This is a genomic window from Streptomyces sp. NPDC001549 (assembly GCF_042894025.1).
Lineage (GTDB): Bacteria > Actinomycetota > Actinomycetes > Streptomycetales > Streptomycetaceae > Streptomyces > Streptomyces kutzneri.
Map to the genome: position 1 here is coordinate 329,561 of NZ_JBIAVJ010000006.1, position 46,196 is coordinate 375,756.

Annotated in this window: 43 protein-coding genes and 7 pseudogenes; 35 read left to right on the plus strand and 15 right to left on the minus strand. The window is 71.6% G+C overall.

The genetic code is table 11. The features are described 5' to 3' along the window. Positions 1–101: 101 nt before the first annotated feature. Positions 102–644, minus strand: coding sequence for an SMI1/KNR4 family protein (locus tag ACFY04_RS13690; RefSeq protein ID WP_389116470.1), 543 nt, complete (start codon positions 642–644; stop codon positions 102–104). Between the two features lie 404 nt (positions 645–1,048). On the opposite strand from ACFY04_RS13690, the pseudogene ACFY04_RS13695 reads away from it, so the two are divergent. Continuing rightward, positions 1,049–1,531 (plus strand): annotated as a pseudogene (locus tag ACFY04_RS13695) (YdcF family protein); the annotation flags it as partial. A 12-nt stretch (positions 1,532–1,543) separates the two neighbouring features. Here the strand turns inward: ACFY04_RS13695 and ACFY04_RS13700 are convergent. Next, a pseudogene (locus tag ACFY04_RS13700) lies at positions 1,544–2,092 on the minus strand (ISAzo13 family transposase); the annotation flags it as partial. A gap of 68 nt (positions 2,093–2,160) precedes the next feature. Here ACFY04_RS13700 and ACFY04_RS13705 point away from each other — a divergent pair. From ACFY04_RS13705 to ACFY04_RS13720, 4 genes are read left to right on the plus strand one after another with little or no spacing between them, the layout of a single operon-like run. Next, a complete protein-coding gene (locus ACFY04_RS13705) occupies positions 2,161–2,847 on the plus strand; it encodes an epimerase (RefSeq protein ID WP_389116471.1) in 687 nt (228 codons plus the stop codon). 57 nt (positions 2,848–2,904) lie between these two features. Then, on the plus strand, positions 2,905–4,113 hold the full coding sequence (locus ACFY04_RS13710; protein WP_389116473.1) for an RNA ligase: 1,209 nt from the start codon (positions 2,905–2,907) through the stop codon (positions 4,111–4,113). A gap of 3 nt (positions 4,114–4,116) precedes the next feature. Continuing rightward, positions 4,117–5,127, plus strand: coding sequence for an AAA family ATPase (locus tag ACFY04_RS13715; protein WP_389116475.1), 1,011 nt, complete (start codon positions 4,117–4,119; stop codon positions 5,125–5,127). A 13-nt stretch (positions 5,128–5,140) separates the two neighbouring features. Beyond that, positions 5,141–5,500: an NTP pyrophosphohydrolase gene (locus tag ACFY04_RS13720; RefSeq protein WP_389116477.1), complete on the plus strand. Its 360-nt coding sequence runs from the start codon at positions 5,141–5,143 to the stop codon at positions 5,498–5,500. Positions 5,501–5,558: 58 nt separating this feature from the next. On the opposite strand, the gene ACFY04_RS13725 is transcribed toward ACFY04_RS13720, so the two are convergent. Further along, positions 5,559–5,981, minus strand: coding sequence for an SH3 domain-containing protein (locus ACFY04_RS13725; RefSeq protein WP_389116478.1), 423 nt, complete (start codon positions 5,979–5,981; stop codon positions 5,559–5,561). Positions 5,982–6,196: 215 nt separating this feature from the next. On the opposite strand from ACFY04_RS13725, the gene ACFY04_RS13730 reads away from it, so the two are divergent. After that, positions 6,197–6,571 carry a YbjQ family protein gene (locus ACFY04_RS13730; protein WP_030717675.1) on the plus strand — a complete coding sequence of 125 codons (375 nt, stop codon included), beginning with the start codon at positions 6,197–6,199 and terminating at the stop codon, positions 6,569–6,571. A 63-nt stretch (positions 6,572–6,634) separates the two neighbouring features. Continuing rightward, positions 6,635–7,135 carry a GNAT family N-acetyltransferase gene (locus ACFY04_RS13735; RefSeq protein WP_389116480.1) on the plus strand — a complete coding sequence of 167 codons (501 nt, stop codon included), beginning with the start codon at positions 6,635–6,637 and terminating at the stop codon, positions 7,133–7,135. Positions 7,136–7,199: 64 nt separating this feature from the next. Here the strand turns inward: ACFY04_RS13735 and ACFY04_RS13740 are convergent, their stop codons facing one another. After that, positions 7,200–9,008 carry a serine/threonine-protein kinase gene (locus ACFY04_RS13740; RefSeq protein ID WP_389116482.1) on the minus strand — a complete coding sequence of 603 codons (1,809 nt, stop codon included), beginning with the start codon at positions 9,006–9,008 and terminating at the stop codon, positions 7,200–7,202. A gap of 120 nt (positions 9,009–9,128) precedes the next feature. On the opposite strand from ACFY04_RS13740, the gene ACFY04_RS13745 reads away from it, so the two are divergent. Together ACFY04_RS13745 and ACFY04_RS13750 are read left to right on the plus strand one after the other, a co-directional pair. Further along, entirely contained in the window at positions 9,129–9,758 is a 630-nt protein-coding gene (locus ACFY04_RS13745; RefSeq protein ID WP_389116484.1) for a class I SAM-dependent methyltransferase, read from the plus strand. A gap of 121 nt (positions 9,759–9,879) precedes the next feature. Continuing rightward, complete coding sequence (locus ACFY04_RS13750; RefSeq protein WP_389116487.1) at positions 9,880–10,272, plus strand: hypothetical protein; 393 nt, start codon at positions 9,880–9,882, stop codon at positions 10,270–10,272. On the opposite strand, the gene ACFY04_RS13755 is transcribed toward ACFY04_RS13750, so the two are convergent. Continuing rightward, positions 10,256–11,266 carry a DMT family transporter gene (locus ACFY04_RS13755; RefSeq protein ID WP_389116488.1) on the minus strand — a complete coding sequence of 337 codons (1,011 nt, stop codon included), beginning with the start codon at positions 11,264–11,266 and terminating at the stop codon, positions 10,256–10,258. The genes ACFY04_RS13750 and ACFY04_RS13755 overlap by 17 nt on opposite strands. A gap of 29 nt (positions 11,267–11,295) precedes the next feature. On the opposite strand from ACFY04_RS13755, the gene ACFY04_RS13760 reads away from it, so the two are divergent. Genes ACFY04_RS13760 through ACFY04_RS13775 form a run of 4 tightly spaced genes read left to right on the plus strand, consistent with a single transcriptional unit; the run spans position 11,296 to position 14,492 of the window. Beyond that, positions 11,296–12,825, plus strand: a complete 1,530-nt coding sequence (locus ACFY04_RS13760; RefSeq protein ID WP_389116490.1) for a PLP-dependent aminotransferase family protein — start codon at positions 11,296–11,298, stop codon at positions 12,823–12,825. A 43-nt stretch (positions 12,826–12,868) separates the two neighbouring features. Continuing rightward, positions 12,869–13,318 carry an LPXTG cell wall anchor domain-containing protein gene (locus ACFY04_RS13765; RefSeq protein WP_389116491.1) on the plus strand — a complete coding sequence of 150 codons (450 nt, stop codon included), beginning with the start codon at positions 12,869–12,871 and terminating at the stop codon, positions 13,316–13,318. Positions 13,319–13,326: 8 nt separating this feature from the next. After that, complete coding sequence (locus ACFY04_RS13770; RefSeq protein ID WP_389116492.1) at positions 13,327–14,001, plus strand: RNA polymerase sigma factor; 675 nt, start codon at positions 13,327–13,329, stop codon at positions 13,999–14,001. Next, on the plus strand, positions 13,998–14,492 hold the full coding sequence (locus ACFY04_RS13775) for a hypothetical protein (protein ID WP_389116493.1): 495 nt from the start codon (positions 13,998–14,000) through the stop codon (positions 14,490–14,492). The genes ACFY04_RS13770 and ACFY04_RS13775 overlap by 4 nt, the downstream gene beginning before the upstream one ends. Before the next feature lie 13 nt (positions 14,493–14,505). Here the strand turns inward: ACFY04_RS13775 and ACFY04_RS13780 are convergent, their stop codons facing one another. Then, positions 14,506–14,958 carry a MarR family winged helix-turn-helix transcriptional regulator gene (locus ACFY04_RS13780; RefSeq protein ID WP_389116494.1) on the minus strand — a complete coding sequence of 151 codons (453 nt, stop codon included), beginning with the start codon at positions 14,956–14,958 and terminating at the stop codon, positions 14,506–14,508. A 253-nt stretch (positions 14,959–15,211) separates the two neighbouring features. Here ACFY04_RS13780 and ACFY04_RS13785 point away from each other — a divergent pair, with 253 nt between their 5' ends. From ACFY04_RS13785 to ACFY04_RS13795, 3 genes are all read left to right on the plus strand, one after another. Beyond that, the gene (locus tag ACFY04_RS13785) at positions 15,212–16,462 is read left to right on the plus strand and encodes an MFS transporter (protein ID WP_389116495.1); all 1,251 of its coding nucleotides are present in this window, start codon (positions 15,212–15,214) and stop codon (positions 16,460–16,462) included. Positions 16,463–16,530: 68 nt separating this feature from the next. Next, on the plus strand, positions 16,531–16,971 hold the full coding sequence (locus ACFY04_RS13790; RefSeq protein WP_389116496.1) for a heme-binding protein: 441 nt from the start codon (positions 16,531–16,533) through the stop codon (positions 16,969–16,971). 59 nt (positions 16,972–17,030) lie between these two features. After that, on the plus strand, positions 17,031–18,674 hold the full coding sequence (locus tag ACFY04_RS13795; protein WP_389116497.1) for a glycoside hydrolase family 20 protein: 1,644 nt from the start codon (positions 17,031–17,033) through the stop codon (positions 18,672–18,674). Between the two features lie 56 nt (positions 18,675–18,730). Here the strand turns inward: ACFY04_RS13795 and ACFY04_RS13800 are convergent, their stop codons facing one another. Both ACFY04_RS13800 and ACFY04_RS13805 read right to left on the minus strand, forming a co-directional pair. Beyond that, the gene (locus ACFY04_RS13800; protein ID WP_314247688.1) at positions 18,731–19,039 is read right to left on the minus strand and encodes a DUF3040 domain-containing protein; all 309 of its coding nucleotides are present in this window, start codon (positions 19,037–19,039) and stop codon (positions 18,731–18,733) included. Between the two features lie 114 nt (positions 19,040–19,153). Beyond that, entirely contained in the window at positions 19,154–19,969 is an 816-nt protein-coding gene (locus ACFY04_RS13805; protein WP_389116498.1) for an endonuclease I family protein, read from the minus strand. Positions 19,970–20,187: 218 nt separating this feature from the next. On the opposite strand from ACFY04_RS13805, the gene ACFY04_RS13810 reads away from it, so the two are divergent. Further along, on the plus strand, positions 20,188–20,754 hold the full coding sequence (locus ACFY04_RS13810) for a DJ-1/PfpI family protein (RefSeq protein ID WP_202197863.1): 567 nt from the start codon (positions 20,188–20,190) through the stop codon (positions 20,752–20,754). Positions 20,755–20,932: 178 nt separating this feature from the next. Here the strand turns inward: ACFY04_RS13810 and ACFY04_RS13815 are convergent, their stop codons facing one another. Next, positions 20,933–21,751, minus strand: a complete 819-nt coding sequence (locus ACFY04_RS13815; RefSeq protein ID WP_389116499.1) for a glutamate ABC transporter substrate-binding protein — start codon at positions 21,749–21,751, stop codon at positions 20,933–20,935. A 446-nt stretch (positions 21,752–22,197) separates the two neighbouring features. Between ACFY04_RS13815 and ACFY04_RS13820 the strand changes: the two genes are divergently transcribed. Continuing rightward, a complete protein-coding gene (locus ACFY04_RS13820; RefSeq protein WP_389116500.1) occupies positions 22,198–22,740 on the plus strand; it encodes a TerD family protein in 543 nt (180 codons plus the stop codon). Between the two features lie 157 nt (positions 22,741–22,897). Here ACFY04_RS13820 and ACFY04_RS13825 read toward each other — a convergent pair whose 3' ends face one another. Then, complete coding sequence (locus tag ACFY04_RS13825; protein ID WP_389116502.1) at positions 22,898–23,530, minus strand: TetR/AcrR family transcriptional regulator; 633 nt, start codon at positions 23,528–23,530, stop codon at positions 22,898–22,900. Positions 23,531–23,683: 153 nt separating this feature from the next. On the opposite strand from ACFY04_RS13825, the gene ACFY04_RS13830 reads away from it, so the two are divergent. The 17 genes and pseudogenes from ACFY04_RS13830 to ACFY04_RS13910 form a co-directional block, all read left to right on the plus strand. Then, the gene (locus ACFY04_RS13830) at positions 23,684–24,544 is read left to right on the plus strand and encodes a phosphatase PAP2 family protein (protein WP_389116503.1); all 861 of its coding nucleotides are present in this window, start codon (positions 23,684–23,686) and stop codon (positions 24,542–24,544) included. After that, positions 24,541–25,431 carry a hypothetical protein gene (locus ACFY04_RS13835; protein ID WP_389116504.1) on the plus strand — a complete coding sequence of 297 codons (891 nt, stop codon included), beginning with the start codon at positions 24,541–24,543 and terminating at the stop codon, positions 25,429–25,431. The genes ACFY04_RS13830 and ACFY04_RS13835 overlap by 4 nt, the downstream gene beginning before the upstream one ends. Positions 25,432–25,507: 76 nt before the next feature. Further along, positions 25,508–25,774, plus strand: coding sequence for a GlsB/YeaQ/YmgE family stress response membrane protein (locus tag ACFY04_RS13840; RefSeq protein ID WP_189744401.1), 267 nt, complete (start codon positions 25,508–25,510; stop codon positions 25,772–25,774). Positions 25,775–26,139: 365 nt separating this feature from the next. Further along, positions 26,140–26,619 carry a ribonuclease E activity regulator RraA gene (gene rraA, locus ACFY04_RS13845; protein WP_389116505.1) on the plus strand — a complete coding sequence of 160 codons (480 nt, stop codon included), beginning with the start codon at positions 26,140–26,142 and terminating at the stop codon, positions 26,617–26,619. 171 nt (positions 26,620–26,790) lie between these two features. Then, positions 26,791–27,132: pseudogene (locus ACFY04_RS13850) on the plus strand (peptide-N4-asparagine amidase); the annotation flags it as partial. A gap of 35 nt (positions 27,133–27,167) precedes the next feature. After that, positions 27,168–28,061 (plus strand): annotated as a pseudogene (locus tag ACFY04_RS13855) (IS30 family transposase); the annotation flags it as partial. A gap of 5 nt (positions 28,062–28,066) precedes the next feature. Continuing rightward, positions 28,067–28,694 (plus strand): annotated as a pseudogene (locus ACFY04_RS13860) (DDE-type integrase/transposase/recombinase); the annotation flags it as partial. Between the two features lie 640 nt (positions 28,695–29,334). Further along, on the plus strand, positions 29,335–30,390 hold the full coding sequence (locus ACFY04_RS13865) for a Rieske 2Fe-2S domain-containing protein (RefSeq protein WP_389116506.1): 1,056 nt from the start codon (positions 29,335–29,337) through the stop codon (positions 30,388–30,390). A gap of 59 nt (positions 30,391–30,449) precedes the next feature. Then, positions 30,450–31,793, plus strand: coding sequence for an acyltransferase domain-containing protein (locus tag ACFY04_RS13870; RefSeq protein ID WP_389116508.1), 1,344 nt, complete (start codon positions 30,450–30,452; stop codon positions 31,791–31,793). Between the two features lie 11 nt (positions 31,794–31,804). Further along, on the plus strand, positions 31,805–36,775 hold the full coding sequence (locus ACFY04_RS13875; RefSeq protein WP_389116509.1) for an SDR family NAD(P)-dependent oxidoreductase: 4,971 nt from the start codon (positions 31,805–31,807) through the stop codon (positions 36,773–36,775). Continuing rightward, positions 36,772–37,473, plus strand: a complete 702-nt coding sequence (locus ACFY04_RS13880; RefSeq protein ID WP_389116510.1) for a 4'-phosphopantetheinyl transferase family protein — start codon at positions 36,772–36,774, stop codon at positions 37,471–37,473. Before ACFY04_RS13875 ends, ACFY04_RS13880 begins: the two co-directional genes overlap by 4 nt. Beyond that, positions 37,470–38,027, plus strand: coding sequence for an acyl-CoA thioesterase (locus tag ACFY04_RS13885; protein WP_389116512.1), 558 nt, complete (start codon positions 37,470–37,472; stop codon positions 38,025–38,027). Before ACFY04_RS13880 ends, ACFY04_RS13885 begins: the two co-directional genes overlap by 4 nt. Continuing rightward, positions 38,024–39,403, plus strand: a complete 1,380-nt coding sequence (locus tag ACFY04_RS13890) for an NAD(P)/FAD-dependent oxidoreductase (RefSeq protein WP_389116513.1) — start codon at positions 38,024–38,026, stop codon at positions 39,401–39,403. The genes ACFY04_RS13885 and ACFY04_RS13890 overlap by 4 nt, the downstream gene beginning before the upstream one ends. Before the next feature lie 98 nt (positions 39,404–39,501). Continuing rightward, a complete protein-coding gene (locus ACFY04_RS13895) occupies positions 39,502–40,284 on the plus strand; it encodes a hypothetical protein (protein ID WP_389116514.1) in 783 nt (260 codons plus the stop codon). 97 nt (positions 40,285–40,381) lie between these two features. After that, positions 40,382–40,771 carry a nuclear transport factor 2 family protein gene (locus ACFY04_RS13900; RefSeq protein ID WP_389116515.1) on the plus strand — a complete coding sequence of 130 codons (390 nt, stop codon included), beginning with the start codon at positions 40,382–40,384 and terminating at the stop codon, positions 40,769–40,771. Positions 40,772–41,209: 438 nt separating this feature from the next. Then, positions 41,210–41,482 (plus strand): annotated as a pseudogene (locus ACFY04_RS13905) (IS21 family transposase); the annotation flags it as partial. Positions 41,483–41,576: 94 nt separating this feature from the next. Further along, a pseudogene (locus tag ACFY04_RS13910) lies at positions 41,577–42,299 on the plus strand (transposase); the annotation flags it as partial. A gap of 309 nt (positions 42,300–42,608) precedes the next feature. On the opposite strand, the gene ACFY04_RS13915 reads toward ACFY04_RS13910, so the two are convergent. The 5 genes from ACFY04_RS13915 to ACFY04_RS13935 all read right to left on the minus strand — a co-directional run bounded on the left by ACFY04_RS13915 (position 42,609) and on the right by ACFY04_RS13935 (position 45,990). Continuing rightward, positions 42,609–42,863, minus strand: coding sequence for a hypothetical protein (locus tag ACFY04_RS13915; RefSeq protein WP_389116518.1), 255 nt, complete (start codon positions 42,861–42,863; stop codon positions 42,609–42,611). 178 nt (positions 42,864–43,041) lie between these two features. After that, a complete protein-coding gene (locus tag ACFY04_RS13920) occupies positions 43,042–43,299 on the minus strand; it encodes a hypothetical protein (RefSeq protein ID WP_389116520.1) in 258 nt (85 codons plus the stop codon). Beyond that, positions 43,296–43,667, minus strand: coding sequence for a hypothetical protein (locus ACFY04_RS13925; protein ID WP_389116522.1), 372 nt, complete (start codon positions 43,665–43,667; stop codon positions 43,296–43,298). Before ACFY04_RS13925 ends, ACFY04_RS13920 begins: the two co-directional genes overlap by 4 nt. Before the next feature lie 1,127 nt (positions 43,668–44,794). Next, positions 44,795–45,244 (minus strand): hypothetical protein, encoded by a 450-nt coding sequence (locus ACFY04_RS13930; protein WP_389116524.1) that lies wholly within the window; start codon positions 45,242–45,244, stop codon positions 44,795–44,797. A 263-nt stretch (positions 45,245–45,507) separates the two neighbouring features. After that, positions 45,508–45,990 (minus strand): hypothetical protein, encoded by a 483-nt coding sequence (locus ACFY04_RS13935; RefSeq protein WP_389116525.1) that lies wholly within the window; start codon positions 45,988–45,990, stop codon positions 45,508–45,510. Between the last annotated feature and the right edge of the window lie 206 nt (positions 45,991–46,196).

Consider the following 46,196-nt stretch of genomic DNA (forward strand, 5'->3'; position numbering starts at 1 on the left):
TCGACGTATACACCGCACCCACACCTTAACCGGACAATGATACGGCCCCCCCGGCGGTTCTTGGGTTCGGGGGGCCACTTCTGTTTCACGGCGTCGCGGCATCACGACCAGACAAGTCGCCCATCGGCAACAGAACAGGCCGGATAGTCCCCTGCGCCGATCCTGGTCAGCATCTCCGCCACGGAGTCGAAGTAGTGGGCCAATGACGGGTACTCGCCGGTGATCGTTGGCTCACCCACGAACCATTTGCCGATACGTCCGTCCGTCCCATCGATGAACCGCCCCGTCCAGGCATCCTGATCCGACAGGAACGGGATCCACTCCTCACGCCATTCGCTTCCACCGGACAAGGGGTGGTTGGCGTAGAGCTTCTCCATCGCCCGGATGCCCAGAAAGAAGCTCGCCTCGTCCGGGAACCCGGCGTAACCGCAGCAGGCGACGTCGTCATCCACGTCGTCCTCGGGGAGATCCAGGTTGTTCTGCGCCAGCCACACCCGCAGGTCCTGAGGCAAGGAGACACTCATGCGCTCCTCGGCGGCCGCGAGTACCCGCTCCGGGGCCGGGCCGGGCAGGTCCGCGTGATCGGCCGGCGCATGTGCCCGGAGGAGATTCATGACGCGGAACCAGCTCTCCACCACACTCATTCCCCGCTGCCCCTCTCTGCACGGATGCGCTATGCCACTCAACGGGCTCGCCCACTGTAACCGTATAGCACTGCGGGCCGGTCAAAGCGCCCCCGCGCTCCTGGAGCCTACGCTCTCTGCGGTTTGCGTCCCTTGCCCCATCTGCCATGCGGCCTGTTCCGGTCCTGGGCCGACATCACAGCATCGAACTGGGCTTTGGTGGTTACTGCTCGTGGCTCAGGTGCGAGTGTGGTCGCAGCCGATCGCCACGGGACAGCCGATGCCCAGCCGCCCACGGGCATGGGTCTCTGAGGCTGACCCCGTGGAGTGGACACCCTGACAATGGATCTTGCTGGTCCAGGGAGGGATGTCCAGGTGGGACGCAGGTCTCCGTACTCGGAGGAGTTCAGGAAGGATGCTGTCGCGTGTTCACCGGCGGCAACAGCCCCACCACCGCCAAGGTCTTCCCGCGCGGGGAGGCCGTCCACTTTCGCGAGCACGCCCTCGGACTCGGCGTCCCCGACGAACCGATCCTCGTCGAGCCGAACGCCGCCAACACCGGCCAGAACATCACCCTCAGCCGCGACCTCCTAGCCGCGAACGGCATCACCCCGAAGACCGTCCTGTTGGTCTCCAAGCCGTATATGGAGCGACGGTCTTTCGCCACTGCCCGCAAGCTGTGGCCCGAGGTCGAGATCATCTGTGCCTCGGAGCCACTCGAGCTGGACGACTACCTCAAGAGCATCGGCGACGAGAAGCTCGTCTTGGACATGCTCGTCGGTGATCTCCAGCGGGTGATCGAATATCCGAAGAACGGGTTCGCCATCGCCCAGGATGTCCCGGAGGACGTGCATGACGCGTACGAATCCCTCATCCGCGACGGCTTCACCAGCCGCCTCATCTCCTGACTTCCCGGCGCCGGGCGGGCTGTGTGCCCGGTGCTCGCGGGCTTGCTCGTTGAGGTAACGGAACTGCGCGTCCCGGTCCACGTGCTGGCTGCCCTCGAGCGTCTTGGCGTTGGCCTGCAGGCTGAAGCCTTCCTCCCGCAGCAGACCGGCGACGGTGTCGGCACTGACCCGGTGTCCAGCGCGGGCCAGTTCCTTCGCGAGTGCGCGGGTCGACTTCACCGTCCAGCGCAGCGGCGACATCGGGTCACCCCGCACATCCGGCTCGACCAGCGCCAGCAGAGCCGGCCGCAGCCCCGGATCGAGATCCGCAACCGGCTTGCGGCCCCCGCCCGGACGCCGCACCCGCCCCAGAGGCTCCTCACCAGCCTCCAGCTCGAACACACCCTTGCGGACCGTCGTCTCGCTCACCGCGGCCGCCAACGCGACGGCCCGGACGCCGCCGTGCCCCAGGACACGGGCCTCGGCAGCCATCAACAACCGACGCTGCCGCTCGTCCAGATGCGGGAACAACACCGCGAACTTCACAGAGAGTTGCCTACGAGTCTCGTCCGGGATGCGCATACCAGACCAACGAGCCCCAGCACGGGAAGCAACACCTTGATTCCCTGCAAGCCCTTAGGCTGCCCTCCGTGAACGTCATCCTCTTCGGTGCGACCGGCATGCTCGGCCGGGGCGTCCTGCGCGAATGCCTGCGCGACGATGCGGTCGAGAGCGTCGTCGCCGTCGGACGCACCCCGCTCGGCGTCAGCCACCCCAAGCTGCGCGAGTGCGTCCAGGGCGATCCGTCCGACCTGGCCGCCGCCGGGATCGACCCGGCCGCGTACGACGCCTGCTTCTTCTGCCTCGGGGTCTCCTCCGTCGGCATGAAGGAGGAGGCGTACCGGCGCGTCACCTACGACCTGACGCTCGCCGTCGCCCGGCCGATGGCCGCCGCCCATCCCGGCATGACCTTCGTCTACGTCTCCGGCGAGGGCACGGACAGCACCGAGCAGGGCCGTTCCATGTGGGCCCGGGTCAAGGGGAAGACCGAGAACGACCTGCTGGAACTCCCCTTCCGCGCCTACATGTTCCGCCCCGGCATCGTCCAGCCGGTGCGCGGCGTGCCCTCCAAGGCCCGCCTGTCCCGGGTGTTCTACGCCGTCCTCGGCCCCCTGGTCCCCCTGGTGCGGCGGGTCGCCCCGAACCTCGTCATCACCTCCGAGGCCTTCGGCCGCGCCATGATCGCCGTCGCCACGCCCGGCACCGAGATCCCCGGCCACATCCTGCGGCCCGCCGACATCAACCGCCTGGGCACTGCGCCGACCAGGCATAATTGACTACCGGGCACACCCTCCCGCACGTGAGAATGAGCCATCTCAAACCGGGAGGACCCCATGAGCCAGGAGACCCTGACTCTGCATGACCTGCTGCCCGCACAGGCGCTTGCGGACTCGATCGACGCCGGGTACGTGACCCGCAAGTCGCACCCCGAACTGCCGCTGTCCATCTACACCTACACACGGACGGCCCAGTACGAACGCGTCTGGAACGACGTCACCACGCGCTGCCGCGGACTCGTCGCCGACGACAACACCGGCGCGATCGTCGCTCTGCCGCTGCCGAAGTTCTTCAACGTCGGCGAGCACGAGTCGGGGCAGCCGTACGCCCCCGCCCTCCCGGACGAGCCGTTCGAGGTCTACGACAAGGTCGACGGCAGCCTCGCCGTCGTCTTCCACTACGCGGGCCGCTGGCGGGTCGCCTCCAAGGGGTCCTTCATCAGCGCCCAGGCGACCTGGGCGCAGCGCCTGCTCGACGGCCGGAACACCGCGGCCCTGCGCCCCGGCACCACCTACCTCGCCGAGATCCTGTACCCGCAGAACCGCATCGTCGTCGACTACGGCGACCGCCGGGACCTCGTCCTCCTCGCTGCCTTCGGCCAGGACGGCACCGAGGTCCCGCTCACCGAGGCCGCGTCCCACTGGGAGGGAATCGGCTCCGTCGTCACGGTCTGGCCCGCCATGCCCATCGGCGAGCTGATCGCGCTCACCGAGTCCAACACCCTGCCCGGCGGCGCCCCGGCGACCGGCACCCAGGCGGAGGGCTTCGTGCTGCGCTTCGCCTCCGGTGTGCGCGCGAAGGCCAAGCTGGCCGAGTACGTACGGCTCCACCGCGTGCTCACCAAGGTCACCGAGCGGGACATCTGGCGCGCCCACGGCATCCAGCGGTTCGCCGGCCTGCCCGTCAAGCAGCTGGCCCAGGGCCTCGGCACCACGGTCGCCGAGATCGAGGCCTCGGTCGGCAAGCCGCTCGACGCGCTGCTGGACCAGGTGCCCGACGAGTTCGACGCGTGGGTGCGCGAGGTGATCGAGCGGATCGAGAGCGAGGCCGCGCGGCGCGAGCGCGCCAACGACGAGGCGTACGCGGGACTCGTGCATCTGGCCGCCGACCGGGGGGCCTTCGCCCGGGCCGTGAAGACACTGCCCGACCGGGAGGTCCGGGCCGCGATGTTCCTGCGCCTGGACGGGCGGTCCACGGAACTGGCCGTATGGCGCAACGTGCGGCCGGAGACGTCCGACCCCTTCACGAACGACGAGGAGAACTGACCCGTGTCCGAAGAGACACCCGAGAACACGGCCGCGACCGCAGACGCGACCGCGGCCGTGGCCGCCGCCGAGGAGGCCCCGCTGCCCGTCGTGCACGTCATGACGGGCCTGCCGGCCTCCGGCAAGACGACGGCCGCGCGCGCCCTGCAGGCCGCGGCCGGTGGCCGCATACGCCGCGTCAACCTCGACGACCTGCGGCTCATGCTCGACCTCCCGGACCCCGCGCGGGGCCGTAGCTTCAAGCACGAGCAGACCGTGCTGACCGTCCAGGACGCGGCGGTCCGCGCGGCGGTCGACGGCGGTTTCGACGTCGTCGTCGACAACACCCACCTGACCAAGAACATCCCCAAGCGGCTCAAGGCGGCGGTCGGCGGTCTCGCGACCTTCGTCGTGCACGACTTCACCGACGTCCCGCTGGAGGAGTGCCTGCGCCGGGACGCCGCGCGCGAGCGCCAGGTCGGCGAGGAGATCATCCGCATCCTGGCCGAGAAGCACGAGAAGGCCCGGCGGGGAGGCTGGCGGCTGACGTCGGAGTGGATGAACGGCGGGGCGAGCGGGGTGGCCGCTCCGCCCGTGACGGAGTACGTCCCCGACCCGGCCCTGCCGGCGGCGGTGATGTGCGACATCGACGGCACGCTGGCGCTGACCGGCGACCGGGGCCCCTACGACTTCTCGCGCTGCGAGCTCGACCTGCTCAACGAGCCGGTGCGGCACGCGCTCGACGCCTTCCGGCGCGCCGACGGCGACGTGGTCGTGCTCCTGTCGGGGCGCGGCGAGGAGCACCGTCCGCAGACGGAGTCCTGGCTGCGGCGCCACGAGGTGCCGTACGACGAGCTGTGGATGCGCGCGGCGGGCGACACGCGCCGCGACGACGTGGTGAAGGCGGAGCTGTTCGACAGGCATGTGCGCCACCGGTACGCGGTACGGGTCTCGCTCGACGACCGGGACCGGGTGGTCGCGATCTGGCGCCGGATGGGCCTGCCCACCTGGCAGGTCAACTACGGCGACTTCTGAGGGCCCGGCCGCCGTGGACGCCGTGCGGAGCGTGCTGATCGTGGACGGTGCGAACGTCGTCGGCTCGGTGCCGGACGGCTGGTGGCGGGACCGGCGGGGCGCGGCCGTCCGGCTGCGCGACCTGCTGGCCGGCCGGGGCGGGGACGAGGAGATCGTCCTCGTCGTCGAAGGCGCCGCCCGGGGCGTCGAGTCCGTTCCCGGCGTACGGGTGGACTCGGCGCCCGGGAGCGGTGACGACCGGATCGTGGAGCTGGCCGCCGCGTATGCAGCGCGTGGCTGTGTCGTGGTCACGGCCGACCGCGAACTGCGGGAACGGGTCCGGGCGTACGGCGTGGAGTGCGTGGGGCCGCGTGCCGTACGTCCGGTGGACTGACGGCTGACCTGCCTGCCTGCCTACCTGCCTGCCCGGCTATCGGCCGGCCGGGACCGGGTCAGCGGCAGTACTTCACCTCGGAGAGGTTCTTGACGTAGCGGGCGGAGACCCAGCGCTCCTTGTCGTAGGCGCGCTTGGGCGCCTGGGCGTCGTGCTCCCAGTTGTTGTTCTTGTCGGCCAGGCGGTACCAGATGCGGTTGCCGTCGACCTTGTCACCGTACTTCTTGCACTCGATCTCGACCTTGCTGTTCGGGTACACGTGGCCGAGGGACTGCGCGTGGGTGCTCGGCTTGCTGCGGACCGTCAGCGGGCCCTTCGACACGACCTTTCCGATGACGTACGCGGACCCCCCTCCGACGACGATCTCCCGCGGCGGCTGGTTCTCCGGACCGTCGTCGGCGACGGCGGCGCCCGCTCCGACCAGACCGAGAACCAGGCTGCCGGTGACGAGAGCGAGGGTGGTTCTGGTGGGCTTCAGCATGAGCCGGCTCCTCTACGAAGACATCCACCCGGCCGCGACGCGCGGCACGGGGCGGCAACCAGGCGGTCGCCAGGGACGACTATGACGAGGGCGGGGCGCGTAGCCCCGGTGGCTCACCGTCTTTTAACCCGATATGACCAATTCGCCCCATCGGAGTGCGTGGCTGTGCCCGCCCCGGGGTGCGGGCGGTGGCGGCCCGGGCGAGAGTGGGTGCCATGGGTATCGATGACTACGGCGGCGGCGCCGGCGCACACGAGAGCGGCGTACTCGTCGTGACGACCAACGACGTCCCCGGCTACCGGGTCGAGCGCGTCATCGGCGAGGTCTTCGGCCTCACCGTCCGCTCGCGCCACCTGGGCAGCCAGATCGGCGCGGGCCTGAAGTCGATGATCGGCGGTGAACTGAAGGGCCTCACCAAGACCCTGGTGGAGACCCGGAACCAGGCCATGGACCGGCTCATCGAGCAGGCGAAGGCCCGCGGCGGCAACGCCGTGCTGATGATGCGCTTCGACGTCACCGACGCCCAGGACGTCGGGACCGAGGTGTGCGCGTACGGAACGGCCGTCGTCCTCGTCCCCGCCTCCACCTGACCCCTCCCCCGGCCCCCCGCCCCCGGCCCCCGAGGGTGCGCACCGGGATGCGATGCTCCCTGCGTGAGCGAACCACGTGAGGTTGTCATCGTCCGCCGGCCGGGTCGTGACCTTTGTGCCCAGGACGGGTTGGCCGGGCTGCTGACCGCCTACCATCTGCGGACGCAGGAGGAGAAGGGTGAGGCCGTCGCCGGCGTGGACGCACTGCCCGACCGCTACCGCGCGGAGATCGCGGATCCGCAGCTGGCCTTCGCCCGCGACGCCGTGCTGCTGGCATCGATCGGGGACACCGCGGTGGGCTGCCTGGTGGTGGCCGCCCCCGTGGACGGGCGGTCCGAGGTCAAGAGGCTCTGGACGGTTCCCGAGTTCCGCGGGCTGGGCATCGCGCGCCGTCTCGTCGGCGCCGCGCTGACGCACGCCGAGGACAGCGGCCTCGGCGCCGTCCGGCTCTCGGTGTGGCAGTGGCGGGCAGGCGCGATCGCGCTGTACGAACGGCTCGGATTCACCGTCACCGGGTCGTGGGACGAGCGGGACCGGCTGGTCTGCATGGAACGTTCCGTGTGAGGGGAACGCCGCCGCAGATGAGCCGGTCCGGCCCGTCGGGCTCACGCCCCGCCCGCGGCCGGGCCTACCGCTTCCAGAGGGTCACTTCGGTGAGGTAGGTCGGGACCATGTGGTTCTTGTCGGTCGAGGGTTCGAGGCTGACGATCTTCACCATGGCCAGATTGCCCTTGGACGTGACGGTGCACAGCAGGTCGCCCTGGACGATGGTGCTGTCCGCGCCGGTGACGTCCGCCTCCCGCAGCTGGTTGGGGATGGGGTCGGTGGCGGCCCCGGTCTCGCACTGTTCGGGGGTGGGACCCTTGCTCTTGCCGAAGGAGGTCGAGGTCCGGATCCCGTCGTATCCCATCGTCAGCTCCTGGTCCGACGAGCTGATCTCGCCGGTCGTGGCCACCTTGGGGAAGTCGAGGTCGACGTCGTTGTACTTGCCGAACTCCCTGGGCGCCAGGAGCTTCAACGGCTTGTCCTTGAACACCGCGGTGTAGGTGCGCCCGGAGGGCGAGGCGGAGGCCGAGGACGAGGCGGAGGGTGTCGAGCCGCCGGACTGCGCCGCGGGCGCCGCGTCCTTCGGGGCGTCCGCCGTCTTCTCCTTGCCGTCGCCCGCGGTCTGCTTCGCGCCGCTGTCGTCCTCGCGCGTGAGGTACCAGGTGCCGCCCGCGGCGAGGGCGACGGCCAGGACACCCGCGCCGACGACCAGCGGCACACGGCTGCGGCGCGCCACGGGTGCGGATGCGGCCGGTCCGGCCGGTGCGCCGTAGGCCGGGGCGGCGTAGGCGGGTGCGGCGGTGGGCGCGCCGTACAGCGGCGGGTGCGGGCCGCCCGCGTGGCCCGGGCCCTGGGTCGGCGCGTACGCCGGGGGGACCGGCCCGGACGCCTGCGTGGGCGCGTAGGCGGGCGGGGCCGGGGCGTGCGCAGGTGCCGGGACGTACGTCGGGGACGGGACCGGCGCCTGGGCCTGGGCCTGCGCCGACCGCTCGCGCCGGGCGATCTCCGCGGCCAGCGGCGCGGGCAGCCAGCCGTCGAAGTCACGCAGTTCCCGGCCCGCAGCCCGGCCGCACCACTCGGCGAGCTCGGCCGGGCTGGGCCGCTGGTCGGCATCGGAGTGCAGGCAGCGCTCCAGCAGCTGGCGCAGCGGCTCCGGATAGCCGCTCAGGTCCGGCGCCTGCTGGGGGGTGTTGGCTATCGCGGCGGCGATCGAGAGGCCCCCGCCGTCGCCGTACGGGTGGCGGCCGGTGGCCACGACCGCCGCGATCAGACCCAGCGCGAAGACATCGGTCGCCGCGGTGACCGTCCGGCCGAGCGCGTGCTCGGGCGACATGTACTGCGGCGTCCCGATGAACCCGCCGCTGCGCGTCAGCTGGGTGGTGTCGGTGGCCCGCGCGATACCGAAGTCGATCACCCACGGGCCGTTCGAACCGAGCAGGATGTTGCTCGGCTTGAGGTCGCGGTGCACCACCGAGGCGGCGTGGATGGAGTGCAGGGCCTGGGCCGTGCAGCCGATCAGCTGGAACACCGCGGGAAGCGGCAGCGGACCGTGCGTCGCGAGGGCGTCGTCGAGCGCCAGACCCGGCACGAACGCGGTGGCCAGCCACGGCTGTTCACCACTGGTGTCGTGGTCGAGCACCGGCACGATGTGGTACCCCTGCACGCGGCGGGCCGCCTGTACCTCGCGTTCGAAGCGGACCCGGAAGTCCTGCTCCTGGGCGAACTCGCGGCGGATGACCTTCAGGGCGACCGGCTGGTTCCCGCGGGTCCGCGAGAGGTAGACGGAACCCATACCGCCTTCGCCGATCCTCGCGAGCAGCCGGTAGCCGGCTATCTCCTGCGGATCCTCCGGACCGAGCGGTCTCAGTACGGCGTCGTCGGTGTTGGACATGGGCTCCCCCTTGATGATCACTGACCTCAGATCCTAACGGGGGGCGTCGCCTGCCACGGCACCACGGCACCACGGCACCACGGCGGTACGGTGGTGCTCCGGAGGCGAAGGGGCGGCCCGATGAGTCAACGCAAGTCGGCGGCAGAGGTGTTCGACGATCTGGGGGAGCGCTACGAGGAGGTGTTCGGGCGGGTTCCCGGCCAACTGGCGGCCCTGGACTGGCTCACCGGCCGACTGCCCGCCGGAGCAAGGGTGTTGGACGTGGGCAGCGGCACCGGACGGCCCACCGCCGAGACTCTGGTCCGGGCCGGCTGCGCCGTCACCGGCATCGACGTCTCGGCGGCCATGGTCGAACTGGCCCGCGCCAGGGTCCCGCAGGCCCGCTTCGAGCAGGCCGACGTACGGACCTACACGCCCGAGCGGGCCGGCTTCGACGCGGTGTGCTCCTTCTTCCCGCTGCTGGTGATGGACCAGCCGGAGGTCGCGGAGGCACTGGACCGCATGGCGTCCTGGGTGGCGCCGGGCGGGTACTTCGTGATGGCCACGGTGCCGGGGGACATCCGGGGCCTGGACATCGAGTGGATGGGCCACGAGGTCACCGTCAGCAGCCTCTCCACGGCGGACCACCTGGCCAGGCTCGCCGGCCTGGGCCTGGAGGTGCTGCACCACCACACCGCGCACTTCCAGCCCGCCGACGACCGGGCGGGCCCCGAGGAGCACCTCTTCTGCTACGCGCGCCGGAGCGTCTGAGGGTCTGAGGGGGTTGTCGGATCCGGCCGGTGAGAGTGCCGCTGCCCCGGGCGAGCGACGGCCGTTCAGCGCGGGCCGTGGACGGGTTCCCTCTTCACGGACGGGTGGTCACACTGGGCTGATGACGGAGACGGACCTAGAGTGGGAGGCACGCGTCCGGCACGCCTCGGAAGCCGACAGCCGAGGCCGGTCCATCAACTCCTGGGTTCCTCCCGTCGAGGAGCTGCTGTGGCGCACGGCACGAGCCAGTGCGCTCGCGCGCTTCTTCCCCTTCTCCAGCCACAACTCCCTGCGCCTCGCGACGAGCTCCGACTTCGCGACCGCCGACAACCTGGGCCCCTGCATCCTGTACTGCTACGACGACTTCAAGGTCCCGGACCGCAGACCGGAGTACTGGGTCTGGGACGTCTGGCCGCAGGACCTGTTGCGCAAGCCCGTCCTGCGGACCTACGACGTCCACGCCGCGGTACGCGAGCTGGAGCGGCTGACCGCAGACTTCACGCCGGCAGAGTAGGACGTGCGCCCTCCCGCGGGGCACGGTCCGGACGCAGGCCCGCGGCCAGCCCCGCGATCACCACCAGCAGGCCCAGCCACACCGCCGGGCCCGGGACCCCGCTGCCCGTGAGGACCCCCGCACCGGCCGCGGCCAGGGGCGCGATCCCGGCCAGCAGGCCGGCGCGGCCGGCGCCCACGGCGGCCACCGTGCGGTACCAGAGCAGGAAGGCCACCGCCGTCACCATGACGGCGAGGTAGCCGGCGGCCGCCCACTGGGCCCGCCCCAGCGACGACAGCTCCGCCGGACTCTCGAAGGCGACCGCGAGCCCCGCCAGCATCAGCGCACCCAGCCACACCGCGTGCACGGACACCCCCCACGCCCCGTGCCGGCGCAGCACCGGCACCGCGAGCAGGGTGAAGGCGGCCTCGCAGCCCAGCGCGAGGGCCGCCCAGGCCACCCCCGCGGCGTCCGTCCGGCCCGTCCCCTCGACCAGTACCGCCCCGGCCACCACCACCGGAGCCGCCAGCAGCACCCGACGGCTGGGCCGCCGCCCTTCGAGGAAAGGACCGAGCAGACCCAGCAGGATTGGCACGGAGGCCACCGCGACGGCGATGACGGCCGGTTCGGCGTGCGCCACCCCGCGGACCACGGCCACGTTGAACAGCACCAGCCCGGTCGCCGCGATCCCGGAAAGCCACAGCCACTCCCGGCCCCGCGGCCGGTGGATCGTCACCCGGGCGGCCCGGGCCAGACCGAACAGCAGCAGCGCGGCGGCCGCGTACCGGACGGCCTGGGTGGCGAACAGCGGGGCGTCGACGAGCGCCCGCGAGACCGTGACGCTGCTGCCGACCAGCGCCATCCCCGCGATCCCCGGAACCAGGTCACGGAACGCGGTGGAGGCGGCGGGAGAGGCGGAGCCGGCGGGAGAGGCGGAGGCGGACGTGGCGGTCGAGGCGGGCGTGGGGGCGGAGGCGGAGGCGGGCGTGGGGGCGGAGGCGGGCTGTGTCTGCATGGAAGCCAGCGTGGCTCCACAATGGCCCCATGAGCAGGTCCAATGAAGGCGCCATCGAGGGGTCCAAAAGCCGGAGCGGCTCGGACTTCCTCCAGCTCGACGTCGGCCAGGCCCCACCGGGCGGCCGCACCGAATGGCTGGCGGGCCGGCTCCGCGCAGCCATCGCCGACGGCACCCTCCCGGTCGGCAGCCGGCTCCCGGCCAGCCGTGTCCTCGCCGCCGAACTCCGCGTCTCCCGGGGGCTCGTCACCGAGGCCTACCAGCGCCTCGCCGAGACCGGCCAGGTCAGCGGCCGGGGCCGGGGCGGCACCGTGGTCGTCGCCGCCCCACCACCGGTGGCCACCGCCTCCCGCCCACCGGAGCGCGGCGGGCTCGTGGACGCCCTGCGCGCCGTACCGTGCCGGATCGACCTCTCGCCCGGGGTGCCCGACCTCACCGCGTTCCCGCGTACGGCCTGGCTGCAGGCCGAGCGCCGGGTCCTCGCCTCGCTCACCCCGGCCGACTTCGGCTACGGGAACCCCCAGGGCGCGCCCGCACTGCGCGAGGCGGTCGTCGGCTGGCTGGCCCGGAACCGGGGGATCCGGGCCGACCCCGACGAGGTGGTCGTCGTCGCGGGCGTCGCCCAGGCGCTGGCGCTGCTGGCGCACGTCCTGCGGGAGGAAGGCGTCCACCGGATCGCGGTGGAGGCCCCGGGCTCGCTGGGCGCCCGGCAGCAGTTGGAGTACGGGCGGCTGGAGCCGGTCCCCGTACGGGTGGACGAGGCCGGGCTGGACGTGGCCGCACTGCGGGCGAGCGGGGCCGGTGCCGTCCTGCTCACCCCGGCGCACCAGTTCCCGACCGGGGTGGTCCTCGACGGCGAGCGCCGCCGCGACCTGCTGGGCTGGGCGGCCGCCGGGGGACTGGTCATCGAGGACGACTACGACGCCGAGCACCGCTACGACCGGGCCCCCGTCCCCGCCCTGCGCGCCCTGCTGCCCGAGGCGGTCTGCTACGCGGGCAGCGTGTCCAAGCTCCTCGCCCCCGCCCTGCGCCTGGGCTGGCTGCTGGTCCCGCCGCGCCTGCGCGACGCCGTGACCGCCGCCAAGCGCTACGCCGACCTCGGCAATCCGGTCCTCGCCCAGCTGGTCCTCGCCCGGCTGATGGACTCGGGCGAGCTGGAACGGCACCTGCGCCACGTCCGGCGCCGCCACCGCCGCCGCCGCGACGCCATGCTCCGGGCCGTCGCCGAGCTGATGCCCGGCGCCCGGGTGCACGGCGCGGCGGCCGGGCTGCACCTGATGGTCACCTTCGACGGCGCCGGCTTCGACGACACGGCCCTGGCCTCGGCGGCCCTGGCCCTGGGGGTCAAGACCCACCCGCTGTCCTGGCACCGGGTCAGGCCCGGCCCACCGGGCCTGATCCTCGGCTACGCCGCCGGCTCGGCCGGAGAGATCGAAGAGGGCATCGCCACCCTGGCCACGGCCCTGGGGCGGGTCGTCGGCGGGCCTCCGGAAACCGGCCGGAAAGTTTTTCCGGAACGGCGGCAACCTCCCGGGGGGTCGCGCGTCGTGCGGGGGTGAAGGGCGCAGTCCCGTGTCCTCGACCCGACCGTGGAGAACCACCGTGAAGAACCTGAAGCGTGTCCCCCTGGCCTTCCGCCGGACGGCCGTCACCGCTGCCGCCGCCGGAGTGGCCGTCGCCCTCGCCGGTCCCGCCTTCGCCGCGGGCGGCAGCTCGGCCACGCCCTCCCCGTCGGTCAGCGTGCCCGCCGGCGCCTCGCCCACGGCGGGCGGGCCCAAGCCCTCCCCGTCGGTGAGCACCCCGCCGAGCGCGGCCCCCAGCGCGTCCCCGAGCGCGTCCCCGAGCGCGGCCCCCGGCGTCGTCGCACCGGCCCCGGGTTCGAGCGCCAGGCCCAGTGCGTCGCCCTCCGAGCCCGCCGCCGCGCCCGGCGCGGCGGAGCTCGCGCATACTGGCTCCTCGGCGACGACCATCGCCATGGGGGCGGGGGCCACGGGTCTCGTCCTCGCCGGCGCGGGAGCCCTGTACGCCGTACGGCGCCGCGCGAACAGCTGAGGAATCCCGTGCTCCGACTCGCATCACCCGTCGGCCCCCTCACGCCCGGCTTCGGCCGGGCGTGGCGGGGCCTTTGGTCGTTGCTGCGCGGGGAGCGTTCCGCCCCGCCGGTCTCCCCGCGGTCGTACGGCTCCTCGTACGGGTCCTCGTACGGCTCCTCGTCCACGTACGACCACACGGCCCACGGTGACCAGCGGCCGCCCACCGTCACCGAGCTCTACCACGCGCACCGGCTGCGGATGGTCCGGCTCGCGGTGCTGCTCGTCGACGACCTGGCCACCGCCGAGGACGTGGTCCAGGACGCGTTCACCGCCCTCTACCGGCGGCACGGGGAGCAGATCACCGAGGTCGACAACGCGCTGGGCTACCTGCGCACCGCGGTGGTCAACACCTCCCGCTCGGTGCTGCGCCGCCGGCGCACCGTCCGGGCCTGGACCCCGCCGGCGGCGGCCGACATACCGTCCGCCGAGGACCACGTGGTCCTGGACGAGGCACACCGCGAGGTGCTCGCCGCGCTGGGACGGCTCACGCCGCGCCGCCGCCAGGTGCTGGTGCTGCGGTACTGGGCCGATCTCAGCGAGGCGGAGATCGCGGCCACCCTCGGGATCAGCCGGGGAGCGGTGAAGTCCAACGCGAGCCGCGGTCTGGACGCCCTGGAACGGATTCTGGAGGGACGGATATGACGCGTGACGGCGAACGCCTCACCGAGCGGCCCGTCGAGCGCCGGCTGCGGCAGGCCCTCGACGCGCGTGCGGACAGCATCGACGTCCGCCGGCTGCGGCCCGCGGAGCCGCCGGGGGCGCACCTGGGACGGCTGCCGATGGCCGGGCTGCGGCGGTTCGCGCTGCCGCTGGCGGGCCTGGCGGCGGCCGCGGCGGCCGCCGGGATCGGCTACCTGCTGCTCGCCCCGGATCCGTCGCCCGGCCCGGGTCTGCCGGCCACCCCGCCGCGGATCACGACCCCCGGCCCGTCCCCGCAGGACCCGACGTCACCCGGCCCGCGGCCCTCCGGATCCGGGCGCCCGACCCCGTCCGTGTCCTCGCCCCCCACCGGGTCGGTGAGCCCCTCGGTCCCGGTCTCACCCAGGGCATCGGGGTCGCAGCCCCCGTCGGCGAGCCCGTCCGGCGCGCGGGGAGGCATCGTCACGTCCTCGCCGTCGCCGAGCAGGACCTAGCGGGGCCGCTGGGTCAGCCCCGGAGGTTCTCCACCGCCGTGACCAGCGGGGCGAGTTCAGGTGTGCGCGAGGCCTCGTCCAGGGCCTCGCGCAGGGCGGTGTCATTGGTGGGGCGGGCCGCGGCCAGGAGGGTCAGGCCCGCCTCGCTGACGTTGGTGTAGATGCCCCGCCGGTCGGTGTCGCAGATGTAGCGGTTCAGCAGGCCGCGGTCCTCCAGCCTGCTCACCAGCCGGGTCGTCGCGCTCTGGCTGAGCACCACCGAGTCGGCGACCTGGTGCATCCGCAGGTGCCCGCCCGGGCCGTTGTGCTGGCGGCTGAGGACGTCGAGCAGCGCGTACTCGCGCACGCTGAGGCCGTGGCCGGCCTGCAGGGCCCGTTCGATGTGCGCCTCGATCCGCCCGTGCAGGAGGGAGAGGGCGCACCAGCCCTGGGAGAGGGCGGTGAGCGCGCTGTCCGTGGCCGTCATGGGCTCCTCCGTCGAAGCGTCCCGGCGTCCCGGGCCGGGATGTGTGTGTGACCACCAGGATAGTCCACATGCGCAATAGCCCGCGCTTGCAAATATCCCGCGTCTGCAATTAATGTGGACGCATGCAAGCGGCGATCGCAACCAATTGCCCCCGATCACCCCGATCGCCCTTGACGGCTCTCGATCGCGATCGCGCCGTCGTGTCGCCCCGCGCACCCCGCACCACCCCCTCCCCTGAAGGACACCTCCCCCCATGCCTCTCGCACTCCTCGCCCTCGCCGTCGGGGCCTTCGGGATCGGCACCACCGAATTCGTGATCATGGGCCTGCTCCCCGAGGTCGCCGGTACGTACGGGGTCTCGATCCCGACCGCCGGCTTCCTGGTCACCGGCTACGCCCTCGGCGTCGTCCTCGGCGCGCCCCTCATGACCGTGCTCGGCACCCGCATTCCCCGCAAGCGCATGCTGATGCTGCTCATGGGCCTTTTCATCGCGGGCAACGTGCTCTCCGCCCTCGCCCCCGCCTTCGGCGTCATGCTCGCCGGCCGTGTCGTCGCCTCACTCGCCCACGGCGCCTTCTTCGGCATCGGCGCGGTCGTCGCCGCCGAACTCGTCGCCCCCGAGAAGAAGGCCGGCGCGATCGCCATGATGTTCACCGGACTGACGGTCGCCAACGTCGTCGGCGTCCCCCTCGGCACGTTCGTCGGGCAGACCCTCGGCTGGCGCGTCACCTTCCTGATCGTCGCCGCGCTCGGCGTCGCCGGCCTGCTCGGCATCGCCCGGCTGGTACCCGAGCTGCCCCGGCCCGAGGGCGGGGTACGGATCCGCCGCGAGCTCGCCGCCTTCCGCAACGTCCAGGTACTGCTCGCGATGGCGATGACCGTCCTCGGCTTCGGCGGCGTCTTCGCCGCGATCACCTACATCACGCCGATGATGACCGGCGTCGCCGGATTCGCCGACTCCTCCGTCACCTGGCTCCTCGTCCTCTTCGGCCTGGGCATGGTCGCCGGCAACCTCATCGGCGGCCGCTACGCCGACCGCGCGCTGATGCCGATGCTGTACGTGGCCCTGGGCGCCCTGGCCGTCACCCTCGCCGTCTTCACCCTCACCGCCCACACCAAGGCCGGCGCGGCCGTCACCCTCGTACTGATCGGCGCCCTCGGTTTCGCCACCGTGCCGCCGCTCCAGAAGCGCGTCCTGGACCAGGCCGCAGGGGCGCCCACCCTGGCCTCGGCCGTCAACATCGGCGCCTTCAACCTCGGCAACGCCCTCGCCGCCTGGCTCGGCGGGCTGGTGATCGCCGCCGGATTCGGCTGGACCGCCCCCAACTGGGTCGGCGCGGCGCTGGCCGCCTCCGCCCTGGTGCTCGCCCTCGTCTCCGGCGCGCTGGAACGCCGTACGACGCGGCGCGCGGCCCGCGCCGACCGGGGCACGGCCGTGGCGGCCGGCGCACCCGTGGCGGCCGAGGCGCCCGAAGCCACCGTGGCCGTCCCCGCCCACCGCTGAGCCACCCCCGTCCCCCGTACGCACGCACCCCCCTGCGTACGCACCACCCCCGCAAGGAGAAACACCGCATGTCCACCCCCGCCTCCACCCCCACCCGCACCGCCGTCGCCCCCCTGACCACCGAGGACGCCGAACTGCTCGTCGCCACCGCCCAGGCCGCCGCCCAAGCGGCCGGGGTCACGGTCAGCGTCACCGTCCTCGACGCCGGCGGCCACCTGCTCGCCTTCCGCCGCGACGACCGCGCCGTACTGATCTCCGGCGAAACCAGCACCCGCAAGGCCTACACCGCGCTGCAGCTGAACGCGCCCACCGCCGAGCTGGTCGAGGCCGTCCGGCCCGGCGGTCCGTTCCACACCCTGCCCACGGCCCTCGACCGGCCCCTGCTGTTCATCGCGGGCGGGCTGCCCGTCCACCGCGACGGCCGCCTCATCGGCGCCATCGGCGTCGGCGGCGGCGCCCCCGGGCAGGACCACGGCTTCGCCGCCGCCGCGCGGGACGCCCTCGTCTGAGACCGCCGGGTCGCGCGCCCGTGTCCCCCGTGCCACGTTGGTACGGGGGACACGGGCACATGATGAGCAGACCGAGACGGCACAAGAGGATCCGCACCATCGCGACGGCAACGGTCGCCGCGCTGGTCACCCTTGCCCTCCCGGGCTGCACGGCCGCCTCGGACGAGGCGCGCGCCCGCGGCCCCGCCGACTCCTCCACCGCCTCCTCCTCCACGACGGCGGCGCGCCCGGCCGAAGCCGCCCCCACCCCCACCCCCACGCCGACCCCCTCCTACCCCCTGTCCACCGCCCCGCGCACCATCCCGGCGGTACGCGAGCACGTACCCGCCCGCGGCCCCGGCTGGAAGCCCACCCCCGACGCCCGCGTGGTCGTCGCCCCGGACGACACCGCCGCGCTCGCCGACGAGGCCAAGCTGCTCGCCGGTGAACTGCGCATCGGATACGGGGAGTCGGCGGCGCCGCGCGCCGGGGACGTGGAGCTGTCCCTGGACGCGGGGGCCGCGGGAGGGCCCGAGTCGTACACCCTCGACGTCAAGGACGGCCGCGTCCGGATCAACGGCCCCGACCAGGCCGGGGTCTTCTACGGCACCCGCACCCTCAAGCAGGCCGTCAAGAGCGCCGGTTCGGCGCCCGAGGGCACCGTGCGCGACGCCCCCGCCAAGCCGCAGCGCGGCCTCAACCTCGACATAGCCCGCAAGCACTTCTCCCCGGACTGGATCGAGGACCGGCTGCGCGAGATGGCCGACCTCAAGCTCAACCAGCTCGGCCTGCACTTCTCCGACGACCAGGCCTTCCGCATCCAGTCCGACACGCACCCCGAGATCGTCTCCACCCCGCACCTCACCAAGGCCCAGGTACGCGGGATCAACGCGCTCGCCGCCCGGCTGCACATCACGGTGGTTCCCGAGATCGACTCGCCCGGCCACCTCGGCGCGGTCCTGCGCGCCCATCCCGACCTGCAGCTGCGCGACACGCAGGGGCGGGCGGTCAAGGGGGCCGTGGACATATCGAACCCGGCGTCGGCCAAGCTCGTGGACGATCTGCTGCGCGAGTACATTCCGCTCTTCCCCGGCGGGGCCTGGCACCTGGGCGCCGACGAGTACCAGGCGCTGGTCTACCGGGACCCGCAGGCCTCCTTCCCCCAGCTCGCCCGTGCCGCCCAGCAGCGGTACGGGCCCTCGGCGCGGGTCCAGGACCTGGCGACGGGCTGGCTGAACGACCGCGCCGACGTGGTCCGGCCGTCGGGGAAGGCGCTCAAGGCGTGGAACGACGGGTTCTTCGCGGGCGGGGTGACGAGCGCCGCCAAGGACATCCAGGTCGAGTACTGGACCGGCAAGGAGAACGGCGCCCGGCCGCCGCTGGAGTACCTGCGCGAGGGCCGCAAGCTGGTCAACCTCAACGACGAGTTCCTCTACTACGTGCTGGGGGAGCCCAACCAGTTCACGTACCCCACCGGGAAGCGGATCTACGAACAGTGGACCCCGCTCGTCCTGCGCGGCACGACCCCCGTCCCGGCCTCGTACGGGCCGCAGATCCTGGGCGGGCGCCTCGCCATCTGGAGCGACCTGGCCGGCGCCCAGACCCAGGCGCAGGTGGCCGCGGGCATCCAGGCTCCGCTGGCCGCGCTCTCCCAGAAGGTGTGGGACGCGCGCACCCCCCAGCTGCCCTGGACCGACTTCAAGGCCCTCGCCGACCGGCTCTGACCGGCTCTGACCGGCTCCTCGGGCTGCGCGTTCCCCCGCTCTCCGCGGGGCTGTGTCTACGGCCGCCCCGTACGGTCGACGCGCTGCCGGCGGCGCTGGAGCCACTGGCCGACCAGCGGCAGCGCCAGGATCACCGCCGACGTCCAGACGGCGGCGAAAACCCAGATCAGGAGCCGGGAGACGGTGACCGAGGCCGCCACGAACAGCACCGCCGCCACCACACCGAGCAGCCAGGCGGCCACGGTGCGGTGACGCCGGTGCGACGTGGACCGCAGGATCCGGTCGAGGGAACGGTCACCCTTGAGTTCGGCCTCGATCGCGGAGAGGGCGCGCTGCTCGCGATCGGAGAGTCCGGCTCCGTCCATCACGACGTACCTCCGCCGGCTGCTGCCGTCGGGCGCGGGTCGCAGCCTCTGGCCAGGGAATACCCTGCCTGACGCCGCCCAACCCCCGGAGGACGCCGCGACTGCGGGCCCCGGTCACCAGATGGAGTTGACCCACTCCGGGTGGTCGATGAACGGGTTGCGGTTGTGCTGGAACTGGTCGAATATGACCTGGTTCCGGCGCTGCTCGAAGGCGTCCGGCGGGTCCATCTGGTTCCACTGCTTCAGCAGGCTGATCCGGCCGAAGAGAGGCGCGGAACCATTGTTGACCTTGTCGTTCAGCTCCAGGTCCGCGAAGCCGTCACCACCGTCGTAGCGGACGGCCATGTACAGCAGCATCCGCGCCACGTCGCCCTTGACGGCGTCACGCGGCTCGAAGGAGTCGGCGTCGGTCAGGCTGCCCGGTGCCTCGCCGACCGGGCTGCCGCCCTTGTCGAAGTCCTTGTTGCCGCGGGTGCTGTTGACGGTGACGTCCTCCGGGCGCAGGTGGTGCAGGTCGGTGCCGGGGCCGGTGGCGGTGCCGAAGTCGCCGTGGCTCTTGGCCCAGACGTGCTCGCGGTTCCAGTCGTTGGCCCCGCCGCCGTTCGTCGCCTTGGACTGGGAGCGGCCGGAGTAGACCAGGATGACGTTGCTGGGGTTCGCCGGGTCCTGGTCGGTCACCTTCAGGGCGTTCCACACGCCCTCGTAGGTCACCTTGGACTGGTTCTTGATGATGTTGTGCAGGGCGGTCTTCAGCGCGGGCCCGGTCTTGCCCTGGGCGCTCGCGTAGTAGTCCGCATACGGGTCCGCGGCGGCGGCCGCCGGGTTCTCCGTGGCGGTCGGGCGCTGCTGGCCGGCGGCCGCGGCCGCCGGTACGGCGAACAGGGCGGCGGCGAGGCCGGCCGCCCAGGGGGTCAGGCGCGAGATTCTCATCGGGTGGGGGGTACCTCTCCATACGCACCGTCCCCGCCCGGGGAATTGGCGGAGTGTCAGTGGCAGAGCGAGGGTCACATTGTCATGTGCCGAACAGGTGAAAACCACGTGTCGGGAGTGGGGGATCTTCGTGTGTGCCGGTCGCGCGCGGCGGGCAGGGTAGCGGTGGCCCCCGGCGGGGCCGGAGCGACCATGACCAGCCCTATCGGGAGCAGCCCATGGCAGTGAAGATCCTCATCGTGACCGGCGACGCGGCCGAGTCGCTGGAGGTCCTGTATCCGTACCAGCGCCTGCGCGAGGAGGGGTACGAGGTCCACATCGCGGCGCCGCAGGTGAAGAAACTGCGGTTCGTGGTCCATGACTTCGAGGAGGGCTTCGACACCTACACCGAGAAGCCCGGCTACACCTGGCCCGCCGACCTGGCCTTCGCGGACGTCGTCACCGAGGACTACGCGGCCCTGGTCGTCCCGGGCGGCCGGGCGCCGGAATACCTGCGCAACGACCCCGAAGTACGCCGGATCCTGGCCGCCTTCGCGGAATCCGACAAGCCGATCGCCCAGATCTGCCACGGCCCGCTCATCACGGCCGCGGCCGGGGGCCTGGCCGGCCGCCGGGTGACCGCGTACCCGGCGCTGGAGCTGGACATGAAGGCGGCCGGGGCCGAGTTCGAGGACTCCGAGACCGTGGTCGACGGCACCCTGGTCTCGGCCCGGGCCTGGCCGGACCACTCGCGCTGGATGCGGGAGTTCCTGACGGTGCTGCGCGGCAAGGCCCCGGTGGCCTGAGCGGGATCACGGATCACCGATCACGGATCACACAGGCGGCCGTGACCCCCGTGCGAGGGGTCACGGCCGTCGGGTCGTGCCGGCGGGCGGCGCTTTCGAGCCGGACGGGAGCGCGCCGCCCATCAGGGGCCGGGCGCGGCCGCCCGAGGGCCGGGCGCGGCCGCCGCCGCGACGGAGGTCAGCTCACGGGGGTGATCGCCGGGGCCGGCTCGTACCTGTAGTTCTCGCCGAAGTTCTTCTTCACGGCCGTCTCCCAGGAGCCGTCCGCGACCATCTTCTTCAGCGCGTCGTTGATCTTGCGCTGGAGCTCCTTGTTGCCCTTCTTGACGCCGATGCCGTAGTTCTCGTTGCTCAGGTTCTGGCCGAGCAGCTTGAACTTGTTCTCGTTGCCCTTCCGGGCGGCGTACCCGGCCAGGATGGAGTTGTCGGTGGTCATGGCGTCGACCCGGCTCTCCTGGAGCGCGACGACGCAGTCCGCGTAGCCGGCCATCTCCAGCAGGCCCGCCTTGGGTGCGAGGTTCTTGCGGAGGTTCTCGGCCGAGGTGGAGCCGGAGACCGAGCACAGGCTCTTCGAATTGAGGTCCTCGGCCTTGGTGATCGAACCGTCGCCGGCGCGCGTCAGCAGGTCCTGGTGCGCGACGAAATACGGTCCGGCGAAGTCAACCTTCTCCTTGCGCTTCTCATTGATCGAATAGCTCGCGACGACGAACTTGACCTCGTTGTACTGGAGCAGCAGCTCGCGGTCGTTGCTGTAGACCTGCTTGAATTCGATCTTGTCCGACTTGTAGCCGAGTTCCTTGGCCACGTACGTGGCGACGTCGACGTCGAATCCGGTGAAGGTGCCGTCGGTCTCCCGCATGCCTATGCCGGGCTGGTCGAACTTGATGCCGATGGCGAGGGTCCCGCCCCCCTGGTCCCCGTCGTCGAAGACGCACCCGGAGGCGGTCAGGGCGATCGCGATCACTGCGGCGACCGCACCGGCCTGGGGAACCTTCATGCTGCACTCTTTCCTGGGGGAACGCGGGACGCGCCACCGGGATCGCCGGAGGCGTGTTTGACCGCGCGCATATGGGGGACGTAGGGACGCGTGTACGAGGAAGCTAGGAAGCGGAACGGCTTACCGTCACTAGATTTGAGCAAAACTTGAGGATAACGATCCGGTCAGCCGCAGATCGTGCGGTTGACGCGGGTCGGATTGGGGGAAGGGGGCGGGCGCGGGAACGGGTTCGGCGCGACGGGACGGGAATGCGTCGGTATTCCGCGAAGGGGTGCAAATCGGTTTTGTCCGTATGGCGGAGCTGCCCGGATCCGGTACGGCTCGCACACCCGCCGGGCCGGGTGGCCGAACCGGCCGGAATGGCCGGAAACGCACGATCGTTCAGGCCGGGCCGGGGGCGCGTGGGATCATGGACGCGCAATGCCCGTGAACGAAGGGGGAGTTCGGTGACCGGTGTACGCAAGGGGCTGGCCAAGGTGGAGTTCGCGCTGCGGTGGGACCCCAGCGCGACGGGCACGCCCGCGAACGACCTCGACATAGTCGCCGCGGTCTACGGCGCCGCGGATCTCCACGGGACGCCCGTCCAGCTCGTGCACTTCGGCAGCCGGTCGCCCGACGGAACCGTCACCCTGAACCGGGACAGTCACACCGGCCAGGGCTTCGGCTTCGACGAGGTGATGACCATCGAGCTGGACCGGATGGCGCCGGAGTCGAGCCGGGTGGTGGTCGGCGTGGTCATCCAGAACACCGACGCCGGCGTCGCGGGCCGTACGAAGACCTTCGCCGACATCGGCGGCGCCGGATTCCGGATCCGCGAGGGCCACACCGACCTCGCCCAGGGTGACTTCGCGGCCGTGACCGCCGCCACCGCGGCCACCGTCGCCGAGTTCACCCGCGACGCGTCCGGCCCCTGGTCCTTCGACCTGCGGCTGCACGGCTTCGAAGCCGACCCGGAGGCGTTCGCCCGGACCATGGGCGCGCTCCGCTGAGACCGGCCGTCCGGGCCGGTGCGGAGCCGCGCGGACCCGGCGGCGGCCACTCCTGGGGTGAGTGGTCGCCGCCCGGTCCGGGTGGCGCGCTGCCGCCGTCCCCACGAGGCAGCGCGGGCAGGTCGCCGTCAGGTCATCAGGACGGCGGCCCGCCGGTTCAGGGGGCCCGGTCGGCCGGGGGGCCGGTGGGGCGGGAAGGCGTGAGACCCAGGGACGGGAGCATCACGGCGTCGACGAACCGGACCAGGTAGTCGGCGTCCGCGTACCGCCCCTCCAGCACCGGCCGGATCCGGAGCACGCCCATCAGCTGGGCGGGCAGGAACTCCACGGCCGGATGGTCCGCGGCGATCTCGCCGCGCGCCACGGCCCGTCCGACCATCTCGGCGAACGCGGCCAGCTCCGGCTCGACCAGCGCCTCGCGCAGGGCGGCCTGGAGTTCCTCGTCACTGAGCACGGCGTGCCCGAGAGCCTGCGTCAGCCGGGTGTCCCTGCCTGAGGTCCCGGCCGCGATCCGGGCCGCCTCGCGCAGATCGCCGGCCAGTGACCCGGTGTCCACGGCGACGAGAGTGCCACGGCGGCCCGCGCGCAGGGCGGCGGCGACGAGCTGGGGCTTGGTCTTCCACTGCCGGTAGAGCGTCGACTTGCCGCAGCTGGCCCGGGCGGCGACGCCCTCCATGGTCAGGGCCTCGTAGCCGTGCTCGCGCAGCTGCTCCAGCACGGCGTCGTAGAACTCCTGCTCACGCTCCGGGGTGATCTTGGAGCGGCGCGCGGGGGACGGTGTCGACGTCATGGATGCGGCTCTCCTCGGGGGCGCCTCGGCGGCAGGTTCCACTACGGAAGTGTACGGGAACGCGACCGTATCGGTACACCAGCGTATCGATACGCCAATGTATCGATACACTGGCGTGTCGCTGTGCGCGTAAACAGGAAGAGAGACCGGGGGATGAGCTCCCACACCACACCTGCCGGGCCGGCAGCCGGACCGAGAGCCGCGCGCCGCCGCCTCATACGCGAGCTGCTGCTCGTCGCGGGCTTCTTCACCGTCTACAAGGCGGGCCGGCTGCTCTCGACCGACCGCACCGAGGAGGCCTTCCGCAACGCGGCGCGGATATGGGACGCCGAGCGCTTCCTGCACCTGCCCGGCGAGGGCGCGATACAGCGGCTGCTGCTGCACGGGGACGCCCTCGTCACCACCGCGAACACCTACTACGCGGGCGTCCACTTCCCCGCGACCGCACTCTTCCTGATCTGGCTCTACATCCGCCGCCCCGCCCACTACCTGTGGACGCGCCGCGTACTCGCCGGACTCACCGGAGCCGCCCTCGCCCTGCACCTGGCCTTCCCGCTCGCGCCCCCGCGACTGCTCGACGCCGCGCGGCTCATCGACACCGCACAGGTCTACGGGCCCACCGTCTACAAGGCCGCACCGGCCGAGGACACCCTGGCGAACCAGTTCGCCGCCATGCCCTCACTGCACTTCGGCTGGGCGCTGATGCTCGCGCTCGGCATGATCGCCGCCACCTCCTCCCGGTGGCGCTTCCTGTGGCTGCTGCACCCGCTGCTGACCCTGCTCGTGATAGTCGGCACCGCCAACCACTACTGGCTCGACGCCGTCGTGGCCGCCGTCCTGCTGTGGGCGGCCCTGCTGCTCATCCCGAAGCCTCGAACGAGCGAGCCGGATCCGGACCAGGGCGCGGGCCCGGCCCCGGACCGGAGAACGGGCTCGGAGCCCGGCCAGGACATCCCCGTACAAGGCCTGCCGCGCCCGCGGAGCGCGGACGCGGCCGTAGGAGCCGGACAATGAACGACACCGCCCTCGCCGTCGGACTCTGCCTGGCTTCGGCCGTGGCCTACGCGGCCGCCGCCGTCGCCCAGGAACGGCTAGCCCGGGCCGCCGTCGCGCGCAGCGCCAAGGCCCTGCTGGGCTCCGGCGCCTGGTGGTGGTCGGCAGGGCTGAACGCCGCCGCCGCGCTGCTGCACGCGGCGGCCCTGCGGTACGGCCCCCTCACCCTGGTGCAGCCGCTCGGGGCGCTCACCCTGGTGGCCGCCGTCCCGCTCGGGGCGCGCAGGTCCGGCCGCCGGGTGGCGGCCACCGAATGGCGGGGCACCCTGGCCACCGTCACCGGGCTCGGCCTGCTGCTGCTCCCGGCCTCCGGGCCGGCCCCCGACGACACCCTCACGCTGATCGAGGCGCTGGCCGTCTCCGGCGCGACCATCGCCGTGATCCTGATGCTGACCGCGGAGAAGGACCCGCGCTCGGGCCTGCGCCACGCGACCGCCTCCGGACTGGCCTCCGCGGCAGCCTCCGCCCTGACCCAGACGGTGGCTGTCGCGGCCGGTCGCGGCGGAGCCCTGCTCAGCGTCCGGGTCGTCTCCGTGGCCCTGCTCGTCATGGTGTTCGCCGTCGGCGGGATGCTCCTGTCGCAGCGGGCCTACCGCGGCGGACTGGGCGCCCCGCTGGCCGTGGTGAACCTTGCCAACCCGCTGGCCGCGGCCGCCATCGGCATGGTCCTGCTCGGTGAACGACTGCAGGGCGGACTGCCGGGGCTGCTGCTGGCCGGCGCCGGAGCCTTCCTGGCGGCGCGCGGGGTGGTCCTGCTCACCCGGACGCCCTCCACCGGCGCGGGCCCGGGTGCCGGCCCCGTCACAGGCGCCGAGCTCCCCCTGCCGGCCGGCCGCGTGGCGGTCTGAGCGGCGGAGAACCGATCCGCCGCCGGGCGCGTCCTCCCAGGGGAACACCCGAACGACCGAAGCGGAGTGACTGGACATGGGGATCGTCAGCTGGATCATCCTGGGACTGCTGGCCGGGGGCATCGCCAAGGTCCTGCTGCCCGGCCGGGATCCCGGTGGCCTGATCGGGACCACCCTCATCGGCGTCGCCGGAGCCTTCATCGGCGGCTGGCTGTCGGCGAAGGTCCTGGACAAGCCCATCCAGACCGAGTTCTTCGACCTCGCCACCTGGGGCTCCGCCATCGCGGGCTCACTGGTCCTGCTGATCGGCTACCGCATCCTGTTCGGCAACTCCCGCAACTGACCCGGCCCCACGCGGTCCGAGCCCCGGCCGCTCGTGCGTCTCCCGCCGGGGATGACGGACAGCCCGCGCGCCGCCCCGTACCGAGCCCGCGTACGCCCGGCGACGCCCGGCGACGCCCGGCGACGCCCGGCCGCCCGTCACGTTCCGGCCGATGTCCGGCTCCGGCTTCAGATCGCCACACCACCGGCATCGCCACCGGCGACCAGCACCTCGCCCCGACCGCCGCCCAACTCCTCGGCCACGAGGCCCGGCTGTGCCGGCCCACCCGCTGGACGCAGGCCCCGGCCGCGCCGGACGAGCGGCCGATTACGCTGGCCGCACCGCCGCGATGTACGCGCACGGGCAGCGAGGAAACCGGTAGCCAGATGAGTGTCACCCCCGTCCCCACAGCCGACCTGTACGACGAGTTCGGCGAGTCCCTGGCCATCTGTGCCACCGGGTTCCGCCAGTTCGGCAGCCGCCGGCTGTTCGCCGGCCCCGTACGGACCGTGCGCTGCCACGAGGACAACGCGCTGCTGCGCACCCTCCTCCACACGCCGGGCGAGGGCGCGGTCCTCGTCGTGGACGGCGGCGGCTCGCCGCGTACCGCCCTCGTCGGCGACCTCATCGCGGGCGCGGCCGAGGCCAACGGCTGGGCTGGCCTGATCATCAACGGTTCGGTCCGCGACAGCGTCGCCCTCGGCGGGCTCGACCTCGGCATCAAGGCGCTCGGCACGGTCCCCCGCAAGAGCGGCAAGACCGGCGACGGCGCGGTCGACGAGCCCGTCACCATCGGCGACGTCACCTTCCGCGCGGGGGACACCGTCCACGCGGACGACGACGGCGTGATCGTCCTGCCCCGCTGACCTCCGGACCTCTGACCTCCGGACCGCTGACGTTCCGACCGCTGGCGTTCCGACCGCTGGCGCCCGGACCGGAGCCGACAGGACGGGGCGGTTCAGAACCGTCCAGAACCGGCCAGGGCCGGAGCACCGGCCCTGGCCCGGCCCCGGCGGGCCGGGTTTCACTGCGGGCCCATGAGACGACGACGCAGGTTCACCGGCCTGCTCGGCGCGATCGCGCTGACCGCCGCCACCCTGGCCGCCGCGGGCCCCGCGTACGCCGCCGGGACCCCGGCCGCGGACCCGCCGCCCGCCGAGTTCGGCACCGACTGGCACGACCCGCTCACCGCGGCCCCGCCCGTCGCCCGGCCCACGACCCGGTCCTGCCAGGTGACCCTCGCAGAGGCACAGTTCCGCGACTTCACGCCCTCCCGGGGCAACTACACACCGCCCGCCGCCTGCGCCGCCGACGGCTGGGCCAAGGTGGTCCTGCGCCTCGACGGCAAGGTCAAGGGCCGCCAGTACGACCTTGGGTTCTAGGAGTCGTTGCAACATCCCAGTTCGGGGATGCGATGGACTTCGAGATCCGCAAGGTGCGCACGGTTGCGCAGGGGCCCGTGAAGCTGCGCAGAGAGCGGGAGGCATACTCCCGGCTCGTGCAGCAGGGCGTGAGCAACACCGAGGCATGCCGCATCGTCGGCGTCAGTGACCGCACGGGCCGGAAGTGGCGCAATGGTCGCAATGCCGACCGACGGCAGAAGGCGGCACCACCGATTTCCATGGTGGTGCCGCCTTCTGGTGCGTCCAGGTATCTGCGTGAGGACGAGCGGATCCACATAGCGGACCGGTTGCGGGAGAAGGCCACGGTGCGGGCGATCGCCGCCGAGCTGAGCCGCAGCCCATCCACCGTCAGCCGGGAGATCCGCCGCAACCGCACCGACGGCACCCGCGGCAAGTGGCACTACCGGCCACACGCGGCCCAGGCCCGCACGGACGCCCGCCGGCCCCGCCCCAAGCCACGCAAGATCAGTGAGAATCCCGAGCTCCGGGCCGCCGTCCAGGCGATGCTGGACGAGAAGTGGAGCCCGGAGCAGATATGCCACGCTCTACGGGCCCAGTTCCCCGACCGGCCGGAGATGCACGTGGTCCACGAGACCGTCTACCAGGCCCTCTACATCCAGGGCAGAGGCCAGCTGCGGCGTGAGCTCGCAGGCGCCCTGCGTTCCGGGCGGGCCCGTCGCAGACCCCGGCAGCACGCCAACAGCCGCCAGCCCCGCTTCCGCGAGCCCATGGTGATGATCAGCGAACGGCCCGCCGAAGCCGAGGACCGGGCCATCCCCGGCCACTGGGAGGGCGATCTGATCATCGGCAAGGACGGGAAGTCCGCGATCGGCACCCTGGTCGAACGCGCCACCCGCTACGTCATGCTCCTGCACCTGCCGGGCGACCACGGGGCCGAAGCCGTCCTCACTCGCGGGCCACCGCCCACAAATGGGTGCGACGGTGGCGGGCCGAAGGTGAGGCCGGACTGCACGGCCGCTCCAGTCGGCCTCACACGACGCCGCACCGAACCCTGGCCGCCGGCGAGGCCAGGGTCGGTGACCTGCGGCGGGCCCGCAAGCTCGGCCCGGCCCGCATCGGCCCGATCCTCGGCCTGCCCGCCTCGACGGTCCACCGGATCCTGACCCGCCGCGGCCTGCACCGGCTCGCCTGGATCGACCGCCCCACCGGCACCGTGATCCGCCGCTACGAACGCGCCAGGCCCGGCGAACTCGTCCACGTCGACGTGAAGAAACTAACTCGGCAACATCCCCGACGGCGGCGGCCGGCGGACGGTGGGCCGCACCGCAGGCGACCGCAACCGCCAGGCCGCCACAACCCTGCGCAAGAGCAGCACACCGGTGATCGGCTACTCCTACATCCACTCCGCCGTCGACGACCACTCCCGCCTGGCCTACAGCGAAGTCCTCACCGACGAGCGCAAGGAGACCGCCGCCGGCTTCTGGACCCGGGCGAACGCGTTCTTCGCAGCCCACGGGATCACCGTCGAACGCGTCCTGACCGACAACGGATCCTGCTACAAGGCCAAGGTGTTGACCCAGACCCAGGCCGCAGCAGCGGGCGCTATGAAGCCGAGCACGGTCTGGATGGCGTCCGGACTGGCCCACCCGCCCCCGGCCCGCCTGACCGCCCGGGCCGACACCCCGGCCCGGCGCGACTGGTCTCGGTCGGCACGGAGCGGACCCCTGACCATCACCGGTCTGATCACGGACGACCGACCACCATCATGCATGCAAGTGCAATAGCGGCAGGGGGTCTGCGGCAGCACTCAGGATCTCACGGACGAGTTCAAGACCACCTCCCGAGCACAGTGCAGCAATCAGGCGAAGCGGGCCATGTCGGGACAAGGTTACCGCGCGCTCTCCTGGACCGGTCCGTCACTGCACCAGGGAACCGCACGTTGGCCTGCCCGGCTCTCCGGGAACGTCCAACGGCCACCGATCCGCGCGAGTGCGTGGGCACTGCGCACTTCCCGCCAGAATTCGATACGACACGGCGCAACACCATTCCACTCGTTTGACTGTTCGAACCGGGTGGGCATCCATGGAAAGGTCCGTCGGCCCTTTCGTGACATCAGGCAGATATGTGTCGGTGTGGCCGTTCCGGTCGAACGGGCCTGCCGTTTCGACGGCGGGCAGCACATTCAGGTATTCCGGCGTCCCGTCAGGAGGAATGCAGATGAGCGGCTGGCGTCATCACATCGTCAGGCGGGAGTCGCCGAAACTGCCGTACGCCAGTGGCGAAGCTCCGCTTCCCGGTCCCGAGGGCTGGGTCATGCTCGCACCGTCCACCGAGCTTCGCCCAGGCGATGTCGTCACCAGGCGCCTGATGGGCGAAGACGTCGTCATCTACCGCACCCGCGCCGGCCGCGTCAGGGTCGTGCGTCCGTATTGCCCCCATCTGGGCGCACACCTGGGCTGCGGCGGGAAGGTGGAGGGCGAGAACATCGTGTGCCCCTTCCACCACTTCGCTTTCGGGCCGGACGGTGATATCGCCCGCCTTGGTCCGGGCTACACCGGAAAGCTTCCCAGAGACGGTCTTACCGTTCTGCCGAGCGAGGAAGTCAACGATGGCATTTTCGCCTGGATCGGAACGCCCCGAGCGAAGGTCCCCTGGCGGATTCCCTCCCTCCTAGACGCCCGGGGTTCGCGTCCCCGGTTCACGGTCCTTGATCTGCATACCCACCCGCAAGAGGTATTCGAGAACATCGTCGACGTCGGTCACGTCCGTGCGCTGCACGGGTACACCGACGCCGAGCATGCCAGGCCCCCGGTCTCGGAGGGGCACACGTACTCCGTGCCCCTCCGGTTCGTCCGCCCCTTTCCGCCGTTCGGAAATCTCAGGGGCGAAACCGAGGTCACCATGTACGGTCTGGGGTTCATCCACGCCCGGTCCTGCGTACCCGAAATCGGCCTGGAAATCACAGTGATGCTTGCACCGCGTCTCATCGAGGCCTGGCGCATTCATCTCAGCGTCGGCGTCAGCGTGCTCCTGGCTCCTCAGACCCGCCCCTTCAACCGCCTGCCGCAGTCGTTCCTCCGTGCGATCGCAACCGCTGCCACCCCCCTGAACCTGCGCGCGGTCGCGGCGGACCTTTATGGCGACGTACCTGTGTGGAACACGAAGGTCTACGCATCTCCGCCCCGACTTGCCGCAGGGGACGGCCCCATCGGCGCATACCGCCACTGGGCCCGGCAGTTCTACCCTGCCGACAGGAGCGGACCCGATTCTTAACTCATGTCTCACCCGAATTGCAAAATCTCGTTGGTCATCTGAAAGGCGGTCGGTTCGGCATGCCCTACACGGCGATTCAGTTCCCGGGGCTCGGCAGCTATACACCTGGCAGTCTGCAACACTTGATCGCGGTCGATTTACGCGCGAAGGATTTGCTGGGCGAGGTGGACCAGGCGGCGAGGGAGTACGGCGTCCCGCCGGTGTCCGTCGCCCTCATCGATCCTGACGGGCCGGAAATCGAGGAGCTGGCGCAGACTCCGACCCGTCTGCATCTGGCCTCGCTCGCCTCGGGACTAGCCCTGTACGCGGCGCTCGTTACACGCGGTCGCCCCGGCGATGTGCTGGTCGGTCACAGCACGGGTGAGCTCACCGCGCTGGCCGCTGCCGGCTGCTTGTCCGCCTACGACGCCGCCCGGGTGATCTGTGAACGCGAAATCGCCCTGGCCGAAGGGGATCTCGCCGGCGGCCTCACGGCGCTGCGGATCGGCGCGCGTCGTGCCGAGCACTTGTGCGGCGCCGTGGGCGGCTGGTCGCTGCAGCCCTCCCTTTTCAACGCGCCACAGCAGACGGTGGTATCCGGCAGTGCCGAAGAGCTGCCCCTTTTGGAGAAGGCGGCCCGCGCCTTGGGCCTCCAGGCCACCAGGCTGCTCGTGATGTACCCGCACCACAACCCCATGCTCGCCGGGGCCGCCCGGCAGGTGGCCCGATCCACGACCACCTATCGGACACAGGAGCCACACGTGCGTGTGTTCTCCCCGCTCCTGCGTCAGCCGGTACGTACCGCCGACGACGTGCGAAGCATCATCGACCGGCACCTCACGGATCCCGTCTTCTTCGTCGAGGCCATACGGGAGCTGCACGCCTCCTACGGCGTCGAAAGGTTCCTGGAACTCGGGTCCAGGGCGATCCTCACCCCCTGTGCCGCCGAGTCCCTGCCGCCGGACGTGGAGCTGGTCGGACCGCCGCCCGGCACCACCGAAGGGTGCGCGGTGCTTGACGAGTTGATGCGGCAACGGCCCGGCGGATCTGCGCCGCCCGCGGCCGCAGCGACGGCAGCTCCTGCTCGCCCCGCCCCAGCGGCCACGCCGGCACACTCGATGGCGTCCTCCCGGAAGCTACCCGAGCGCGATGTCCTCGTCGCGGAGCTCCGCGGGACGTTCGCCGACGCGTTGGGCTATCCGGAAGAGGTCTTCACCGATGAAGCCCACCTGGAGGCGGACCTCGGCATCGCCTCGGTGAAGAGGACCGAGCTCCTCGTCGGGCTGCTCGACCGGTACGACCTTCCGACGCCGCCTGCCCACCTGCGGGTCCGGGACTACAACACATTGCCCAAGCTCGCCGACCTCATGCTGCTGCTGGCCGCCGAGGACACGGATGCGAGCGAGAGCGGCAAGGCCGCATGAGCCGGCCTCCCGTGGCAGGGGCCGCCGACGCCGTGCCGGACACCGGCTCCGCTCCGCAGGCACATCCGGAGCGTGAGATGCCCCGGGCTGTCGCGGTGGTCGGCATGGGGATCGCCGTACCCGGCGCCAACAGCCCGGAGGAGTTCTGGAAGGTACTGCTCAAGGAGCGGCACATGTTCGGCGCGCCCGGACACATGAGCCTTGACCACTGGTACTCGCCCGACCCCGAGGCCGGGGACAAGTCCCACGTCAAGAGCGGCGGCTATCCGCACACCATCCCCGTGCACCCGGACGACGACGCCGACTGCCTGGACCGTACGGGCCTGCTGCTGCGCCACTGTGTGCGGCAGGCCCTCGCCGAACCGGCACGCAGGCGGTCCGACCGGATGGGAGCCTACGTCGCGCTGCCGCCCGGCAGCCTCGCTCTGGAGGAATCCACGCTGCGTGCGACGGCCGCGGACGCACTCGAAGGTGCCGGCCGGGGCGATGGAACCAGGAGCGGGCTGCTGCGGGAGCGGTTCGCCGCACACTATCCGCATGCCGCGGAACATCCTCGGCGGACCTTCGCCGACCAGGTGATACACGGCGCGTGCGCCGGGCTGCTGCCCGGTGGCAGCGAGATGCAAGCCGTCGACTCCGCCTGCTCTTCCTCCCTGTACGCCATCGATCTCGCGGTCAAGGCCTTGCTGGCCGGTGAGCGGGATCTGGTGGTGTGCGGCGGGGCGAATACCGGATCGCGGCGTGATCTCGTCCTCTTCTCCAAAGCGCGGGGGTTCTCGCACAGCGGCCAGTTGCGCGCCTTCGACGCCGATGCGGACGGGACGCTTTTCTCGGACTCGGCCGCAGTGATCGCGCTCAAGCGCCTGGACCGTGCGCTCGACGACGGAGACGAGGTCCTGGGCCTGTTGGGCGGATTCGGTGCCTCGGTGGACGGTGCGGGGAGCTTGGTGGCCCCGGACCGGGAAGGGCAGAAGCTGTCGGTGCGCCGCGCCCGCAGTGTCGGTGGCCTCAAGCCGTCGGATGTCGACTGGATCGTGGGACACGGCAGCGGGACCCCGGTCGGCGACACGGTGGAGCTGGAGGGTCTTGCCGAGCTCGCCGGGGATTCGGTCCAGTTGATTACTTCAAACAAGCCGCTGGTGGGGCACGGGGCCTGGGCCGCGGGTGCGGTTTCCGTCATCCATGTCCTGCTCGCGCTGCGCCACGGGGTCATCCCGGGCGAGCGCTTCTTCTCCCGTCTGCCGGACGGCATCCGCACGGGCAAGCTGATCGTTCCGCACGTCGACACCCCGTGGCGGGCAGGTGCCGACCGTGTCCGTACGGCGGGCATCTGCGCGTACGGCCTCGGAGGCGGCAATGCCCACCTCCTTGTGCACGGTGCCGAAGCGGTGCGCGGACCCATGCCGCGAGCGGGTACCGGTGCCGGGGAAGACGGCACAAAGACCGCAGACGATCCGGTGGTCCTGGTCGGCTGGGGCGCACACCTGCCCGGGGAACCGTCCCCGCAGGACGTCACGGACTGGTTGCGCGGCAACGGCCCGGCACCGGCCGCCACCTTCGGCGAGGAGTACCCGCTCCCGCCCTTCCGGCAGCTGCGGATGCCCCCGGTCACCGCACGCAGCATCGACCGTACGCACCTGATGGCGATCTCGGCCGCGGCACGGTTCGTCGAGGAACACGGCGAACTGTGGGATTTCTGCCGTGCCACCACCGGCGTATTCACGGGCCACACGGGTCCCACCCGCGCCATGACCGAGTACACCGTCCGGGTAGCCGCTGATGATCTTCTCGCGGTGGCGGAGGCGGCCTGCGGCCGGCAGGGCGGGGAGTCGATGCACGCATACCTCGACCGCGTGCGCGAGCGTCTGCCGGCCGCGAACGATGCGAGCATGCCGGGCCAGCTCGCCAACATGATCTCCTGCCAGGTCGCCAACCGGCACCGCTTGCACGGCATGGCGCTCGCCCTGGACGCGGGGCGCTCCTCCACCCAGGCCGCCCTCCACACCGCCGGCCGCTACCTCGCCTCCGGGGAGCTGGACATGGCTCTGGTCGTGGGGGCCAGCGGTCACTCCGGCCTCCTGGCCGAGGCACTGACGGAAACCTCCGCCTCCCTGGCCGAAGGCGCCGTCGTCATGGCCCTGACCCGCAAGTCCGTGGCCGACCGGCAGGGCTGGCCCTGCCTCGCCCGCATCACCACCTCCGCGTGCGCGGCCGACGACCCAGACCGGGACTCCGGCCGGACGGGTGCCGATGCGGAGGCCGCTGAGATCGGACCGCCCGAGTCCTCTCGTGACTACCAGGGAGCGGACGGCGCCCTCTCCGTGCTCCGCGCTGTCTACTGTGGACTGTCCAGTGCCGTGGTACGCAACGCCGACCAGGGACCACGCGTCGTCGTGCACCCTCTGCTCTCCGGCGCGGACACACCCGCCGCCGGGCGGAGGGGCACCCCCTCGGAGGCCGCGTCCGAGGGGACACCCGCACACAAGCGGGGCGAGCCCGCAACGCCACCGTCGACCACCGTGGACCGCGCCGTCATCGCCTACCGCCGGCGGGACCCGGTCGCGGTCGAATCGCGAGCCGCCGACGAGGCTCTCGGCCCGGCGATCCGGCCCGACTCCCTCATCCTCGTGCACTCCGCGGCCCTCGCCCGGGATCTCACCCCCCTGGCCCGCAAGCATGGCGCACGGATCGTCAGCAGCGACCCTCGGACAGAACGCGACGAGGTGGTCGCCCTGGCGGGACCGGACGAGGAAGTGGCATCGTCCACCTGGGCGGTCCGGGACGCGGCGGGCGGCCCTCATCTGCTCGTCATCGCCTCGGCCCGAGAGCCGGAGAGCGTCTGGCCCGCACCGCCGCCCTCGCCACTGCTGAGGTTGCAGGAGTGCCTGCTGTCCGCCGTGCGGGAGATACCACCCGGCGCGACCGGTTCCGTCGAGGCCCTACTGCTCGATCCGCTGCGCGGCCACACCACCCATCCGCACCTGACCCTCGTCACCGGATTCCTCCGCAGCCTGGCCCTCGAACTGCCCTGCCCCGTCCACGCGGTGGTCACCGACGCCACCCTGGAAGCCGGGCTCGAACAGCTCGCCGTCGAGCGCGCGGCGCGGCGCGAGGGGGCCGTCGTCCAGTACCGCCAAGGACTGCGCCACGTCGAGGTGGTCATTCCCGCACCGCTCCCCGCCGCACGCATAGCCGCCCCGCTGCCCCTCGACCGCGACTCCGTGGTGGTCGCCACCGGCGGCGCCCGGGGCGCCACCGCCGTGGCCGTCACCGCGCTGGCCCGGCGAGTCCGTCCCCGCGTCTGGCTGCTGGGCACCACCCCCGCTGACGGCGTCGTGCCGCCGGAGTTGCTCGACGTCCCCGAGGGCGAGCTCACCCGAGCCCGCCGCGCCTACCTCAGGCGAGAACTCGCGACCCGGCCGGGCACCGCGATCGGCGACCTCAACCGGCAGTTCGACGCGCTGCTGCGCGACCGCGAGATCCAGTCGACGCTGCGCGAACTGCGCGGGCTGTGCGGCCCGGACCGTGTCCACTACCTGGTGTGCGACCTACGCGACCGCGAGCAGGTCATGGACACCGCACGGCAGATCCACGCGCACGAAGGCCGCGTCGACCTGCTGATCCACGGCGCCGGGCTGATCCGGTCGTCCGCTGTCACCGAGAAGTCACTGGGCGACTTCCGTGCCGTACGCGACACCAAGGTCGCCGGATACCACCACCTCAAGGAGGCATTCGCCTCCCCGGCCCCACGGCTGTGGTGCACCTTCTCCTCCGTGAGCGCCCTGACCGGTGGCGCGGGCGACACCGACTACTCGGCAGCGAACGAGTACCTGCTCGCTGCGGCCCGTGCCGAACACGGGCGTCGCGCGGACGAGTTCGCCGTCGCCTGGGGGCTGTGGCGGGACACCGGCATGGTCAGGGACGTGGCGGACGGCATCGCACGACGGCTCGGCATCGACGGCATGAGCAATACCGAAGGAGCCGCCGCCTTCCTCGCCGAAATCTCCTCGCCACGCCCTCTCGAAGCCGCACCCGTACTCGGGCCACGGCGGGATCGGGCGAAGGGAGACGGCGCGGCCACCGGCCCCACGCCCCTTCCCCCCGGCGGGCTGCTCGGCGCCCCGGACACGAGCGGGCCGGCGGGCGCCGACTGGTCCTGGCGCCCCGACCCCGACCGGGACACCTACCTCGCCGAACACCTCGTCGAAGGCCGGCCGTTGCTGCCCGCCGTGATGATGCTCGCATTGGCCGCCGAGGCGGCCCGTCACCTGTCGCGCGGCGCGGACGTGACCGGCTTCCGGGACCTCACCGTTCACGAGCCCCTCTACACCTCTCCCCGGAGTGCCTCGGTCACCTGCCGGATCACGGCCGAGCGGACCGGCCCGAACCGGGTCCGGGTCGGACTCCATTCCGACCTGACCACTCAGCGCGGTCGGATCCTGCTCCGGGACCGTCCGCACTGCCGGGTCGATGTGGTCCTGGGCACCCGGCCGCACCCACCCGCGGCACCGCCCCCTGCCGTGCTCCCTCCGCTGGAGGACTGCCCGACCGCCCGGCCCGACAGCTCGGTCCAGCTCTCCGGTGTGTGGCGGACCAACCTGCACCCCGCCGCGGACACCGAAACAGCCGAGGCACTCTGGCACCCTCGTCTGGAACCCGACGGCGTCTTCGCCCGTCTCGCCATACCGGCCCTCCTCATCGACTCGACCGCACGGCTCTTCCGCTACCCGCCCCAGCCGAGTGGGGAGCACGTCATGGGCGTACCGCTGTCCATGGCGGGCATCGACCTGTTCACCGGCGCCACCGACACCGAGCTCGCCGCCGCCCACCCCGAAGGGCTGCGCCTGCACTACCGCGCCGCGGACGACCGGGCGGTCGCCGTGGCGCGGGACGGCACGGTTCAACTCTCCGTCACCGGTCTCAAGCTGCATGTCACGGACCGGTTCCCGGCCACCATCCGGTACCCGGAGTGGCGGCCGTGACCGGGCCGGGAACGAGCTGCCCGCCGGAGGTGCTGTGGCTCGGGCTCGACCGCCCTGCCGACTCCTGGTGGCTGCTGCTCGACGCCCGCGAACGCCGCCGCGCCCGTGCCCTGCCCTGCCCGCTGATACGGAGGCGCTTCATTGTCCGGCGAGGCATGGTGAAACAGGTGCTCGCACACCGGACCGGGCTGCCCGCGGCGGAGGTGACGATCCATGCCGACGCCGAGGGCAGGCCGATGGTCACGGCGTGCCCGCGCCTGCGGTTCAGCGTCTCCCATCGCGGACCTCTCGCTGTTCTCGCCCTGAGCGGGGACGGCTCCCGAGTGGGCGTCGACCTCGAACGCGTCAGCGCCCACCGGGTCACCCCGCGCATGCTGGCCTACACCCTCACTCCGCGCGAGCGGCACGCCCTCACCCGGCTCCCGCCCCGTGAACGCACACGCGCGTTCCATGCCGTGTGGACCGCGAAGGAAGCGGTCGCCAAGGCCACCGGGTACGATCTCGCCTCCTGCTTCATCCGGATCGACGTAGCCCTCGGTCCGCCAGGAGACCTGGGCGGGCTTACGTACGGACAGCATCTGGCCCGCGATCTCACCTGCCCGCCGTCCGCGTGGCCCATCACCCGGCCCGCCGCACCGCTCCCCGGCTACGCCACCGCCCTCGTCACCCTGCCGACCAGCCAGGAAGAACGATCATGACGCACCTCGACAGCCAGGCGGCCGCCTCGGACGGCACCCCGCTCGCCTCCTCCGCGGAGACCGACGGTTTCACCATCGAGCACGTCGTCACTGCGGGGGACACCAGCGCCGTCGGCCCCGTCTACTACGCCCGCCTGATCGACTGGCAGGGACGCTGCCGCGAGCAGGCGGGCATGGCCGGCGCCCCCGTGTTCAGCTCCGACATCTCCGGTGAGCACGCGATGCTGACCCGCTCGTGCTCCTGCGAGTACGAAAGGGAACTCTGGTTCGGCGACCAGGTCGCCATCCGGCTCACCGTTCCCTGGGTGCGACTACACCTGATGAAGGGAGAGTTCCGCTTCTACCGGATCACGGGCCCTGGCGACCCGGGAGGGGAACTCGTCGCCCGCGGCGAGCAGATCTGGGCCAGCGCACACCGGGCCGGCGACCACTACGAGCCCGGTCCCTGGCCCGCGGAACTCGTACGCTGTGCCGCCCGGCTGGGGGCCGACGTCAGCCGCGCCCAGATCGCAGAGCCCTACCGAACGGTCCACAGGTCCGAGGAGGCCCCATGAGCGCACGGCGAGCAACCCACCGCGACCACGCGCTCGTCTTCGGTGCCGGAATCGCCGGGCTGACGGCCGCCGCCGTCCTCGCCGACCACTTTGCGAACGTCACACTCATCGATGCCGACCATCTGCCGGAATCTCCCGTCCGGCGCCCGGGCGTCCCGCAGGGCGACCACATCCACGGACTGCTCGTCGGCGGCCAGCGCACCCTGGAGGAGCTGCTGCCGGGCATCGGCGCCGAACTGCGCCAAGCCGGCGCCGTCACGGTCGACATGGGCGCCGACTTCCTGCTCGGCACCAACTGCGGCTGGGGCACGCGCTTTCCCTCCGACCTCACCGGCGTCACCGCCAGCCGCGCCCTTTTCGAATGGGCCATCCGTCGCCGCGTCCTCGCCCTGCCCGGTCTCACGCTCCTGCAGAAGCACCGCGTCGACGGGCTGACCGGAGGCTCGGGCGTCGTCCACGCCGCCCGGATCCGATCGTCGGAAGGTGAAGTGCTGACCCACGAGGCGGACTTCTTCGTCGACGCCACGGGACGCGGCTCTCGCGCCGGCCACTGGCTCACCGAGCTCGGCTATCCGGAACTGCCGCAGTCCACCGTCGACCCGCACGTCACCTACGCCAGCCGCACGTACCTGCCACCACGCGAAGCCCCGGACTGGCTCGCCTGCTATCTCATGGTCACCGGCCCACCGCAGACCGGCGGCGGCAGCATCGCCACCATCGAAGGCGGACGCTGGATCGTCACGCTCAACGGACTCGGCCCCCACGGCCCCACCGCCGACGAGGCGGGCTTCCTGCCGTTCGCCGAGACGCTGCCCCACCCCGTCATCGCCGAAGCGCTCTCCTCGGCACAACCCCTCACACCAGTCATCACGACTCACGCCACCGCCAACCGGCGCCGTCACATGGAACGGATGCCCGATCAGCCTGCCAACTTCGTTCTCCTGGGCGACTCCGCTTGCTGCTTCAACCCCGTCTACGCCCAGGGAATGACCGCGGCCGTCCGCAGCGTGGCGCTCCTGCGAGCCTTTCTCCCCCAGCACCTCGAAGGCAAGGCCCCCGCCGCTCGCTTCCACCGGCAGCTGGCCGCCATGCTCGACACGTACTGGCTGCTGGCCACCACCGTCGACCTGCGCCACCCCACCACCCAGGGGGACCCGCCCGGCGGCCTCCAGCGCCTCCTGGCCACCGGGCTGGACCGCCTGCTCGCCGCCGGCACCCGTGACCACCACGCCCAGCACGTCTTCCTCGAAGCCCTCAACATGCTGCGCGGCCCCGCCTCACTCCTCTCCCCTCAGCTCGCCCTGCGCCTGCTGCGCGCGCACACCCCACGCACCCCTCCGACCGCCTGCCACCCACCCCCCGCGCCACGCCGCTGACCTCCCGCAGCCCGCCGCCCGCAGCCCGCGGCTGCCTGGGCCGGCCCCGCTTCCCAAGCGCTTCACCGCCATTGGCTTCCGCGTCAGAACAGGTTGAGATGCCCGCGATATCACAGACTGCCGGAACGGCCATCGGCCTGGCTCTCGGCATCCTCTCCGCAATCGCCCTGACCGTCTGGGGCGTCTACGAGTGGCGACGCAAGGGCCGGTGCCAGTTGCTCATCCTGGTCGCCGGATCCGCCATAGGATTCCTGACCTCGCCAGGACTGGATCTCGTCGCCAACACCAAACTTCCGCCCCCGGCGGCCATCTCCCCGAACGTCTACCGGCTCTTCGAGCTGGATGAACCCCTCTGGGTCTTCCCCACCTATCCACTGTTCCTCGCCCTACCGGCATACCTGACGTTCGTTGCCCTGGACGAACAGTGGCCGCGCAGGAAGCTCTGGATGTCCATCGCGCCCATCATCGCGAGCAACTTCATCGGCGAGATCTTCCTCATTCGCGTGGCAGGCCTCTACTGGTACGCGGGGCAGCAGCCGTTCCTGGTCCTCGGGGCATCTCCCATGTGGGAAGTGGTCTACGTGACCGCGAGCATGCTCATGGGCGCGCTCCTCCACTTCCTCGGACGCCGCCTGCGCGGCGCGGCCTGGCTCCTGACCCTCCCCGTCATCGGCAGCGGCTTCATGGGATTCATGGTGGTCGCCGGTTGGCCCGGGATGGTCGCGGTGCACGGGGAGGTATCCCAACCGATGGTGCCCGTACTCGGACTCGCCAGCCTGGCATGTTGCGCCGCCATCCTGTACATGATCTCCCTCCACCTGCGCGGGCCCGACCCCCTCCGCGCTCCCACAGCCAAGGCACACACCGCCGAACCCGGCTGAACCGGTTCGACTCTTCCGCTGGGCATCCGCGGCACGACATCACACGCTTCGCCGGCAAATGCCCGTAGACCGCAGACTTGAGCCGAAAGGACGGATAATGGGTAGGAACACCAAGACGCTACAGCGCTTCCTAGCTCTGATCGAGTCGGGCGCGATCGAAGAGGCTCTCCGCCTCATGGACCCCAAGGTGGTCATCCACGAGGCGGAGAGCCTGCCCTATTCCGGGGACTTCCAGGGCCCCGAGGGCTTCGTCCGGCTGGCGGAAACGGTCTTCGGCCTGGCCACTTTGAGCCTTAGCGACGTGAGGCTGCTGGAGGACGGTGACACCGTGATCTCGCGGTCCAAGGCCACGTTCACCGCCCGCGCCACAGGACGGGTCCTCGAAACCGAAGTCGTCGAGCTCTACACGTTTCACAACGGCCGAATCATCGACATCGACGCCTTCTACAAGGACACCCGCGCGGTCGTGGAGCTCCTGAGCCCGTAAACACACCGGCCGCACCCGGCGCCGCCCGGACCTTTCGGCTCGCCCGTGCCCGACACAGCCCTGTTGGCGCGGCCGTGACCCGCCCGGTTCGCTCGGTGAGGCGTGTCGGCCCAGCCATACTGCGTGATCTCTGCGGCGATCTCAATGCCACGGATGCTCCCGAGTGCAGACAGGGGCGGGCCCCGGCTGCATCGTCGGATGCGGGCCCCAAGGGTTCGCGGACCCCTGCGTGTCTCCACGGGTTGCCGACGCCGCGGGCACCGGATAGTTGGTACGAAGGCCGGCGCGGCGGGAGCGCCCATTTGTTGGCAACGGGTGAAATGAGGGCCACGGACGGCGGATCAAAAGCGGGCCACTCTGCGATCTCTTGATCCTCCTGACTTCATCGGTACTGGAGTCAGGAGGAAGAGAGGGTGATCCACGTGGGACTGGGCTGAGATCCGTCGGTTGCACCGGGGTGAGGGTTTGTCGGCCGGGGCTGTGGCCCGGCAGCTGGGTATCTCCCGGGGCACCGTGTTGCGGGCACTGGCCTCGGACCGTCCGCCGCAGTACCGGCGGGCGCCGAAAGGCTCGGCGGTGGACGCGGTCGAACCCGCGATCCGCGAACTGCTCAAAGCGACCCCCACGATGCCCGCCACCGTGATCGCGGGGCGGATCGGGTGGGAACACGGGCTGACGATCCTGCGGGATCGGGTGCGTGAGCTGCGGCCCTGGAGATTCGGTAGCTGCGGGCGGAGGACTTCGCGATGCCCGCGCCGGTGAGGTAGCGCTCGACCGCGGCGGTGTACGACGCGGCGGGGCGGAGACCACCCGCGAACGCTGGCACAAGATCCACGACCTCCTCGGCCAGGGCGTCGGCCTGCTCGACTGCTCCCGCCGCCTGGGCCTGGCCCTGAACACCGTCAAGCGCTACGCCCGCATTCCCGAACCCCAGGCCCTGCGCATCGCCCCCGCCTACCGGCCCACCCTTGTCGACCCCTACCGCGAGCACCTGCGCCGGCGCCGTGCCGAGGAACCGTCCGTCCCGGTCACCCACCTCCTCGAAGAGATACGGGAGTTGGGCTACACCGGCAGCGCCAACCTTCTGGTCCGCTACCTCAACCAGGGCCGCGCCGAAGGCGACCGTCCCGTCACAACCCCACATCATGTCAGCCGCCTCCTGCTCACCGACCCCGAAAACCTACGTCCGAAGGAAACGACCCTGCTGGAGAAGATCGCCGCGGCCTGCCCGGAGATGACCGCACTCGCCGATCTCGTACGCGGCTTCGCCGCCCTGCTGAAACCGGCCGACGGCAACGACGTGAAACTCACCGAGTGGATCACGGCCACCCGCGCCGTCGACCTGCCCCACCTGCGCAGCCTCACCAACGGCCTCGAAATCGACTGCCCCGCCGTGAACGACGGCCTCACCCTGCCCTACCACAACGGCCGCACCGAAGGCGTCAACACCCGCACCAAAAGGATCAGGCGCCAGATGCACGGCCGCGCCGGATTAGACCTCCTCCGCCACCGCATCCTCCTCCAATGACAACGGAACGTCACCACCGACTACGGAGAGGAGTCGCTTGTTTGACAGACCCGTCACCGGCGAGGCGTAGAAGGCGGCCCGCCGCGGCCTCACGGAGACGGCCAGGGAGTCCCTGCAGCGCACCGTCCGGACCGCGGCCGCACTCGCCGACGGCGACACCGATTTCCTGTAGCGGCTCCGCGACGCCGGGCTGCGCGTCCGCGAGCGCTACGGCGACGACGGCGCCCTGGTCGGGTACTCGGTGGCGCTGCCCTGTGAGCGCGCGGACCGCGGATCCCGCCCGGTCTGGTTCGCCGGCTCGACCCTCGCCTACGACTTGTCCCTGCCCTGGGTCCGCGAGCGCTTCACCCGCACGCCACCCCGGCCGACTGGGCGCTCGTCGAGCACCGGATCCGCGAGGCTTCCGCGCTTCTGGGCCGCGCCGGACAAGCCTCCGGCGCCGGCGATGTCGCCGCCCTCGGCGACCTCCTGGTGGTGGCCGCCGCCCATCGGCAGCAGGCCGCGCCAGCCAGGGGGCGCGACGCCCGGTGCTGCTCCCGGGTTACAGTCCGGGTCAATCGCCACCGGAGCGGCGGCTCGCCAGCGAGCCCGGTCGGGTCATTGCCCAGGCCGCCTGTGCCCGCCAAACGTGTCACCGGGTGGGGCATCGCGCCTCTCGCGTCCTCAGCCCCGTCACCACCGCAGGCTCTGACCTCGCCGAACCGGGTGGCGTTGCACACTCGTAGGCGTCTTCACGGGAGTGTCACCACTGCAGAGCGGTGATCTGCACGATGTACACGCGCTCGCGGCGGACGACGACCTGGTACGTGATCATTCCGCCGGGGATCGTGAGGGTGGCGCCTTTGGGGTCGAGTCCCTGATGGTCGCCAGCGTGGAGGTAGGTGATCTCACACATGCGGACCAGCTCGTCGGCCTTCTTCTCCACTTCCCGCAGAAACGGGGCCGGGGCGGTCTGGGCTGTCGCCTCGGCGCTGAAGGCGTACTCCCACTTCCAGCTCAACCGCGCACCGCCTGCTGGGCTCCATCGAGTACGGCGCTGATCTCGGCGAGGGCCTTGTTCACAGCGTCCTCGTCGTCGTGCTCGTGCTTGTCGTACATGGCCAAAACGTTCTGCGCCTGCTGATAGCGCGTACGCAGATCCACACGCCTGGCGATCTCGATGTTCTGCGCCCAGAGCAGCAGCCACGCCTGGATCGGGGCCAGCGACTTGTGGTCGATGGCCTGGGAGAACGCTTCGTCCATCGTGCGCTGCATCTCGTCCAGCCGGGACGGGTCAACCCTGGCCAGAGCGGCCCGCAACGCGCCAGCGGTGCGTTCGGGCCGGGGGATCAGTTCATCCGCGGTGTGATGCTGGGGTGCCGGTGCCACGGGGGGCTCCTTCCATCAGGAGTCCGAACCTACCGACAACCGCGTGATCATTTCCCACTGTGGCCCCCTTCACAGCACTGAGCCCCACGATCCGCAACGAAGCCAGCGCGCAAGGACCTGCTGGCCCTCTCCCACCAGAGGCATCAGTGACGAGGAGCAGGCCGCGCACAGTCCGGGTACATCTCGGGTGCTAAGCCTCGTCCCCGGGTATGCGAATCTGCAGTTCAGGGGCGTGGGTGACCTTCGGGAGGCCGCCTGGTTCGACCCGTTCGACAACCACAGCATCAGGGACCCCCGGCGAGGCTTCCGGCGGTAGACCGTAGCTCCTCGTGCTGGCCGACTGTGCAGACGCCAGCGCGAGGAGCACCGGCCTTCTACTGCGCCCAGTGGATGCCGAGGTCGGCGAGGCGCGGCGCGCTGCGGCGGGTGGAGTCGGGCGCGGCGGGAGCGTGCGGTGCACGGCGCGGGATGTGGCGGTGCCGTGTCCGGTGTGCGGGACCTCTTGTGTGCTCACGAACCGGCTGAATGTGTGTGCAGGACGTCCATAGCCCCTGGGCGTCCGCACAGCTCCACCGTTCCCCATGGGGCGGGTGTTTAACGATGTTGAGGCGGCCGGGATGGGAGGCGAGTATGGCGTGGACGGACCATGACGCCTCCTGGCTCCGCTGGGCCTCAGCCATGCTGCCGCTACCTGACGGTAGTGGCTCATGGCCTTGGGCGTCAGGCCGATGGCCTTGGCGTAGTCCGACAGCTTTCTCCCGGCGAATGGATCATTCAGGGGCACCGCATCCAAGGCCAGGCCCCCGAGCATGAATCGTGCTCCTGTATCCATGTGGGCCTTCACCCGGTACGCGGCTACTTCGGCGTAGAACGCGTCGCAGATTCCTTCCCACCAGGTCCGCATGGAGCCGGCGGCGAACACTTCGTCGAGTGGGGCCAGCCCGTATCCGCACACGGCACAGATGATCTGGCTCCCATCAGGGCCGATGTCGATCGGCTGCCGCTGGTAGCAGTACTTGCAGTACCAGACCATGGGAATCAGTTTGCGGCGGGTCATGGTGATGGCTCCCGTCCGCTTCTCTCCGGCCGCGCAGCGTGTCGCGCGTTGATACCGGTGGATGCCGCGTTCAGTGATTGGGTGGCGGTGTCGAGGCAGGCGCGGACCGCTGCGGGGCCGGCGCCGGTGCGGGTGAGCCGGTCGGCGTCGACGAGGCTGGCAGCGGCCAGGGCGGAGTCTCCGGCGGCCAAGGACAGGAGGCTGGGGTCGTCGTCGAGTGTGGCTTCGATGGCGCTGCGGACCAGGCGAAGGCTGAGGAGGCGCAGGCGGGTTTCGTCGGCGGTGAGGGGACGGCGGAGCAGTAGCCGGCCAGGAGCCGGGTGAGACCACGTGGGGGCTCTTGCACGGGGTCGGCGCGTATGGCGGCGTCGAGTTTGGTCTTGGCGAGCAGGACACCGAGGAGCAGGGCGGTGTCGGTGCGCTTGGGGCCGTCCGGCCGCTGCTGCGCATCGAGCTTCGGGGCCACGCCGAGGTCGGCCAGCGCGCGGTAGAGGGTCCGCGCGCTGGCCGGACGTCGCATGGCCGGGAGTGCCATCACGAACCCTCCCGGACGTGTGCCCTCTGGGTACCCGAAGAGTGTCCCTCGCGTTCGTGGTACCGGCGGGCGCCGGCGTGGTTTAGCGCCCCCATGTCGCCTTGCGTGCGGCGGGGCCTTGGCTTCTCGTCCTCGGCCGCCGGTTCGAGCCCGAGGTATTCCGGCGCGGGCGTCGGCTCGCGCATTCTTCAGCCAGATGCGACCTTGTGGCCGTGGTGGACGGCCACAAGGTCGTCGGGATCGTCGCGCTAGCCGACGTCGCACGCGCCCTGCCGGACCCCAAGGTCGGCGACCTGCTCCCTCCTGGCTGCCGTTGTTCTGTGCCCGCTGCGCGATATTTGAGGACGGTCGCGTTTGCAGGGCGCAGGCCGCTCGAGCTCCCACTGCTCCCGCTGGGTCGCCAGTGCGGCTGCGGCTGCGGTGACGTCGACGGCGTCGTCGTCCGGCCCGCTCAGCGCGAGGGCGAGCTTCGACTCATGGGGGAGCCGCTCCCAGTCGATGTCGTGTTCGTTCGCGAGTCGCTGTGCCTCGCCGCACTCCGCGACCACTCGCTTCCACAGCACCGCCAGCTGCTCGTACCAGGACCCCGACCTGCCCGGCCCAGCACCGGGACCGAGAAGGAACTCCTTCCAGGCGCCCGAGCCCAGGGCGGTGACGGTGAGGCCGCCGTCCCGCGTACCCGGAGCCGCCGGCTGCGCGAAGGCCGTATCGAGGAGGTTCCGAACGCTCATGCCAACATCAACGACGGCGCCCGGCTCGAAGGCACTCCTGTCCGCGCCCCGCAGCGGGCCGCCTGCGCCCACAACGGGCGAGTGGCGTATACGCCCGGCCGATGCAACGGTTAAGAAGTCATCTCATTTGGCTGGTTGGGTAGGCTGTCGGTCGTGGTGGGGATCGTTGAGCGGCTGGTGCCGGATGAGTTGTGGGTGTTGTTCCA

Bases quoted from the DNA above. Each gene is read 5' to 3' on its own strand.
- ACFY04_RS13690 (WP_389116470.1), bottom strand. From the start codon at position 644: ATGAGTGTGGTGGAGAGCTGGTTCCGCGTCATGAATCTCCTCCGGGCA.
- ACFY04_RS13710 (WP_389116473.1), top strand. From the start codon at position 2,905: ATGAGCCAGGAGACCCTGACTCTGCATGACCTGCTGCCCGCACAGGCG.
- ACFY04_RS13725 (WP_389116478.1), bottom strand. From the start codon at position 5,981: ATGCTGAAGCCCACCAGAACCACCCTCGCTCTCGTCACCGGCAGCCTG.
- ACFY04_RS13730 (WP_030717675.1), top strand. From the start codon at position 6,197: ATGGGTATCGATGACTACGGCGGCGGCGCCGGCGCACACGAGAGCGGC.
- ACFY04_RS13740 (WP_389116482.1), bottom strand. From the start codon at position 9,008: ATGTCCAACACCGACGACGCCGTACTGAGACCGCTCGGTCCGGAGGAT.
- ACFY04_RS13745 (WP_389116484.1), top strand. From the start codon at position 9,129: ATGAGTCAACGCAAGTCGGCGGCAGAGGTGTTCGACGATCTGGGGGAG.
- ACFY04_RS13750 (WP_389116487.1), top strand. From the start codon at position 9,880: ATGACGGAGACGGACCTAGAGTGGGAGGCACGCGTCCGGCACGCCTCG.
- ACFY04_RS13755 (WP_389116488.1), bottom strand. From the start codon at position 11,266: ATGCAGACACAGCCCGCCTCCGCCCCCACGCCCGCCTCCGCCTCCGCC.
- ACFY04_RS13760 (WP_389116490.1), top strand. From the start codon at position 11,296: ATGAGCAGGTCCAATGAAGGCGCCATCGAGGGGTCCAAAAGCCGGAGC.
- ACFY04_RS13775 (WP_389116493.1), top strand. From the start codon at position 13,998: ATGACGCGTGACGGCGAACGCCTCACCGAGCGGCCCGTCGAGCGCCGG.
- ACFY04_RS13780 (WP_389116494.1), bottom strand. From the start codon at position 14,958: ATGACGGCCACGGACAGCGCGCTCACCGCCCTCTCCCAGGGCTGGTGC.
- ACFY04_RS13785 (WP_389116495.1), top strand. From the start codon at position 15,212: ATGCCTCTCGCACTCCTCGCCCTCGCCGTCGGGGCCTTCGGGATCGGC.
- ACFY04_RS13790 (WP_389116496.1), top strand. From the start codon at position 16,531: ATGTCCACCCCCGCCTCCACCCCCACCCGCACCGCCGTCGCCCCCCTG.
- ACFY04_RS13795 (WP_389116497.1), top strand. From the start codon at position 17,031: ATGATGAGCAGACCGAGACGGCACAAGAGGATCCGCACCATCGCGACG.
- ACFY04_RS13800 (WP_314247688.1), bottom strand. From the start codon at position 19,039: ATGGACGGAGCCGGACTCTCCGATCGCGAGCAGCGCGCCCTCTCCGCG.
- ACFY04_RS13805 (WP_389116498.1), bottom strand. From the start codon at position 19,969: ATGAGAATCTCGCGCCTGACCCCCTGGGCGGCCGGCCTCGCCGCCGCC.
- ACFY04_RS13810 (WP_202197863.1), top strand. From the start codon at position 20,188: ATGGCAGTGAAGATCCTCATCGTGACCGGCGACGCGGCCGAGTCGCTG.
- ACFY04_RS13815 (WP_389116499.1), bottom strand. From the start codon at position 21,751: ATGAAGGTTCCCCAGGCCGGTGCGGTCGCCGCAGTGATCGCGATCGCC.
- ACFY04_RS13825 (WP_389116502.1), bottom strand. From the start codon at position 23,530: ATGACGTCGACACCGTCCCCCGCGCGCCGCTCCAAGATCACCCCGGAG.
- ACFY04_RS13830 (WP_389116503.1), top strand. From the start codon at position 23,684: ATGAGCTCCCACACCACACCTGCCGGGCCGGCAGCCGGACCGAGAGCC.
- ACFY04_RS13835 (WP_389116504.1), top strand. From the start codon at position 24,541: ATGAACGACACCGCCCTCGCCGTCGGACTCTGCCTGGCTTCGGCCGTG.
- ACFY04_RS13840 (WP_189744401.1), top strand. From the start codon at position 25,508: ATGGGGATCGTCAGCTGGATCATCCTGGGACTGCTGGCCGGGGGCATC.
- rraA (WP_389116505.1), top strand. From the start codon at position 26,140: ATGAGTGTCACCCCCGTCCCCACAGCCGACCTGTACGACGAGTTCGGC.
- ACFY04_RS13865 (WP_389116506.1), top strand. From the start codon at position 29,335: ATGAGCGGCTGGCGTCATCACATCGTCAGGCGGGAGTCGCCGAAACTG.
- ACFY04_RS13870 (WP_389116508.1), top strand. From the start codon at position 30,450: ATGCCCTACACGGCGATTCAGTTCCCGGGGCTCGGCAGCTATACACCT.
- ACFY04_RS13885 (WP_389116512.1), top strand. From the start codon at position 37,470: ATGACGCACCTCGACAGCCAGGCGGCCGCCTCGGACGGCACCCCGCTC.
- ACFY04_RS13890 (WP_389116513.1), top strand. From the start codon at position 38,024: ATGAGCGCACGGCGAGCAACCCACCGCGACCACGCGCTCGTCTTCGGT.
- ACFY04_RS13895 (WP_389116514.1), top strand. From the start codon at position 39,502: ATGCCCGCGATATCACAGACTGCCGGAACGGCCATCGGCCTGGCTCTC.
- ACFY04_RS13900 (WP_389116515.1), top strand. From the start codon at position 40,382: ATGGGTAGGAACACCAAGACGCTACAGCGCTTCCTAGCTCTGATCGAG.
- ACFY04_RS13930 (WP_389116524.1), bottom strand. From the start codon at position 45,244: ATGCGACGTCCGGCCAGCGCGCGGACCCTCTACCGCGCGCTGGCCGAC.
- ACFY04_RS13935 (WP_389116525.1), bottom strand. From the start codon at position 45,990: ATGAGCGTTCGGAACCTCCTCGATACGGCCTTCGCGCAGCCGGCGGCT.